Origin of the sequence: Acinetobacter sp. YH12151, from assembly GCF_013418355.1 — a bacterium.
GTDB classification, from domain to species: domain Bacteria; phylum Pseudomonadota; class Gammaproteobacteria; order Pseudomonadales; family Moraxellaceae; genus Acinetobacter; species Acinetobacter pseudolwoffii.
In genome coordinates, this window is sequence record NZ_VPCG01000021.1 from 1 (window position 1) to 57453 (window position 57453).

54 protein-coding genes, 3 pseudogenes and 1 other annotated feature are annotated in these 57453 nt (G+C 43.8%); of the genes and pseudogenes, 26 read left to right on the forward strand and 31 right to left on the reverse strand.

Features of this window, described 5'->3' with window-relative positions; translation table 11 throughout:
- Together FTU82_RS09205 and asd are read right to left on the reverse strand one after the other, a co-directional pair.
- Window positions 1-1092 (reverse strand): annotated as a pseudogene (locus FTU82_RS09205) (IS3 family transposase); the annotation flags it as partial.
- Window positions 701-817: a sequence feature (AL1L pseudoknot), on the reverse strand. It overlaps the preceding pseudogene by 117 nt.
- 187 nt (window positions 1093-1279) lie before the next feature.
- The gene (gene asd / locus FTU82_RS09210; RefSeq protein ID WP_100329275.1) at window positions 1280-2398 is read right to left on the reverse strand and encodes an aspartate-semialdehyde dehydrogenase; all 1119 of its coding nucleotides are present in this window, start codon (window positions 2396-2398) and stop codon (window positions 1280-1282) included.
- Window positions 2399-2586: 188 nt separating this feature from the next.
- Here asd and FTU82_RS09215 point away from each other — a divergent pair, with 188 nt between their 5' ends.
- Together FTU82_RS09215 and FTU82_RS09220 are read left to right on the forward strand one after the other, a co-directional pair.
- The gene (locus FTU82_RS09215; RefSeq protein WP_005095492.1) at window positions 2587-3717 is read left to right on the forward strand and encodes an endonuclease/exonuclease/phosphatase family protein; all 1131 of its coding nucleotides are present in this window, start codon (window positions 2587-2589) and stop codon (window positions 3715-3717) included.
- A gap of 414 nt (window positions 3718-4131) precedes the next feature.
- Window positions 4132-4467 (forward strand): GNAT family N-acetyltransferase, encoded by a 336-nt coding sequence (locus FTU82_RS09220; RefSeq protein ID WP_257221949.1) that lies wholly within the window; start codon window positions 4132-4134, stop codon window positions 4465-4467.
- A gap of 55 nt (window positions 4468-4522) precedes the next feature.
- Here FTU82_RS09220 and FTU82_RS09225 read toward each other — a convergent pair whose 3' ends face one another.
- Together FTU82_RS09225 and FTU82_RS09230 are read right to left on the reverse strand one after the other, a co-directional pair.
- The gene (locus tag FTU82_RS09225; protein ID WP_005095497.1) at window positions 4523-5458 is read right to left on the reverse strand and encodes a hypothetical protein; all 936 of its coding nucleotides are present in this window, start codon (window positions 5456-5458) and stop codon (window positions 4523-4525) included.
- Window positions 5459-5567: 109 nt separating this feature from the next.
- Window positions 5568-7466: an ATP-binding cassette domain-containing protein gene (locus FTU82_RS09230; protein WP_005095500.1), complete on the reverse strand. Its 1899-nt coding sequence runs from the start codon at window positions 7464-7466 to the stop codon at window positions 5568-5570.
- 33 nt (window positions 7467-7499) lie between these two features.
- On the opposite strand from FTU82_RS09230, the gene FTU82_RS09235 reads away from it, so the two are divergent.
- From FTU82_RS09235 to FTU82_RS09260, 6 genes are all read left to right on the forward strand, one after another.
- Window positions 7500-7745 carry a SlyX family protein gene (locus tag FTU82_RS09235; RefSeq protein WP_005095502.1) on the forward strand — a complete coding sequence of 82 codons (246 nt, stop codon included), beginning with the start codon at window positions 7500-7502 and terminating at the stop codon, window positions 7743-7745.
- Between the two features lie 273 nt (window positions 7746-8018).
- On the forward strand, window positions 8019-9017 hold the full coding sequence (locus FTU82_RS09240; RefSeq protein WP_180101276.1) for a hypothetical protein: 999 nt from the start codon (window positions 8019-8021) through the stop codon (window positions 9015-9017).
- Between the two features lie 70 nt (window positions 9018-9087).
- Window positions 9088-9537: an ammonium transporter gene (locus tag FTU82_RS09245; RefSeq protein WP_005095506.1), complete on the forward strand. Its 450-nt coding sequence runs from the start codon at window positions 9088-9090 to the stop codon at window positions 9535-9537.
- A 30-nt stretch (window positions 9538-9567) separates the two neighbouring features.
- The gene (gene topA, locus FTU82_RS09250; protein WP_180001796.1) at window positions 9568-12210 is read left to right on the forward strand and encodes a type I DNA topoisomerase; all 2643 of its coding nucleotides are present in this window, start codon (window positions 9568-9570) and stop codon (window positions 12208-12210) included.
- A 98-nt stretch (window positions 12211-12308) separates the two neighbouring features.
- Complete coding sequence (locus FTU82_RS09255; RefSeq protein ID WP_005172813.1) at window positions 12309-13064, forward strand: hypothetical protein; 756 nt, start codon at window positions 12309-12311, stop codon at window positions 13062-13064.
- Window positions 13065-13128: 64 nt separating this feature from the next.
- Window positions 13129-14274: a glycerate kinase gene (locus FTU82_RS09260; RefSeq protein ID WP_180101277.1), complete on the forward strand. Its 1146-nt coding sequence runs from the start codon at window positions 13129-13131 to the stop codon at window positions 14272-14274.
- Between the two features lie 202 nt (window positions 14275-14476).
- On the opposite strand, the gene tnpA is transcribed toward FTU82_RS09260, so the two are convergent.
- On the reverse strand, window positions 14477-14890 hold the full coding sequence (gene tnpA, locus FTU82_RS09265; RefSeq protein ID WP_180101278.1) for an IS200/IS605 family transposase: 414 nt from the start codon (window positions 14888-14890) through the stop codon (window positions 14477-14479).
- 43 nt (window positions 14891-14933) lie between these two features.
- Here tnpA and FTU82_RS09270 point away from each other — a divergent pair, with 43 nt between their 5' ends.
- The 6 genes from FTU82_RS09270 to FTU82_RS09295 all read left to right on the forward strand — a co-directional run bounded on the left by FTU82_RS09270 (window position 14934) and on the right by FTU82_RS09295 (window position 21139).
- Window positions 14934-16238 carry an RNA-guided endonuclease TnpB family protein gene (locus tag FTU82_RS09270; protein ID WP_180101279.1) on the forward strand — a complete coding sequence of 435 codons (1305 nt, stop codon included), beginning with the start codon at window positions 14934-14936 and terminating at the stop codon, window positions 16236-16238.
- A 208-nt stretch (window positions 16239-16446) separates the two neighbouring features.
- Complete coding sequence (locus tag FTU82_RS09275; RefSeq protein WP_180101280.1) at window positions 16447-18435, forward strand: ATP-dependent helicase; 1989 nt, start codon at window positions 16447-16449, stop codon at window positions 18433-18435.
- An 83-nt stretch (window positions 18436-18518) separates the two neighbouring features.
- Window positions 18519-18770: an RNA-binding protein gene (locus FTU82_RS09280; protein ID WP_005095517.1), complete on the forward strand. Its 252-nt coding sequence runs from the start codon at window positions 18519-18521 to the stop codon at window positions 18768-18770.
- Between the two features lie 119 nt (window positions 18771-18889).
- A complete protein-coding gene (locus FTU82_RS09285; protein ID WP_180101281.1) occupies window positions 18890-20023 on the forward strand; it encodes an IS4 family transposase in 1134 nt (377 codons plus the stop codon).
- 228 nt (window positions 20024-20251) lie between these two features.
- Window positions 20252-20755, forward strand: coding sequence for a DUF6586 family protein (locus FTU82_RS09290; protein WP_005172799.1), 504 nt, complete (start codon window positions 20252-20254; stop codon window positions 20753-20755).
- A 105-nt stretch (window positions 20756-20860) separates the two neighbouring features.
- Complete coding sequence (locus FTU82_RS09295) at window positions 20861-21139, forward strand: hypothetical protein (RefSeq protein ID WP_004278462.1); 279 nt, start codon at window positions 20861-20863, stop codon at window positions 21137-21139.
- A 223-nt stretch (window positions 21140-21362) separates the two neighbouring features.
- Here FTU82_RS09295 and FTU82_RS09300 read toward each other — a convergent pair whose 3' ends face one another.
- The 4 genes from FTU82_RS09300 to FTU82_RS09315 all read right to left on the reverse strand — a co-directional run bounded on the left by FTU82_RS09300 (window position 21363) and on the right by FTU82_RS09315 (window position 25232).
- Window positions 21363-23078: a cation:proton antiporter gene (locus tag FTU82_RS09300; RefSeq protein WP_180101282.1), complete on the reverse strand. Its 1716-nt coding sequence runs from the start codon at window positions 23076-23078 to the stop codon at window positions 21363-21365.
- 135 nt (window positions 23079-23213) lie between these two features.
- A complete protein-coding gene (gene rpmG / locus FTU82_RS09305) occupies window positions 23214-23369 on the reverse strand; it encodes a 50S ribosomal protein L33 (protein WP_001205031.1) in 156 nt (51 codons plus the stop codon).
- A 12-nt stretch (window positions 23370-23381) separates the two neighbouring features.
- Window positions 23382-23618 (reverse strand): 50S ribosomal protein L28, encoded by a 237-nt coding sequence (gene rpmB / locus FTU82_RS09310; RefSeq protein WP_000048256.1) that lies wholly within the window; start codon window positions 23616-23618, stop codon window positions 23382-23384.
- 165 nt (window positions 23619-23783) lie between these two features.
- Window positions 23784-25232 (reverse strand): coniferyl aldehyde dehydrogenase, encoded by a 1449-nt coding sequence (locus FTU82_RS09315; RefSeq protein WP_005172791.1) that lies wholly within the window; start codon window positions 25230-25232, stop codon window positions 23784-23786.
- A 115-nt stretch (window positions 25233-25347) separates the two neighbouring features.
- Here FTU82_RS09315 and FTU82_RS09320 point away from each other — a divergent pair, with 115 nt between their 5' ends.
- The 5 genes from FTU82_RS09320 (at window position 25348) to FTU82_RS09340 (ending at window position 29009) form a co-directional block, all read left to right on the forward strand.
- Window positions 25348-26079, forward strand: coding sequence for a TetR/AcrR family transcriptional regulator (locus FTU82_RS09320; protein WP_034608773.1), 732 nt, complete (start codon window positions 25348-25350; stop codon window positions 26077-26079).
- A gap of 47 nt (window positions 26080-26126) precedes the next feature.
- Entirely contained in the window at window positions 26127-26993 is an 867-nt protein-coding gene (gene purU / locus FTU82_RS09325; protein ID WP_005095527.1) for a formyltetrahydrofolate deformylase, read from the forward strand.
- A gap of 192 nt (window positions 26994-27185) precedes the next feature.
- Window positions 27186-27956, forward strand: a complete 771-nt coding sequence (locus FTU82_RS09330; RefSeq protein WP_180101283.1) for an energy transducer TonB — start codon at window positions 27186-27188, stop codon at window positions 27954-27956.
- Window positions 27957-27981: 25 nt separating this feature from the next.
- Entirely contained in the window at window positions 27982-28605 is a 624-nt protein-coding gene (locus FTU82_RS09335) for a MotA/TolQ/ExbB proton channel family protein (RefSeq protein WP_100534638.1), read from the forward strand.
- The gene (locus FTU82_RS09340) at window positions 28605-29009 is read left to right on the forward strand and encodes a biopolymer transporter ExbD (protein WP_005172785.1); all 405 of its coding nucleotides are present in this window, start codon (window positions 28605-28607) and stop codon (window positions 29007-29009) included. Before FTU82_RS09335 ends, FTU82_RS09340 begins: the two co-directional genes overlap by 1 nt.
- 65 nt (window positions 29010-29074) lie before the next feature.
- Here the strand turns inward: FTU82_RS09340 and msrA are convergent, their stop codons facing one another.
- The 6 genes from msrA to FTU82_RS09370 form a co-directional block, all read right to left on the reverse strand.
- Window positions 29075-29599 (reverse strand): peptide-methionine (S)-S-oxide reductase MsrA, encoded by a 525-nt coding sequence (gene msrA, locus FTU82_RS09345; RefSeq protein WP_180101284.1) that lies wholly within the window; start codon window positions 29597-29599, stop codon window positions 29075-29077.
- Between the two features lie 102 nt (window positions 29600-29701).
- On the reverse strand, window positions 29702-30163 hold the full coding sequence (locus tag FTU82_RS09350; protein ID WP_074383989.1) for an META domain-containing protein: 462 nt from the start codon (window positions 30161-30163) through the stop codon (window positions 29702-29704).
- Between the two features lie 102 nt (window positions 30164-30265).
- A complete protein-coding gene (locus FTU82_RS09355; protein WP_005095536.1) occupies window positions 30266-31312 on the reverse strand; it encodes a DUF4105 domain-containing protein in 1047 nt (348 codons plus the stop codon).
- Window positions 31313-31338: 26 nt separating this feature from the next.
- Window positions 31339-31851: a dihydrofolate reductase gene (locus tag FTU82_RS09360; protein ID WP_159516217.1), complete on the reverse strand. Its 513-nt coding sequence runs from the start codon at window positions 31849-31851 to the stop codon at window positions 31339-31341.
- Window positions 31852-31948: 97 nt separating this feature from the next.
- Window positions 31949-32791 carry a thymidylate synthase gene (thyA, locus tag FTU82_RS09365; RefSeq protein ID WP_180101285.1) on the reverse strand — a complete coding sequence of 281 codons (843 nt, stop codon included), beginning with the start codon at window positions 32789-32791 and terminating at the stop codon, window positions 31949-31951.
- A gap of 181 nt (window positions 32792-32972) precedes the next feature.
- The gene (locus FTU82_RS09370) at window positions 32973-33464 is read right to left on the reverse strand and encodes a lipocalin family protein (protein ID WP_180101286.1); all 492 of its coding nucleotides are present in this window, start codon (window positions 33462-33464) and stop codon (window positions 32973-32975) included.
- Window positions 33465-33864: 400 nt separating this feature from the next.
- On the opposite strand from FTU82_RS09370, the gene FTU82_RS09375 reads away from it, so the two are divergent.
- Window positions 33865-34380, forward strand: coding sequence for a hypothetical protein (locus FTU82_RS09375; RefSeq protein WP_005107935.1), 516 nt, complete (start codon window positions 33865-33867; stop codon window positions 34378-34380).
- An 18-nt stretch (window positions 34381-34398) separates the two neighbouring features.
- Here FTU82_RS09375 and FTU82_RS09380 read toward each other — a convergent pair whose 3' ends face one another.
- The 3 genes from FTU82_RS09380 to lgt all read right to left on the reverse strand — a co-directional run bounded on the left by FTU82_RS09380 (window position 34399) and on the right by lgt (window position 36070).
- A complete protein-coding gene (locus FTU82_RS09380; RefSeq protein WP_180101287.1) occupies window positions 34399-34785 on the reverse strand; it encodes a hypothetical protein in 387 nt (128 codons plus the stop codon).
- A complete protein-coding gene (locus tag FTU82_RS09385; RefSeq protein WP_180101288.1) occupies window positions 34778-35170 on the reverse strand; it encodes a hypothetical protein in 393 nt (130 codons plus the stop codon). Before FTU82_RS09385 ends, FTU82_RS09380 begins: the two co-directional genes overlap by 8 nt.
- Before the next feature lie 90 nt (window positions 35171-35260).
- Window positions 35261-36070 carry a prolipoprotein diacylglyceryl transferase gene (lgt, locus tag FTU82_RS09390; protein ID WP_180049862.1) on the reverse strand — a complete coding sequence of 270 codons (810 nt, stop codon included), beginning with the start codon at window positions 36068-36070 and terminating at the stop codon, window positions 35261-35263.
- A 93-nt stretch (window positions 36071-36163) separates the two neighbouring features.
- Here lgt and FTU82_RS09395 point away from each other — a divergent pair, with 93 nt between their 5' ends.
- Entirely contained in the window at window positions 36164-36946 is a 783-nt protein-coding gene (locus FTU82_RS09395; protein ID WP_180101289.1) for an NRDE family protein, read from the forward strand.
- Window positions 36947-37021: 75 nt separating this feature from the next.
- Here the strand turns inward: FTU82_RS09395 and FTU82_RS09400 are convergent, their stop codons facing one another.
- The 4 genes from FTU82_RS09400 to tatA all read right to left on the reverse strand — a co-directional run bounded on the left by FTU82_RS09400 (window position 37022) and on the right by tatA (window position 40964).
- Window positions 37022-39352, reverse strand: coding sequence for a PhoX family phosphatase (locus FTU82_RS09400; protein ID WP_005103150.1), 2331 nt, complete (start codon window positions 39350-39352; stop codon window positions 37022-37024).
- A 185-nt stretch (window positions 39353-39537) separates the two neighbouring features.
- The gene (gene tatC, locus FTU82_RS09405; protein WP_180085618.1) at window positions 39538-40317 is read right to left on the reverse strand and encodes a twin-arginine translocase subunit TatC; all 780 of its coding nucleotides are present in this window, start codon (window positions 40315-40317) and stop codon (window positions 39538-39540) included.
- Entirely contained in the window at window positions 40314-40736 is a 423-nt protein-coding gene (gene tatB / locus FTU82_RS09410) for a Sec-independent protein translocase protein TatB (RefSeq protein ID WP_180085603.1), read from the reverse strand. Before tatB ends, tatC begins: the two co-directional genes overlap by 4 nt.
- 9 nt (window positions 40737-40745) lie before the next feature.
- A complete protein-coding gene (gene tatA, locus FTU82_RS09415; RefSeq protein ID WP_100355649.1) occupies window positions 40746-40964 on the reverse strand; it encodes a Sec-independent protein translocase subunit TatA in 219 nt (72 codons plus the stop codon).
- A gap of 185 nt (window positions 40965-41149) precedes the next feature.
- Here tatA and FTU82_RS09420 point away from each other — a divergent pair, with 185 nt between their 5' ends.
- Window positions 41150-42031, forward strand: coding sequence for a permease (locus FTU82_RS09420; RefSeq protein ID WP_180101290.1), 882 nt, complete (start codon window positions 41150-41152; stop codon window positions 42029-42031).
- 138 nt (window positions 42032-42169) lie between these two features.
- On the opposite strand, the gene rdgB is transcribed toward FTU82_RS09420, so the two are convergent.
- The 8 genes from rdgB to FTU82_RS09460 all read right to left on the reverse strand — a co-directional run bounded on the left by rdgB (window position 42170) and on the right by FTU82_RS09460 (window position 53042).
- Entirely contained in the window at window positions 42170-42796 is a 627-nt protein-coding gene (rdgB, locus tag FTU82_RS09425; protein ID WP_159138505.1) for an RdgB/HAM1 family non-canonical purine NTP pyrophosphatase, read from the reverse strand.
- A 101-nt stretch (window positions 42797-42897) separates the two neighbouring features.
- Window positions 42898-43488, reverse strand: coding sequence for a tetratricopeptide repeat protein (locus FTU82_RS09430; RefSeq protein ID WP_005095562.1), 591 nt, complete (start codon window positions 43486-43488; stop codon window positions 42898-42900).
- A complete protein-coding gene (gene metW / locus FTU82_RS09435; protein ID WP_005095565.1) occupies window positions 43485-44078 on the reverse strand; it encodes a methionine biosynthesis protein MetW in 594 nt (197 codons plus the stop codon). The genes FTU82_RS09430 and metW overlap by 4 nt, the downstream gene beginning before the upstream one ends.
- Window positions 44078-45238 carry a homoserine O-acetyltransferase gene (locus tag FTU82_RS09440; RefSeq protein ID WP_180085599.1) on the reverse strand — a complete coding sequence of 387 codons (1161 nt, stop codon included), beginning with the start codon at window positions 45236-45238 and terminating at the stop codon, window positions 44078-44080. The genes metW and FTU82_RS09440 overlap by 1 nt, the downstream gene beginning before the upstream one ends.
- A 113-nt stretch (window positions 45239-45351) precedes the next feature.
- On the reverse strand, window positions 45352-47049 hold the full coding sequence (gene leuA, locus FTU82_RS09445; protein WP_180085597.1) for a 2-isopropylmalate synthase: 1698 nt from the start codon (window positions 47047-47049) through the stop codon (window positions 45352-45354).
- A 429-nt stretch (window positions 47050-47478) separates the two neighbouring features.
- Window positions 47479-48162: a Fe2+-dependent dioxygenase gene (locus tag FTU82_RS09450; protein WP_180085596.1), complete on the reverse strand. Its 684-nt coding sequence runs from the start codon at window positions 48160-48162 to the stop codon at window positions 47479-47481.
- Between the two features lie 71 nt (window positions 48163-48233).
- Window positions 48234-50531 carry a TonB-dependent siderophore receptor gene (locus FTU82_RS09455; RefSeq protein ID WP_180085594.1) on the reverse strand — a complete coding sequence of 766 codons (2298 nt, stop codon included), beginning with the start codon at window positions 50529-50531 and terminating at the stop codon, window positions 48234-48236.
- A gap of 312 nt (window positions 50532-50843) precedes the next feature.
- Window positions 50844-53042, reverse strand: coding sequence for a TonB-dependent receptor domain-containing protein (locus tag FTU82_RS09460; protein ID WP_180085592.1), 2199 nt, complete (start codon window positions 53040-53042; stop codon window positions 50844-50846).
- 261 nt (window positions 53043-53303) lie between these two features.
- Here FTU82_RS09460 and tig point away from each other — a divergent pair, with 261 nt between their 5' ends.
- The 4 genes and pseudogenes from tig to FTU82_RS09480 form a co-directional block, all read left to right on the forward strand.
- Complete coding sequence (tig, locus tag FTU82_RS09465) at window positions 53304-54635, forward strand: trigger factor (protein WP_074384005.1); 1332 nt, start codon at window positions 53304-53306, stop codon at window positions 54633-54635.
- 195 nt (window positions 54636-54830) lie between these two features.
- A complete protein-coding gene (gene clpP / locus FTU82_RS09470) occupies window positions 54831-55436 on the forward strand; it encodes an ATP-dependent Clp endopeptidase proteolytic subunit ClpP (RefSeq protein ID WP_005095582.1) in 606 nt (201 codons plus the stop codon).
- Window positions 55437-55465: 29 nt separating this feature from the next.
- Entirely contained in the window at window positions 55466-56776 is a 1311-nt protein-coding gene (gene clpX, locus FTU82_RS09475; RefSeq protein WP_180085590.1) for an ATP-dependent protease ATP-binding subunit ClpX, read from the forward strand.
- 170 nt (window positions 56777-56946) lie between these two features.
- Window positions 56947-57324 (forward strand): annotated as a pseudogene (locus FTU82_RS09480) (DUF2846 domain-containing protein); the annotation flags it as partial.
- Window positions 57325-57353: 29 nt separating this feature from the next.
- On the opposite strand, the pseudogene FTU82_RS09485 reads toward FTU82_RS09480, so the two are convergent.
- Window positions 57354-57453, reverse strand: a pseudogene (locus FTU82_RS09485) (IS1 family transposase); the annotation flags it as partial.

A 57453-nucleotide genomic window follows, 5' to 3' on the forward strand; every position in this document is an offset into this window, starting at 1 on the left:
GTTGTACATCTGCTAAACCTTGCCAATCTGCTTTTAAATATTCAATCACCTCTGTTTTGTATAAGCCATTCACCGTTTCAGCCAAAGCATTATCGTATGAATCACCAGTCGTACCGACTGATGCTCGTAAATTTGCTGCTTCTAAACGATTGGTATAGCGAATAGAAAGATATTGAACACCTCTATCGGAATGATGAATTACATTCTTTGGCTTACCTCGATCATGCAATGCTTGCTCCAGTGCATCAAGTACCATATCTGTATTCATCCGTGTAGATACTTTCCATCCAACAATTGCTCGTGAAAACACATCAATAATAAAGGCGGTATAGACCCAGCCTGAATGAGTTTGAATATACGTAAAGTCACCGACCCATAGTTGGTTTGGATGATCAGCACTAAAATTACGTTTCACTAAATCATCTGCCCGTTTTTGGTCATCTCGGCTACGGGTAGTTTGTTTATTCTTACCACGCCAAATACCTTGTATACCTAGCTTCTGCATCAATCGAGCAACTGTACAACGTGCAATCACATAGCCTTCACGTTTCAGTTGTTGCCAGACCTTACGCACACCGTATCGACCTGAACTTTCTTTCCAAATTCGCTTAATCTCCTCAGCATGATGCAAGTCATGTAAATCTCGTTTCGCTCGATGTTCTGGATTTACTGTGAGATCTAAAGTCCGGTAATAGGTTGAAGGTGCGATCGGTAAAATTCTACAAATCGCCTCGACTCCGTACAGCTCTTTATTATTATGGATAAAATCCACCATTATTTGTGTGGGCGGTCGAGCTCCGCCTGGGCGAAAAAAGCGGCTGCTTTACGTAGAATCTCATTGGCGCGTTGCAGTTCTTTATTTTCGCGTTCGAGTTGTTTGATACGTTCTTGGTCTGAAAGCTGCTGTACTTTAACTGGATTTTGTTTATCTAAATATTTTTGATACCAAACACGTAGTGTTTCAGGAGTACAACCTATCTTGGGAGCAATAGCGGTGATCGCAGCCCAATTCGATGGATAATCTTTTTCAGATTCAATCAATAATTGAACCGCTCTTTCTCTGATTTCAGGGGTATATTTTAATTTTGTCATCGGGATAGTCTCTCAGAATATTGACTCTCCGACAAACCCGGTACGGTTCAGTGAGCTCAGTCATTATCGCATAGCGAAAATTATAGATTAACGGGATGTTTCTTTTTTGTAAAATACTTACGCAATAGTTACATAAAAAAGCCGATCAATAAAGATCGGCTTTTTGTTTTATATCCATCTCAGGATATTAAACGTTTTTATAATCAATCAGGATGCGCAGCATACGGCGTAATGGTTCAGCAGCGCCCCAAAGCAATTGGTCACCGACAGTGAATGCACCCAAGTATTCTTTACCCATGTTGAGCTTGCGCAGACGGCCCACTGGAACCGATAACGTACCTGTCACTGCAACTGGAGTCAGGTCAGTCATCGAGGCTTCACGGGTATTCGGAACCACTTTAGACCAGTCATTGGCACGTGCAATGATGTCTTCGATTTCATCCAGAGGCACGTCTTTACGCAGTTTTAGCGTCAATGCCTGAGAGTGGCAACGCATGGCACCAATACGCACACAGTGACCATCAATCGGCACGATCTGCTGGTTGCCCAGAATCTTGTTGGTTTCAACCTGGCCTTTCCACTCTTCTTTCGACTGGCCGCTTTCCAGTTGCTTGTCGATATAAGGAATCAGTGAACCGGCCAAAGGCACACCGAAGTTGCTGGATGGGAAGCCTTCACCGCGTTGTAATTCAGCAATTCTCGAATCGATATCCAGAATTGGAGAGCGTGGATCATCGAGTAATTCTTTGGTGTTATTGTATAAATAACCCATACCGCTGATCAGTTCACGCATGTTTTGCGCACCCGCACCAGACGCTGCCTGATAGGTCATAGACGTTGCCCATTCCACCAGATTGTTCTGGAACAGACCACCTAGACCCATCAACATCAAGGAAACCGTACAGTTACCGCCAACAAAAGTTTTGGTGCCTTTTACCAAACCGTCTTTGATCACATGCATATTGACCGGATCAAGTACAATGATGGCTTCATCATCCATACGTAAGGTCGATGCTGCATCAATCCAGTAACCATTCCAGCCTTCAGCTTTCAGTTTTGGGAAAACCTCAGAGGTATAGTCGCCACCTTGACAGGTAATAATGACATCCATCTGCTTCAGACTGTTAATATCTGATGCATCCATAAGTGCTGGGGCAGTCTTACCACCAAATGCTGGCGCTTCACCGCCTGCATTACTGGTAGAGAAATAAAATGGCTCAAAATGAGCAAAATCATTCTCTTCAACCATACGTTGCATTAGGACGGAACCGACCATCCCGCGCCAACCGACCAGACCTACTCTCATGTCACTTTGCCTCGGTGCGTTAAAAATTCTAAAGGGATTCGAGTGTATCAAAAAGGGACTCAACTGCAAGTGCTACACAATCAAAACATCAATATTCTTGAGCGAAATATCTGCTTTATGATACATACAAAATTGATAACGTCATTTTTCTTTCAGAAAAAATAATAACTTAATTAAGAGCACGCTTTATGATATGGGTTATCCAAATTGTGGCAATCATTGTCATTTGGTTAAGTTTCTGGTCACTGATCCCACGCGATGAATGGTGGATTCGAGGTGCGGATTTTCCACGCTTACAAATTCTGGTCTTGGGCTTTATTGCCTTTGTGCTGTTTTTGGTGGTGGAACATCCCTGGACTGTCTTGAATCAGCTGATTTTTGTGGCCCTGATTGCGGCTTTGGCTTATCAGCTAAAAATGGTATTGCCCTATACCTTTATCTGGAAAAAACAGGTCAAGCAGGTCAAACAGGATCAACTGGATCCGCAGCGGCAAATCTCCCTGATTGTTTCGAACGTACTGACCACCAATACTCAATATCATCGACTGATTGAACAGATCCAGACCCATCAGCCAGACTTGGTGTTAACGCTGGAAACGGATCAAACCTGGCAAAATGAACTGTCGGTGATTGAAGCAGATTATCCTTATCGTGTGCCTGTGCCTTTGGATAACCTGTATGGCATGCACCTGTATAGTAAACTGGAACTTCGCAATACCCAGGTCAAGTTTATTTTAAGCGACGAGATTCCGTCCATTCATACCACAGTGATTTTAGGCTCGGGACAGCCGGTGCAGCTGCACTGTCTGCACCCGAAACCACCGAGCCCAACTGAAGCCAAGGATTCTACTTTACGTGATGCGGAATTGTTAATTGTCGGGGATCAGATTAAAGATTTAGATGAAAGTTGCATCGTCATGGGGGATCTGAATGATGTGGCCTGGTCTCGTACTACGCGGCTGTTTCAGCGCATTAGCGGGCTACTGGACCCACGCGTCGGACGTCATTATGTAAACACCTTTCATGCAGATTATCCTTTTTTTCGCTGGTCGCTCGATCACGTATTTCACAGTACCGATTTTGCCCTGGTCCATATGGAACGTCTGCCCCATATTGGTTCTGATCATTTTCCGGTCTTTCTGGTTTTACAAACCGGTCGGGTCTTTGAGCATATTCAGGAAGAATTGGAGCAAACCGATGAAGATGAGCAGGAAGCACAAGAGGCCATAGAAGAGGGGATTCAAAAAGCAGAGAAAGAGGAAAAAATGGTGACCGATGAAATTGCCATGGCTTATAAAGATGGCGGCAAAATTTCTTAACTTTTTAAGAGAAAAGTGTAAGAGATTGCTTACATCAGTTTGCGCTTCTTGCGGATGGGCAATCATGAGCAATCCAGGTATTCTAGGTTTATCAGCACAGGGAGTCGAGAAAGGATATTCTCATAAGGAAGACGAAGCTGAATGAAAACATCATGGATATGATGCTGAAAGGGAAATCACAAAAAATAGAACCAATTATAATAGATGAAAGCACAACCTCATTAACCCGGGTTTTACAGGATGTAGAACTCGGGTTAAATTATTTTTAGGATGAATTTTTTTAAATATTTAATTGATTATTAAAGATAATTTTAGGTTTAAAGCTATATTTTTACAGTGCAGAATGGAAAATGTTATTGCCAGTGATGACTCAGTGAATGGATCAGAAATACTTCAGCTCTATCGTGCCAATCCATGGTCTACTGCCGAAAACCACAACATTTATTACAGGCTTTACAACATTCGCATGGTCTGGTCACTGCACGTATAAATGGTCAGCTGGTCGGACTGGCGAATGCGATTTCAGATGGCTCTCTGGGGGTGTATTTCCCCCATTTATTGGTTGGTCTAGACTGGCAACGACAAGGCATTGGTCGGCGGATCATGCAAAGTATGCTGCAATATTATTCAGGATTTCATCAGCAGATTTTAGTGGCCGATCAGCAGACAATAGGAATTTTATCAGGCTTTAGGCTTCACACGTGCGGGACTAACGGAAGCTATGTAGATCTATCAAGGTACAGATCATGAGCAGGATTTTAAACTATAGGAGCTGTAGCGATTTAAAGTCCGGGATCAAACAGATTTAGTAAATTTCCTTATAACCTTCAGGGCGAGTTTTAAAACGGCGGTGGAACCACATATATTGGGTCGGTGCGATGCGTAGCTGCTGTTCAATTATCAGATTCACGCGAGTAGCATCCTCGACTTCATTCTCACTAGGGAAATTCTCCAGTGCCGGTTCAATCAGTACATGGTAGCGTGGATTTTTGATATCGCCATGACGATAGAAATATAAAGGAATCGCAGCAGCTTTGGTCATTTTCAGTAAACGACGGTGCGCGGTGACGGTTGCCGCCGGTACACCAAAGAAAGGTGCCATCACCCCTTGTTTTAAACCATAATCCTGATCCGGACTGTACCAGATTGCATGGCCTTTTTTCAGATTACGTACCAGACCGCGCATATCATCATGATCAATTTGATGGGCATAAATCGTGGCGCGACAACGGTAAATCAGCATGTCCAAAAGTGGATTATTCTGTGGGCGATACACCACATCCGGTTCAAAATATTGTGCACACAGATATCCACCAGCATCCAGTAAGGTCGAATGCGTGCCTAGTAACAGCATACCCCGGCCTTCGGCTTGAGCATTCTGAATATGTTCCAGTCCTTCAATACTGACGCGATCCTGAAACCATTTCGGACTGTACCAGGCATTTAAGGTTTCAAAAACCCCCAGCATTTGATCGATAAAAACCTGACGCGCATTGTCCTGTATTTGCTCGGCAGACCATTCAGGAAAACAGACTTCCAGATTGCGCAGTGTGGTGTCGCGACGTGAGGGCAGATACTTAAAAGACAGATGGCCCAGCAGATAGGCCAGACGATACTGAATGGCCCATGGTAAAATCGCCAAAATCATCAGGAAAATAATACCCAGCCAATTGCCCCAGTATCGAGGTAACAGGAATGACCATTGAAATTCGCCGGGTTGATATGCAGGCTGGGTACTCATAGAACAATATAGGGCTAAAAGATTAAGTGCAGTCTAACAGAGAAGATTCTTGAAATAAAAAAAAGCATCTGTACGAATACAGATGCTTGAGCAAATACTCGTGGAATATTTAGCCGTTGCTAAGGTTATCCAGCTCTTCCCAACGTTCTAATTTTTCCAGTAACAGTTCATCAATTTCTGATAAACGCTGAGACAGTTGCATGGCTTTATCGGAATCACTGACAAATAAAGAGCCATCAGCCAGTTGTGTATTGATCTCGGCTTGCTCTTTTTCCAGCGCTTCCATTTCAGCCGGAAGTTGCTCGAGCGCGCGTTGATCTTTGTAGCTGAGTTTGACTTTTTTGGCAGCAACGGGTGCGGCTTCAGCTTTGGCCATGGCTTTTTTCACGGCACTTTTTTGATCGACCACGGTTTGATCCGGACGCTGTTCAAGATAATCCTGATAACCACCGACATATTCGTCGATATTGCCTTTACCATCAAAGACCCAAGTTGAGGTCACCACGTTGTCCATAAAGGCACGGTCATGCGAGATCAATAACAAGGTGCCTTTGTAGCCACCGAGCATTTCTTCCAGTAACTCTAGGGTCACCATATCCAGATCGTTGGTTGGTTCATCCATCACAATCAGATTCGATGGTTTCAGCAACAGTTTCGCCAGCAAGATACGGTTGCGTTCACCACCAGACAACGCTTTGACTGGGGTACGTGCACGTTCTGGCGAGAACAGGAAGTCTTGTAAATAGCTATAGATATGACGACGGTTACCATTCACATCCACGTGGTCAGAGCCTTCAGAAACGTTATCTTTGACCGACTTTTCCAGATCCAGTGCATTACGCAGTTGGTCGAAATAGGCTACTTCCAGCTGTGTACCGGTTTTCACCGTGCCGCCATGCTCAAGCTCGCCCAGAATGGCTTTAATCAGTGTGGTTTTACCGACACCGTTATCACCGACCAGACCGATACGGTCACCGCGTAAAACCAGTGCCGAGAAGTTGTTAATGATCGGTGCATTGTCACCGAATTTCACACTCAGGTTCTCAATCTCAAAGACCAGTTTGCCGGAACGGTTGGCATCCTGAGTCGCCATCGCCACTTTACCTTGTTGCGAACGGCGCGCTTTGGATTCTTCACGCAGTGCTTTTAGAGCGCGAACACGACCTTCGTTACGGGTACGGCGTGCTTTGATGCCCTGACGGATCCAGACTTCTTCTTCCGCCAGCTTTTTATCAAACAGCGCATTCTGCTTTTCTTCAGCTTCCATTTGCATGGCTTTGAGTTCTAAGTAACGTGAATAGTTACCTTCATAACTGCGCAATTGACCACGATCCAGTTCCACAATACGGGTGGCGATGCTATCGACAAAGGCACGGTCATGCGAAATGAACAACAGAGTTAAATTGTTTTGATCGAGCAGGAATTTTTCCAGCCACTCGATACTTTCAACATCTAAATGGTTGGTCGGTTCATCCAGTAATAAGACATCTGGCTGAGTCAGCAAGGCACGTGCCAATAGGACACGACGCTTACGACCACCCGACAAATCGGCAAGATCTGCATCTGGGTCCAGACCCATTTTGCTTAAAATCGAATTGACCTTGGTTTCCAGCGCCCAGCCATCGAGCTGGTCCATTTTGTGTTGCAGATTGCCCATGCGGTCACAAGCGTCCATATCGCCCAGTACACAGGCTTCACTGGCTGCATGGTAGGCACGCAAAACTTCCGACGCTTCACCGGCACCGTCAGCCACGATATCCGCCACTCGGCCTGAGTCCATCGGTACATCTTGCGCCAGCATCGAAATCGTGATGCCATTTTGTAATGAAACTTCGCCGCTATCCGGCAGTAAACTTCCTTCAATCAGCTTAAGTAAGGTAGACTTACCCTCACCATTACGGCCAATCAAACACACTCGTTCGCCGCGCTCCAAGTTAAAATTCGCGCCGTTGAGCAGGGCGGGTCCACCAAACGCAAGTTGGACATCCCTAAGGGTAATATAGGCCATAATGTTTCCTGAAATCCCCAATGAGGACTTTAAATGACTAAACAACAAAATCTAAATGATCAGGCGTCATTTTCCGCACCCATTGAAGATTTGCAAGTGCGAATTGCATTTTTAGACGATTTAGTTGAACAGTTGAATGATCAGGTGGCTAAACAGACTCTGGAAATTGCCGATCTGAAAAAGCAAATGAGCCTGTTATATCAACGTGTTGAGTCCTCAGACCGCTCTGAAGGAATTGCGGATTTTGATCCAGTTGCTGATCGTCCGCCACATTATTAATTTGCAAGCAATCATTTAATAAAACCCTTATATTTGATAAGGGTTTTTTATTGCAGCTGCTATTTCACCGATGATTCGATTCATTTAATCAGCTCTCAGCCTGGAATCTAGCGATTTCTGACCTGCTTGCAGCAAGATCAAATATGTAATCTTCCACTCGGTTGGAATCTGGTAAATCCGCTGCAACCCGAATATTCACCATGAAATTATTTGACCTTTCACTCACTTCCTACTCTAATACTGGCTTTCAGGTACATTTCAGAAGCTTGTCCCATGCATCCAAAAGTTGTTCTACTCGACCTCGAAAATAATTTTCCGACGGCCAAGTTACTGCGTGAAATTGTGACGCATTATTCCAGCCTGTATCTGTTTAATTGTGCCGGAACATTTGAATTTTCATTAGAAGATTTAACCGAGCTGGCCGGCTGGATTGCGAGTGGACAGATCATCATTCTGGATACACCTGAATCGCCCCAGAAAGAATATGAATATGCGGTCATTGTCGGTCAGCTGATGGCGCTGTTGGAGCCGGAAACCGAAGTCGAGTTGATCTCGGCGATGGACAGCAGCGAGATGTTGCAGCAGATGCTGCAAGTCTCTGATATTAAATGTAGCTTGATTCAGATTCAGCCCGATGAAGTCTCTATTCCAGCAGAGCATGTTAAAAATTACCTGCCTAGTCTGGAGGCGATCCGCAACAAACCGGCCTTGCAACTGGTGAAAAAGTACTGTGATGCTCTAGGGAAAATGAGTGGTAAGCCAAATACCTTGGAAACCTTAAAAAATTCAGTTGCCAATATTCTGCACGTCATGCCCGTGAAGGCCCAGCATGTGGTCGGCATGCTGATTAACCTGAAAATCGTCAAACGCTATGATGAGCAGATCAGCTTCCGTAAAAAAGTCCTGAAACAGTGGCTACAGCTCAATCTGGATGAACAAGATCCGCTTGAAAATCCAAAACTGGATCAGGTCCTGTCCCGGCTCAAAGTGGATGATGCTCCAGTTGAATCATTGCAAACTCCGATCCAGTCAGCCCAGCAAGACCTGTTTAAAAACTTTAACCGGATTGATCCGGTGCAACTGGAAGTCGCACGTAAACTGCGCGAACTTCAGGGCGATAAACCCAAAGACATTTATGAGTTACGTGATTTACTGGAACAGTTATTTCCAAAATCGGACATTCGCTTGCTGCTGAAGGAGCTGATCGAGAAGGGTTATATTTACTGGAATGGTCACGAAGTTTTATATAGTCATGAAATGTTCTTGAATTAATTTTATCGTGCAAACTTGCGTTTTATATTGTGCTTATGCAACTCTAATAATAGAACATAAAGGTTGAACTATGGAAAACACTGGAATTTGGGTAGCGGTGATCATCATCATTTTTGTCATGGGGTCAATTTTTGGCTTACGTGTCAGCCCAAGAGAAAAAGCGCTTGGCATCATGCGTGACAAAGCCCGCAAAATGGGTCTGCATCCACGTTTGGTGGTTGCACCCGACTGGACCAAAATTCCAAAGGCCACTGAAAGTCGTGCCAGTATGGTTGCGTACTACAGCGTACTCATGCCAGATGCGCGTTTACCCTTGATGCGTGCCCGTGTTGTCGATAATAAACTCGAAATTGTGCAGGGTGATGAGAAATTTAAAGATTTTCCCATTGCATTAAAAGGCATTTATGCTATTGATATGCAGGCCAACTGTGTCGGATTGTATTGGGATGAACATGCTGATTTAAGAGCAGCCCAACTCGACGATATCAAAGCACTATTACACGCTTTGGCTGAACTTTAATTTAGAAATAAACAGGATTAACGGTTAATTATGGCGAACGCTCCTCGGTCCACATCAAAAAGCAGCACAGCAAAGTCTCCCGACGCTGGAAGTAAGCGTGCCTTAGTGATTGTGGAGTCGCCTGCAAAAGCGAAAACAATCAATAAGTACCTTGGTCCAAACTACATCGTAAAATCATCAGTCGGTCATGTCCGTGACTTGCCAACAGGCGGCTCTGCCAAATCGACAGAGAAAAAGCCGGCGACACGCACCAAACTGACAGATGAACAGAAAGCTGAAAAATCACAGAATGCGTTGATTAACCGCATGGGTGTCGATCCGGAACATGACTGGAAAGCCAAATACGAAGTGCTGCCCGGCAAGGAACATGTGGTTGCCGAACTGAAAAAACTGGCAGCGCAAGTCGATGAAGTCTATTTGGCAACGGATATGGACAGGGAAGGGGAAGCGATTGCCTGGCATTTAAAAGAAGTGATTGGCGGCGATGAGTCACGTTATCAACGTGTGGTCTTCAACGAAATTACCAAAAATGCCATTCAGGAAGCCTTTAAGCATCCTTCACGTCTGGACACCAATAAAGTCAATGCCCAGCAGGCACGCCGTTTCCTGGACCGCGTGGTCGGCTTCATGATTTCACCACTCTTGTGGGAAAAGATTGCCCGTGGCCTGTCAGCCGGCCGTGTACAGTCGGTTGCGGTGAAACTGGTGGTTGAACGCGAACGTGAAATTCGGGCCTTTATTCCTGAAGAATACTGGCAGGTGTTTGCCGATACCAAATCGAAAAAAGATGACATCCGTCTGGAAGCAGTCAAGCAAAATGGCAAGACTTTAAAGCTTCGTAATAAAGACGAAACGGATGCACTGTTAAACCTGATTAAAGATGCGGATTATACCGTTTCTGCCCGTGAAGATAAGCCAACCAAAGTCAATCCAAGCGCGCCCTATATCACCTCGACGCTGCAACAGGCGGCCAGTACCCGTCTCGGTTTTTCTGTGAAGAAAACCATGATGCTGGCACAGCGCCTGTATGAAGCCGGTTTCATTACCTATATGCGTACCGACTCGACCTTCCTGAGTGATGATGCGGTAAGCATGGTCCGTGGCCATATCGAATCAGAATTTGGTGAGAAGTACCTGCCGGCCAAACCCAACCGCTATGGCAATAAAGCCGGCGCGCAAGAAGCGCATGAGGCAATCCGTCCATCTACTGTGAGTCTCAAAGGTGACAGTCTGGTCGGTGTGGAGCGTGATGCACAGCGTCTCTATGACTTAATCTGGCGCCAGTTTGTGGCCTGTCAGATGACACCGGCTGAATACCTGTCTTCAACCATTTTAGTCAATGCCAATGGCGTAGAACTGAAAGCCAAAGGCCGGACGCTGGTCTTTGATGGTTTTACCCGGGTGCGTGGTGCCAACAAAGCGGATGACGATATTCTATTACCGGCAGTGAAAGTCGGTGAAGTGCTGAAACTTCAGAAGCTTGATCCATCTCAACATTTCACCAAGCCACCAGCTCGTTTTACTGAAGCCTCACTGGTCAAAGAACTCGAGAAAAAAGGCATTGGCCGTCCATCGACCTATGCTGCAATTATCTCGACCATTCAGGATCGTGGTTATGTGAAGCTCGATAACCGTCGTCTCTTTGCCGAGAAGATGGGTGAGATCGTCACCGACCGTCTGGATGAAAACTTCAATAACCTGATGAACTACGCCTTTACCGCAGATCTTGAAGGTCAGCTGGATAAGGTGGCAGATGGTGAACGTAATTGGAAAGAGCTGTTAGACAGCTTCTACGGCGATTTCAAGCAGCGTTTGACTACGGCACAAGGTGAGAACGGTATGCGCCGTAATCAGCCAGTGGAAGTGGATGCGGTACATTGTAAAGAATGTGAGCGCCCAATGCAGATTCGTACCGGAACCACAGGCGTTTTCCTGGGCTGTTCTGGTTATAACCTGCCACCGAAAGAACGTTGCAAGGGAACCTTGAACCTGACCCCAGTCGAGTCTTTGGCTGCACTGTCTGATGATGATGCGGCCGAAACCGCTGACCTGATGTCGAAGAAACGTTGTCCGGTGTGTGAAACGGCAATGGACAGCTATGTGATTGATGGCGGTCGTAAACTGCATGTTTGTGGCAATAACCCGGACTGTGATGGTTATGAACTCGAAGAAGGAGAGTTCAAGATCAAAGGTTATGATGGCCCAACCATTCCATGCGACAAATGTGATGGCGAAATGCAGCTTAAAACGGGTCGTTTTGGTCCATACTTCGCCTGCAACAGTTGTGACAATACCCGTAAAGTATTAAAGAGTGGTCAGCCGGCACCTCCGCGTGTCGATCCGATCAAGATGGAACATTTGCGCTCGACCAAGCACGATGACTTCTTTGTGCTGCGTGATGGTGCGGCCGGTTTATTTTTGGCTGCCAGCAAGTTCCCGAAAGTGCGTGAAACACGGGCACCGAAAGTTGCCGAGATTCGCTCTGTGGCTGAACAGCTAGATCCGAAATATCAGTTTATCTTGCAAGCGCCTGATGCAGATCCGGAAGGTAACCCGACTTTGGTGAAATTCAGTCGCAAGAACCAATCGCAATATATTGGCTCTGAAAATGCGGAAGGCAAGCAAACCAAATGGTCTCTGGTTTACCAGGATGGAAAATGGGTTGAAGCCTAAATAAAGTTTAAACTTGAAAAAAATGCTGACGAAAGTCGGCATTTTTTATTTATGATGTGTCGATATTTTAAAAAAAATAAATAAGGTTGCTTGGGGATATGTGGAAAAAGATTCGGATTCTGATTTTATTAAGTATTTTATTGATCGTTGCAGTCAATGCCTATCGTGATCAAAATCAGAACTGGTCAAAGCCGGTCATGGTTCTGTTGCATCCGATTAATGCAGATGGATTACCGACCACACAGCAATACATCCAGCAACTGTCAGTTCAGGATCTAGAAACGGCAAGAGACTTTCTACAAAAATCAGCACAGCAATATCGTAATCAACCCACTTATTTTTATTTTAATTTGGGTCGTGAGCTTAAAGTTTTACCGCCTAAAGTCCCTGAGCAGGCCTCAATTTTCGATACTGTTGTATGGAGTTTAAAGTTTCGATTTTATGCCTGGAAACAGCAACAAAGTTCGGACCCTTCTGCCAGTCTGACCCTGTTTTTAAATTATTATGATCCGGCACAAACCCGGCAATTAAAGCATTCAACTGCCTTGCAAAAAGGCCGGATTGGTTCGGTCAACCTGTTTGCCTCTCAAAAGCAGTCTGAACAAAATAAAATTGTTTTGGTACATGAGTTACTGCATGCCTTTGGTGCCAGTGATAAATATGATCTGGCCACAGGTCAGCCGATTTATCCAATAGGTTATGCATTTCCAGATCAGCAACCTGTGTTCCCACAAGCCAAGGCAGAACTGATGGCAGGACATATCCCGCTGTCCGAAACCACGAGTAAAATGCCGGGATCTCTGGATCAGACCCTGATTAATGAGATCACAGCAATTGAGTTGGGCTGGAAATAAAGACTTGTAGATTCTCTTGGATTTATCCAGAATCTAGACTTTATTGATAGATAAAAATAACCATATGCCGCTTACTTTTGTTCTTGCTCCAGATTCCTTTAAAGAAAGTATGAGTGCTGAACAAGCCTGTCAGGCCATGCAGCGTGGCATTCAAAACGTGTTGCCTGATACTTTGTGCATTCATGTTCCTATGGCGGATGGAGGGGAAGGCACTGTCGATACACTGATCTCAAGTTCAAAAGGACAGCGCATTCCCTGTGAAGTGACAGGGCCATTGCCTGATCAGCGCATCCAGACGTATTTTGGCGTAATTGATGCAGGAAAAACCGCAATCATTGAAATGGCCAAAGCCAATGGCATAGATCTGCTGGAAGCTGCAAGGCGTAATCCTCTGCTGACCTCAACCTGTGGCACAGGAGAAATGATCAAGTCTGCGCTCGATTTAGAGGCCAGTAAAATCATCATTGGCTTAGGTGGCAGTGTGACGAACGATGCCGGTGCGGGAATGATACAGGCCTTAGGCGCTCGGTTTTTAGATGCCCAAGGATTAGAAATACAGGTTTGCGGTGGAAACCTAGATCAAATCATAGCAATTGATTTATCCGAACTGGATTCACGGCTGGCGGATATTGAAATTATCATTGCATCGGATGTGAATAATCCGCTGTGTGGACCCAATGGTGCTTCAGCGATCTTTGGCCCACAAAAAGGTGCGACACTGGAAATGGTCAAGCAACTGGATCAAAACCTCAGTCATTTCGCCGATCTGGTTGCTCGGCACATTGGACGTGATCATCGTCATGTTGCAGGTGCGGGTGCGGCAGGTGGACTCGGTTTTGGCTTAATGGCATTCACAGCTGCTTCTATTCGATCAGGTGTGGAACTCATCATTCAGCAGACAGATTTAGCCAATAAAATAGCTCAAGCCGATTATGTTCTGACTGGTGAAGGCAAGCTTGATCATCAAACTAAATTAGGCAAAACCCCATTTGGCGTGGCACAAGTAGCACAAAAATTCAATAAACCGGTGCTTGCATTTGCTGGACTGGTGGGGGATGGGATTGAGTCACTATATGAGTCTGGATTTAGTCAGATTATCGGGATTAATCCACCAGATTGTAGCCGGGAAGAAGCCTTAAAAAATGCGGAAGTGAATCTGGAAAAAGCAGTGTCCAAAACAATTAAAAATATTGAGGAACAGCGTATTTAGTTTTCTTTTACAAGATCGTCATTGCTGCACAAGCTTTACGTAATGGCAGATAATAATGCATAAGCAGATCTTGCTTTTCATGAATGAGAAGCACTGCTTCGCAAGGTAACAAAAATCCTTTGCTGGATTGAGGAAATATCCCTATCTGTAAGTGAAAGAGGACTCCACCCGACAGTCAGGGTGGAGGTGAATTTCACAGATTTTAACCTTGTTGGTTTTGAATGTATTTCTTAATAATATCTAAGGGCGCACCACCGCACGACCCTGCAAAATAAGATCGTGACCATAAAACAGGTTTTGCATAACTACCACGTAAATCTAAAAATTCATTCCGCATTCTTCTGCTTGTTACCGATTTTAAATTATTCACCAACTTACTAAGCTGAACAGTTGGTGGGTACTGAATAAGCATGTGAACATGGTCAGCCTCACCATTACATTCTTTTAGCTCTGCATCAAAATCTTTGCATATTTCGTCTACACACTCAATAAAATACTTATGATGTAGATCATTTAGAATTTTCTTTCTGTACTTTGTAATAAATACTAGGTGTACGTGTAAGTTAAAGGCTGAATAGCGGTTTTTATAGATTTCAGTCATTGTTTGATTGTTCATTTAATGATAGCATTTTATTATATTAACACATACATACTCATTTATGAAAATCAACAAAGCGTATAAATTTAGGCTTGAGCCTAATGCAGAGCAGGAGCTTGTTTTAAACAAGTTGCTTGGCTCTGCACGTTTTGTTTGGAATCAAATTTTAGCTGTATCGTTCGAGATGCTTGCTAATAATGAGCGAATCAACAAAGTTAATTTAGTCAATAAAATTCCTGAATTACGAAAAAAACCTGAGTGTGCTTTTCTAGAAAATAGTTCAAATGGCGTTTCACTTCAACAAAAAGTGCGTGATCTTGGTGATGCCTGGGGGAAGTTCTTTGACCCGAAAGAACAAGCCAAGTTAAAGCAAAAACCATTTAAAGCCAAAAAACCAAGATTCTTTAAATTGCCGGATGGTCGTGAAGTCCAATTTAGACCACTCATGCCACGATTCAAAAAGAAATCTAATGGCTATGATTCCATTCGTATTGTTCAATTCAATAGATACTGTTGGGTTAAAGGCAACCAAGTTAAGTTACCTAATGACATTGGCGTTGTGAAATTCAGAAAGTCACAAGAGATTCTTGGTGAAATCAAGAATGTCACAATCTCAAAGCATGTTGGAAAGTGGTATATCTCTTTCGGTGTTGAAAGCACAGTAGAAGCACCAGTCCACCCATCAAAATCAGCCGTTGGCATTGATTTAGGTGTTAAAAATTTAATTACAACATCTAGTGGTCAAGTATTCGACCCGATCAATAGTTTCAAGGCCAATCAAGTAAAGTTGGCTAGGCTTCAGCGCAAGCTGAGAAAGAAAAACAAGTTCAGTCAAAATTGGAAAAAGCTGAATCTCAAGATCAATAAATTACATCATCATATTGCCAATATTCGGCATGACTACTTGCACAAAGTCACGACAACTCTCAGCAAAAACCACGCAATGATCGTAGTTGAGGACTTAAAAGTAGCCAATATGTCGAAGTCAGCGAAAGGCTCAATCGAGAAAAAAGGAAAGAATGTTAAAGCCAAGTCCGGCTTAAATAAATCAATCCTGGATCAAGGTTGGTCAATGCTTGTTGGTATGTTGGAGTACAAACAGCAATGGCGAGGTGGTTTGCTTGTTAAAGTTGACCCTAGATATACAAGTCAAACTTGTAGTTCATGTGGTCATGTTGCAAAAGAAAATAGGCTTACTCAAGCAAACTTTGAGTGTGTCGAGTGTAGTTTTAGCGAGAATGCAGATATTAATGCTTCTCGCAACATTTTGGCGGTGGGACACATCGTTTTGTCTGTGGAGGGTGGATGCGGTAAAGGTCGCCTTGCGAAGCAGAAAGCAAGTGAAATCCGTGAGGAAGTCACCTAAGAGCTTTTGCTTTTAGAATCCCCCACTTGAACATCGTGAAAGTGGTGGGAGTATGTCAAATCTCAATCCAGCAGACGGCATCCATGCTGTCGACCCTCTAGCAAACAAATCAAGAGATAAAATTTGCTGCTGTTTCAGGGCGGATGAAAAGCCATAATTATAAGAGCGATCTGCTAAACTACAGCCATCCACAAAACGATGAGTGAAAATGAGTTTAGCCAACCTGATTGATGAATTAAATCCCCAACAAAAGCAAGCATCGACCACAGAAACAAAACATAGTCTGGTGCTGGCCGGGGCAGGTTGTGGCAAAACCAAGACCATCGTGGCACGTGCAGCTTACCTGATTGAGCGGGGTGTACCCGCCAACCAGATTCAGATTCTGACCTTTACCCGCCGTGCAGCCAGTGAAATTGTAGCGCGGGTGGAATTAGCCTTGGGGGATCAAGCCAAAGGTCTGCGTGCCTCGACCTTTCATACGTTCTGTATGTATCTGTTGCGCCGTATTCCGAAGGCCTTTGGTCTGGAACAGTTCTCGATTATTGATCGTGATGATCAGTTGATGATGTTCCGTCTGATTCGGGGTCGTGATGACAAAAAAAATCCCAATCATCTGCCCAAGCCACAAGAACTCTGCGATTTATATTCCTTTGCACGTAATACTCGGCAGAAGCTCAGTCTCGCGCTGGAAAAGCAGATGCCGGAATATTTGGCGCTGAAAGATCAAATTGCCGAGATCATGAAGGAATATGAAGCACGCAAACAGGCGCGCAGTTTTCTGGATTATGACGATATTCTGGCGGTGGTGGCGACAGCTTTGGCACAATCAGAAGGCTTGGTCGATTATGTGGCTTTAATCTGTCGACATATGCTGGTCGATGAAATGCAGGATACCAATCCACTGCAATGGGCCTTGCTGGAGCCGCTGAAAGACCGGATCAGCCTGTTTTGTGTCGGCGATGATGCCCAGTCGATTTATGGTTTCCGTGGCGCAGACTTTGAAAATATTCATCATTTCAAAGAACGGGTACCAGATGCGCAGATTTTTAAACTGGAAAAAAACTACCGCTCGACCCAGGAAATTCTGGATCTGTCCAACTGGCTGCTGGATCAGTCTGAAATCAAATATGACAAACGTCTGGAAGCTTATCGTGGCGAGGGCCTAAAGCCGCGCATGCATATATTTCCGAATGAGTTTGATGAAGCCAAATGGATCGCAATTGATATTAAAGAGCGTCATTATCTACAGGGCAGCAAATGGGGCGAACATATGGTACTGGTGCGTTCCAGTTTTGCCGCGCGGCATATTGAAGCAGCCTGTATCGCGGCCAATGTACCGTATCGATTTATTGGCGGTATGAAGCTGCTGGAAACGGCACATGTCAAAGATTTGCTCAGCATGCTGCGTGTGGTCGCCAATCCGCTGGATGATATCGCCTGGATGCGTTTCTTGACCCTGTGGAATGGTGTCGGTGATGTCGGTGCAAGCAAGCTGGCGCAACACATTTTGCTGGAACCTGAAATCGATAAAATCTCCGATAAACTGGAGAAATTTGGCAAGATACCTCTAAATGCGATTCTGATCATGAAGCAGATGAGCGTGCTGAAAGGCGAAGTGCAGGCTTGTGTCAGTCTTGCGATTCAGGCAATTGAAACACAACTGGCAGAGAACTATAAAAAAGACTGGCCACGTCGTCAGGGTGATTTTGAACTGGTGAAACAACTGGCCTCCAAGCATTCACAACTAAGTGAATTTTTAGAGGAATATGTGCTCGATCCAGTGTCGATTTCGGAAATTGAACGCCAGTCCGATCATGATGTGGTGACCCTGATTACCATTCATTCAGCAAAAGGCACCGAACAGAATGTCTGTTATGTGGCCAATGTCACGCCGGGAAATTATCCGCATGCACGCGCCCAAGGCGACTTTGATGATGTTGAAGAAGAACGTCGTGTGCTGTATGTGGCGCTGACCCGAGCCAAAAATGAATTGATTCTAACCAAACAAAATCTGAATCACTGGGCGCGGGAAACGGTCGATGCGCAGGGACGTAAAGTCGCAAGTTATTTCTTGAATGATCTCACCCGGCATTTATGCACCACGGAAACCCATTACAAAACCCGGCAGCAGACCGTGAAAAGTGCCTTAATTGAACGTCAATCGATTAATTTAGATTTTGGCATTGATCTCGATTAAACTATAGCAAAGTTGTTGCATACAAAAAGTAGAGTAGGCGCGTGCTTTTTGATATTTTTTGCCTATCTTCTTAAGGTTATCAGATGAAAATTTTAGTTCGTAATTTAGAACGTACGGTCACAGAAGCCGAGTTGCTGAAGTTGTTCCAGGAATATGGCACAGTGAATACTTGTACTTTGGTGCTCGATGCGGCAACCGGGAAATCAAAAGGTTTTGCCTTTGTAGAAATGCCGCATGCACGTGAAGCCATCAAAGCCATTAAAGGCCTGAATACTTTGCGCTTGCACGGACATGGAATCCGGGTAAAACAAGCAGAAGATAAGCCCGAGGCTTAAACTGGAAAAGGAGCACTTGATATCACTGCTGTCCCATAGTTTGATTTAAATAAAAAACCTGAGTCCAAATCGTTAAAATATGAGTGCAAACAAACACTTTAACGACCAGGATTCAGGTTTTGTCACATCAGAATACCGTATTTCATCAGCTTATTAAACCCGTCGTGCGACAGGATTTTGAGCAACTTGCTAAAGTACACCATGTTGGACAGAAATTTAGAGCGGCTTCAAGATGGGATCAGTTTATTGCCATCTTGATGTCTCAACTTTCCTGCAGGCAAAGTCTGAGAGATATTCAATCCAATCTGGAGTGCCAACAGGAAAAACTGAGTCATTTCGGAGCAAAGTCTATTCCTCGAAGTACACTGGCACGAATCAATGAGCAGCAGCCCGCTGCCTTGTACCAACAGCTCTTTCACAAGTTGCTTAAATACTATGAACACTCAAAAGTAGCCCATAAATTTCGCTTTAAGAATCCATTATATTCCCTGGATGCCAGTCATATTGACCTGTCGCTTTCCTTATGTGAATGGGCCAAAGTTCACGACTCAAAAGCCAGCATGAAACTCAGCATAGGATTGAATCACAGCAATGATATTCCTGAGTTTGTTGCAGTTGAAAATGGTAAAGAAAATGACATGGTACAAGGCCGAAAATTCCAGTTTCCTGCTGGCAGCATTGTGGTCTTTGATAAAGGCTATGTCGATTATCAATGGTATGCGAATCTAAGCGCTCAAAACGTTAGCTTTGTGACACGTTTTAGACCTAAATCGGTGTATCAGGTGATCCAGCAACATCCCGTGCTTGAATCCAAAGGCATTCTAAAAGATGAAACCATTCAGCTAAATAGCGCACATGCCCTAAAAAGAAAAGCCCCCGTATTAAGAAGAATTGAATATAGAGATCAGCAAAGTGGCAAGCACTTTAGCTTTCTCAGCAATAACTTTCATCTAGCTGCCTCTACCATTGCAGCGATTTACAAAGACCGCTGGAAAGTTGAATTGTTCTTTAAAGTGATTAAACAGAACCTGAAATTAAAAGCCTTTTTAGGCCGAAGCAAGAACGCCATTCAGACGCAAATCTGGATTGCGATGATCGCCTATTTACTGGTAAGTTTCGCTCAACATTTAGGGAAAAAAGGCTGGACAGTTCAGCGCTTACTCAGAATAATTCAAGTGAATTTATTTGAAATAAAAACCTTAAAAGCGTTATTTTCACCCGATAAAGTCCCCATCAAACAAGAGGAAGCTTAAATGAGCTTCCTCTTGTAAAAATTGTGGGACAGCAGTGCACTTGATATGCTCCTTTTTTATGGCTGAAATTTAACCTTGTTGTGCTCATGGTTGTACTCGTGCAGGCAGTTAGATTTTCTGGATTTCAGTACTGGATGGATTCAGTTTAAACATGTTTTGATTGCGAAATGAAAGCGAACCTTTTACTTTATAAAAGCCAAAATTTGTTTAAAACCTTAGGAAATATCAATGACCCGTGTTGCTCGCTATCATGCGGACCGTACCAATCAAAAACTGTATTTTGCCCGTCTTGCCTGCCAGCAGGCAGAGCAAACCCAGCATGTGCAACAGGCTCAGGCACAACGTGAGGCGACTGTATTTCATTTACATGGCGCTTTATTGGCATTTTTGCAGGAACTGGTGCGTTACTATCGCCTGAATGATGCCAATCCGACGCTGAAATCGATCGAAGAACTAATGGCAGCCAAAGGCCAGATTTCACCCGAAGTAGCCGTATTACAACACTTATCCAAGAGCGGTTTCATTGCTGAACTGAAACGTGCCTATCGTCTGTGCCAGTATGCGCCTGAACCGAGTACACCGGAACCCGAAGACGAAACCTCCTCAAATCTCATCATTAAAGTCACACAGTCTCCACAAGCATGGTTACCTGATCCTGCTATATTAAGAGAATGGCATCGTGACTTAACACAACTCATCGATGGTTTTCGCAATGAGATGATTGAATTTTAATCGGATCGACCGTACTTGAAATTAGAATTTTTAACCCTATATCAATTACTCTAATGATGCAAAGTGCACCCGGCTCTTTGCCACCATGTTGAACATGGAGGATATATGTCTATAGAACAGTTGAAAGACTTATTTGGTAATCAAGACGCGATTTTAGAACTCGTTCAACTTGAAGGTGGTGCCTTGGCTTTACGCAATGCAGGTTCGCATAAACAGCCTTTGGTCATGATTCAGTTTAATGACGAGGTGAAGGCTCTACTCGGAGAGCAGACGCCTGTGATTGCGCAGCAGATGATTCAGGCGGCCCTGTATGGCTTGCTGGAACAGCAGGTCAATGAATGGCAGGCTGAAGTCGTAGATGAAGAGCCGAAGTATATGAGTTAAGATTACAATGTATTCAAAAGCACACTATCGGTGTGCTTTTTGATTTTAAAGGGTTGGGGAATAAGTTGGATTTTAAGTACGAGCTCAAGGTGAGTTTCAAGAAATGAAAACCTCGTTTCTTTGATTTTACTCCTGATGATTTGAAGTCAGCTTATTACAAAAAATCTTGTGATTATGCATAAAAAAAGTTGCCACATTGGGCAACTTTTTTTATGCAGAGAGATTAATGAGAAGGGGGATGCTGATGCGCAATTTCGATCTGGTTTAAAATATGATTACTCATATTTTTCGCCATTTCTTCTTTGGCATAATACACCGCGCCGATATTATCACGACGGATCGCTTCAGCTTCTTCCTTGCTTTCGGCACAGACCAATACCTGAATTTTCGGATTCAAGGTCTTGGCAATATCTACAATTTTATGAATATCGATGATATCCATAGGGGAAATGACCAGTAAGCGCGCATGTTGAATATGCGCCTGGATCAAAACACCGGCTTCAGTCGCAGCGCCTGAAACCGCGGCAATACCTTTTTCACGCAGATTTTCGACAATATCGCGGTTTTCTTCTGCAATAACCACCTTGATATTTTCTTCCATTAATGAACGGGTAATACGACGACCCACTTCACCATGACCAATCAGCACCACCTGATCACGCAAGTAATCCTGTGAAACTTCATCGGGTAACATTGCCAATGGATCACCACTGCGTTCCAGTAAGCGTGCCAGGGTCGAGCGTTCCCGAATCCATTTTTGTACCGGTTCAATCGCGGAGAAGATAAAGGAATTAAGAGTGATCGAGATCAATGCACCCGCCAGAATCAGGTTTTGACCTTCTAGTGAAAGCAGATTCAGTGACACCCCAAGTGCTGCCAAAATAAATGAAAATTCACCAATCTGTGCCAGCGAAGCGCCAACAGTCAGCGCGGTATTGATTGGATAGCGGAAGAACAATACCAGTGCCATTGCTGCAAGAGTTTTACCAATCAGAATAATGCCGACGACTGTCAGCACATGGAGTGGCTGTTCCAGTAAAATACGCGGATCAAACAGCATGCCGACAGAAACAAAGAATAAGATTGAGAAGATTTCACGCAGCGGCAAGGTTTCTTGTTCCGCGCGATGACTGAAATCTGACTCTTTCACCACCATCCCGGCAAAGAAAGCCCCCAGCGCCATAGATACCCCAAAAACCTTATAGGCCCCAAAGGCAATCGAGATGGCCGCAGCGACCACAGTCAGGGTAAACAGCTCACGAGAACCCAGACGTGCCACGACTTGGATGATCATCGGCACCAGACGTTTACCAATAATCAGCATAAAGGCAATAAAGCCTGCGACTTTCAGCAGGGTAATGCCTAAAGTGGCCCAGATATTTTCATCGCTCGCACCTTCAAGTGCTTGTCCGCCTAGAAGTAAGGCAGTGGCCGGCAATAATACCAAGGCCAAGACCATGACCAGATCTTCGACCAAAAGCCAACCGACGGCAATCCGGCCATTAATTGAATTGAGCAGACCACGATCACCGAGTGCTTTGAGTAGAACCACCGTACTGGCACAGGATAGGCTTAAACCGAATACGAGCGCAGAGCCAAAGCTCCAGCCCCATAACATCGAGACTCCCACTCCGAGCAGAGTGGCGACTGCAATTTGCAAAATTGCACCGGGCAATGCAATCCGCCGCACCTGCATCAGATCACTTAGCGAGAAATGCATCCCGACCCCGAACATCAGGAACATGACACCTAATTCTGCCAGCTGGTTGGCCAGATGAATATCGCCGACCACACCGGGTGTATTGGGACTAATCAGAATGCCGGCCACCAGATAGCCGATAAGTGGAGGGAGGCGCAGACGTGCAGCGATATAGCCAAAAACCAGGGCTAAGCCAAAACCAACAGCCAATAATATAATGAGTTCTACGTCATGTGGCACTAAATACTCCTTTAGTTAGGTTTGCTGGGAAATAAGCACAAAAAGTGCCAAAACATGTAGAAAGTTTATCAAGTGGGGTAAAAAAAATGCAAAAAAAAACGACCTGAAAGGGTCGTTTTTTTTAAAAAGCCAAAATTATTTGATTTTAGCTTCTTTGAAGATTACGTGTTGACGGATTTTTGGATCAAATTTTTTGATTTCCATTTTTTCCGGCATAGTACGTTTGTTCTTAGTCGTGGTATAGAAATAACCTGTACCAGCTGAAGAAACTAAGCGAATTTTATCACGCATGGTTCAGACTCCTTAGATCTTTTGACCTTGAGCACGTAGGTCAGCAACAACCTTTTCAATGCCCAATTTGTCGATAATACGCATACCTTTAGTGGTTAAACGAAGACGTACAAAACGTTTTTCGCTTTCTAACCAGAAACGGTGGTGGTGCAGGTTCGGCTCGAACCGGCGTTTAGTTTTGTTGTTGGCGTGTGAGACGTTGTTACCAACGACTGGACGCTTGCCGGTAACTTGGCAAACCTTAGACATGGTGTAACTCCATTGATTTAGCCAACAGCAAATCTGTATGGCCAGTCAAAAATAAACGGATTGAAATCATTCAAGGGGCGTTTTATATCAAAAATGCGCTTAAAAGACAAGCGATTTTCGTCAAAACGCAGCACGAGCTATATCGATAGCTCATGCCTTGATCATTTAACGGAGAAGTGTCTTCGAAATCAGCTTGTGAATCGGTTTATTGAACGGCGGCAGAATGTATTTCAAGCTATACAGCTTGGGATTCGACATTACCGAGCGTTCATGCGACAAACTGAAGAAGCCTTCTGGACCGTGATATTTCCCCATACCTGATGCACCGACACCCCCAAATGGTAGATCGTCTTGTGCAACATGGGTTAATACCGTATTTTGCCCGAAATGCCCTGAATGGGTACGCTGTGCGACATAATCGGCACGCGCTTGATCAAAGTCGAAGTAGTATAAAGCAAGTGGGCGTGGACGGCTATTAATAAAGTCGATAACTTCATCAATTTGATCATATTCCATGATTGGCAGCAGTGGACCAAAGATTTCATGCTGCATGATCTGCATGCTTGGTGTGACATTGGTCACAATGGTGGGGGCAATTTTACGCAGATCAGCGGAATTTTCATGGCGCGGATTGATTTCAATAACATGAGCACCCTGTTCACGTGCATCATCCAGATAGCCTTGCAGACGGTTGTACTGTTTGTCATTCACAATCGAGGTGTAATCCTGATTATGGGTGATATCCGGATACATACTTTCTACGCAGGCTTTAAAATGATCAATAAATTCTGCCGTCTTGCCACGAGGCAGGAACATATAGTCCGGTGCGACACAGGTTTGACCGGCATTCCAGAGTTTGCCCACCGCAATCCGCTGTGCGACATCACGCAGATCAATTGATGGATGTACCAGGACTGGAGACTTGCCCCCGAGTTCCAGAATCACCGGAACCAGATTTTCTGCTGCGGCTGCCATCACGGTTTTACCCACAGCAGTCGAGCCGGTAAAAATCATTTTGTCGAAGGCTAGACGACAGAAGGCATCTGAGATCACACCGCCACCATTAACCACTGCGACCAGTTCTTTCGGAAAGGCTTCTGCCAAGGCTTTTTCAAGCACTTCACCAAACGCAGCCGATGCGCTAGAAATCTTGATCATGGCGTGGTTGCCGGCAGCCAATGCACAAATGAGTGGGCCAATGGACAGCAACAATGGATAGTTCCACGGTGCAATAATCCCAATCACGCCCAAAGGCTGATATTGCACCCAAGCTTTGGCCGGTTGATGAATAATGCCCACATGACGCTTGGAGGGTTTCATCCATCGGGTCAAGTTTTTGCTATAATATTTGATATGTTCCAGACAGGTGAGCAGTTCACCAATTTTGGTTTCCCCAATCGAGCGGTTACCATAATCCTGATTAATTGCCTCTGCAAATTGATCTTGATACTTAACTAAGATACGCTTAAGTCGAGCTAAACGATCGATGCGTTCCTTTGCCGTCGGCAAAGGATAGTTTAAGTAAGCATGTTTTTGTTGTGCCAAAAGCTCATTTAAGTATTGGCCATCAAAAAAATGTGGTGTCATTGATATTGTTTTTGTGTGACTGTTCATGCCGCACTACCATTATTCAAAAATCGATTAATTAATTTTTAGAGCAAATACTCTAATTAGTCAAGTGACTTTGTGTGTTAGCCTGCTAATGCACGAACTGAATGGTTATTTTAGGATGTCCCAAACCAAAACCTTAAAAACTAAAGAGCGTATCTTGCAGCTCAGTTTGCAGCTGTTCAATGAGCGTGGCGAACGCTCTGTGACCACCAATCATATTGCGGCTGAACTCGGGATGAGCCCTGGTAACCTGTATTATCATTTCCGTAATAAAAATGAAATTATTAAAGAACTGATGGAGGAGTACCAGCAGCAAACTCTGGAAATGCTGGCGCTGCCAGATGATCGTGCTCTGGATGCCAATGACAAGATTCATTATTTTCAGGTACTGAGCAGTCAGCTGTGGGCTTATCGTTTCCTGCATCGCGATGTCTATCATCTGGTTGAAAATAACGAAGATTTCCGCAAGATGTATCCACGCTTTGCCGGCGAGGTGATGCAGCAAGGTCAGAAAATCTATAAGGCTTTTGTGAATGCTGGCTTGATGGACATGACCGATTCAGAAATTGAAGCACTGATCATTAACCTGTGGATTGTACTGACCAACTGGACCAACTTCCTATATATGTCAGGTCATCTGACCGATTCCAATACGCTGGAAGAAAAATGGGTCTGGCAGGCACTCCGTCAAATGGTGTTCCTGGAAGGGGCCTATTTACGCGGTGAAAGCCGTCAAACTTATGAAGGTTTGCTAAATAGCCTAGGTTCTTCGGAACTTTTTGCCAGCCTGTCATCTGCAAAAAACACAGAAGTCGAGTCGCCTATTCAGAATATCTCGGAAACGCGCTAGAATACTCGGCTTATTTTAAATTTAACTGATTAGTGACTTAAACCAACATGAATATGACGACTGCTAACACCGCACGTTTATTGATTACTTGTGAAGACAAGCCGGGCATCGTGCAGGCTGTTTCGAGCTTCTTGTATCATCAAGGTGCCAATATTACTGCGCTTGACCAATATGCGACAGCAGCGCAGGGCGGCCGTTACTTCATGCGCGTTGAATTTGAACTGGATCATCTGCAAAGCCGTAAAGAAAGCATTACCCAGACTTTTGCGGTAAATGTCGCAGAGCGTTACGGCATGCAATGGCGTCTGGCTCTGGTCAGCGATGTGAAGAAAGTCGGTATTTTGGTGTCTAAGGTCGATCATGCCTTGCTTGAGCTGTTATGGCGTCATGCCCGTGGTGGGTTGCCATGTGAAATTACCAAGGTGGTATCGAATCACGAGACTTTACGCGAAGCGGTTGAAAACTTTGGGATTCCATTTGAAGTGGTGCCGGTGACCAAAGACAACAAGCCTGAAGCCTATGCAGAAATTGACCAGTTAATGCAGGGCAATGACCTGTTGGTATTGGCGCGCTATATGCAGATTCTAGATGAAGAATTTGTAAGCAAGTGGGAAATGAAAGTGATCAATATTCACCATTCATTCCTGCCCGCATTTGTCGGTGCAAATCCGTATAAACAGGCGCATGAAAAAGGTGTCAAGCTGATCGGTGCGACTGCACACTATGTCACTGCCGATCTGGATCAGGGCCCGATCATCGAGCAGGACGTAGAACGTGTCAATCATGACTTTACCGTTGAACAGTTGCGTGAACTCGGTCAGGACGTAGAACGTAATGTACTGGCACGTGCAGTGAAATGGCATCTGGAAGACCGTATTATTGTCGATGGCAATAAAACTGTGGTGTTCCAATAAAACTTGCATCCCTATTTAAAAAGGCATACTTTTAGTGTGCCTTTTTTGTTTTGATGCAAAAAAAGTCAGTGAAAGGCATGATTAGTAGTTGCAAATGAAAACACTTCTCATTTATTATTGGCGTACTTTAATTGTGCTAACCGATGAGCTTGATTGTTTGTTTCACATCATCTCCTCAAGGTAATAGATTTAATGAGTCAAGTTGCTGCTCCCATGACACCTACACCGCCCAACAAGATGAAAAAGAAAGTCATCTCGATTCTGGCGGCCGTGTTCGTCGGACATGTGGGCCTATTGTGGGCAGTGAGCCAGATGGACGCACCGGAGCTCAAGCCTGTAGAGAAAGAGCCGCTTAAAGTGCGCTTTGTAAAATTGCAGGAAGCACCCAAACCTTTACCGCCAAAGCCGAAGGCCGAGCCACAAAAAGAGCCGCCTAAGCCCAAAGAAGTCAAAATTGTAGATAAACCACTGCCACCACCACCGAAAAAAGTTGAAAAAATAGAACAGGTGAAGAAGGCAGAAGCACCTAAAGTCGTGAAAGCACCACCCGTTGAAGCAAAACCAACCCCAAGTCCGGTTGTACCGACAGTAGTCACTGAAACTAAAGTTAAACCGGCACCTGCTCCAGTCGCGCCACCTGCGCCTGTGGCACCGCCAGCACCTGCTGCGCCGCCATCCCCGAAAAGTGTATCGATTGGTGGGGGCGTGTCCTGGCAGCGTTCACCAAAAGTCTCGCTCTCTGCAGGTGAATTAAAATCAGCCTGTTCACTGGTAGTAGATGTTTCAGCGAATGAGCAGGGTAAAGTGGTTTCTGCAACTGCACGAAATTCAAGTTGTAGCCCGGCAGTAACGCGCAAAGTAGAAGCAGCGGTACGCCGCGCGCAACTAACCAAATATGTGGAAAATGGAGTGGCTTATCCAACCCGGGTTGAGCAGCCTTTCGATTTTCAAATTACCAAATAACGGCTAACCCATTAGGAGTTCGAAGATGAACTTTTCAGTTTATTGGCAACACGCTGATGCAGTCAGTAAAACGCTGTACTTCGTGTTATTGGCAATGTCGATTGCGACATGGACCATTTTTGTGCTGCGTTTAATGGGCACTCGCCAGCTTAAACAAGTTGCTTATACCCAGCTGTCTCAAGCATTGGAGCAACTGAAAACCAAATTGGCTCCTTTGGGCTTTGAACAGCGTAAGGCAGTGGCAGAACAGGCGTTGTTACGTCAGATTTCAGCCGAAAAAGCCAATGCTGAGAAAGGGGTATCCGTCCTCGGTACGATTGCTTCGATTTCACCATTTGTCGGTTTGTTTGGTACCGTGTGGGGTATTTTCCATGCGCTGGTTGCAGTGGGTAAAAGCGGTCAGGCTGGTCTGGCACAAGTGGCAACCCCAGTCGGTGAAGCCTTGATCATGACGGGTCTAGGCTTGGCCGTCGCGATTCCTGCGGTACTGGCTTATAACATCTGTGTGCGTTTCAATCGTGGTTTGGCGCATGAGTTACAAGATCAGGCACATGGCTTGTTGATTGACACCATGTTGCAACAGGAATCTGCTACAAAAAAGTCTGATGAAAAAGTAACACAACAGAGTTTAGTGGGAGGTCAAGCTTAATGGCTTTTCAACTGGGTGAAGACAACGATGTAGGTATGAATGAGATGAACCTCATTCCCCTCATCGACATTATGTTGGTATTGATGATCATCTTCTTGGTGACAGCGACCGTTGCGAACCCATCAATTCCATTAACCTTGCCACAAACCACCGCGGAGATTATTGATCTGCCGCCTGAAAATGTCACAATCAGCATCAATGCGGAAGGTGAGATTGCCTGGAATGGCAATGTCCTGACCCTAGACGAATTGCAGACCCGTTTTAATGAAGCAGGTCAGACCGAACGTCAGCCGACGATTGTGCTGAAAGCAGATAAAGAATCCCGTTATGACACGGTAGCTCAAGTCATGTCGCGTGCGAGTGGAGCCGGACTCAGCGATATTGCCTTTGCAACCGATAACTAAGATTCAGCTAACGAAAAAAAGCGACTGATTTCAGTCGCTTTTTTTATCCCCATTTTTTATGCAAATTAATGGGTTTTTAACAAAGTCATAAATTTACTGCGTAATTTATTCAGTTTTGGCGGAATGGCAAAATTGCAGTAACCTTGGTTTGGATTTTTCGCAAAGAAATTTTGGTGATATTCCTCAGCAGGATAGAAGGTCGGCATCGGGCTGAGTTCAGTCACAATAGTCAGGCCTTCATTTTTTAAAGTATCCATGGCTGCTTCTGCCTGAGTTTTTTGTTCAGCATTCAGATAATAAATCACGGAACGATATTGGGTGCCGACGTCATTGCCCTGACGGTTCAAAGTGGTTGGATCATGCGTCGCAAAAAACACCTCAAGGAGCTGGGCATAGCTGATCTGGTTTTCGTCGAAATCAACCAGAATAACTTCAGCATGGCCGGTTTCACCGCCGCATACGGCCTCATAATTTGGCTCAGTGGTATGACCGCCGGCATAGCCACTCAGGACTTGCTGAACGCCCTGAATTTGTAAAAATACCGCTTCGGTACACCAAAAGCATCCACCACCAAAAAGTGCTTGTTGCATGGCTGATTCCTCATTCGATTGAACTGGGCTGATGGTTAAATCCTGGCCCATCAGTATGAAAGATAAAAAAGCCCGCCAATACAGACTTTTTGTAGGGAAGTCTTAACGTGGCTGAACTGCACTTTCCAGCTGAATTAACACATTACCATGACGATCCAATAGTTTTAGGGTTTTACCAAATACCTGATAATGCGTCACCTTGGCTAAAGCTTCATTAAATTTCTGATCGAGCTGATCGTTATGCATACAGGCCATGCGTGTTGTTGCCATCTGGCTTAAATTCAAAGTATCTTTGCCCGCCGTATAGCTGCCCATGATCCGGTTACAACCATCTGAACCGGAAACACGCTGGGTGCTGGCATCAAATTGCAGACTTGGAAGATGAGGTGCAGTAGCTGCGGTCTTGATTTCAGTATTGCCAATCTGTGTGGCAATCCAGGTGCGATTTTGCAAAAGTTGTAAATGATTCGTGGTTTGTGTGGTGGCGGTATTCGGCACGGTTTCGCAGCCCATCACAGCCAATACCGAACCCAATAGGGCGATTGCAGTTAATTTTTTTAGCATGAAAGATACTCTGATTATTGACTAGCTATTTGTATATAAACAAAAAAATGACTCAGGTTCCAGTTGATTTTGTATCTTTATTTACAGTGATAAAAATGCCAGTTAATGTGTCTGAGGTGCAGGCAGGCCTTGACGAAGTCGCTGCGAATATTCCTGGCTGGACAGATCGGCGCTCTGTTTGACTCGTGGATTCACATGCGCCCGTTGGTACCAGGTGTGCATATCCCAGGATTGATCCAGCACTTTCAGATCATAGAGATAATTCGGTAAATAGCCGGACGCTAACAGTCGATAATCTGAAGGCAATTGTTGTTGCGATACTGCCTGAACCATATCAAAGACCAGAGTGGTGCAATTACTGGTCAGGGTGTTATACCACTTGGGTTCTCTGGCCAATTCATCGGCCTGGGCCAGATATTCTTTGAATAAGGCTTTGGCCTGAGCTTGTGGCATATTTACCGGAAAGAAATACACCTGCTCTCCGCGAATATTACTACGTGTATACACAATATCTTTTTCGTCCGATGCCACCAGACTCAATTCATATTTACGGAAAAACCCACCAATTGCAGAAAACTCTTCATGTTTTTCCTTGCGGATTTCAATCGAGAAAGTGAGAGGTTTTTGATTGGCAAAATCGAAGCTGACCAACGTGTGGGCAATTTTCGGACCCATCCAGTAGGAGGTAATGATATTCACCCCGCTAATCTGGTTCAGGTCAAAACTGCGGCTTTCCCAACGTTCGATATAACGACCATCAGCTTGCCAGTCAAAGTTCCGGATATTGTGCAGGGTGACCTGATCGCCTTGTTGTTCATAGTGCAACAACTGAGCCACTTCAGGATTCCACTCCCGATCCTGACGCGCTTGCAGACTAAAATAGCCCAGCAGACAAAACAGAAAGACCAGAAGATATAGAATGCTATCGACTTTACGCGAGATCAGGTGCCGGGTGAAGTAGATCCCGAGTACCAGCAGGGAAAACGTTAACCAAACACCAATCAGGATCAAGCTGCCAATCTTGCCGAGAGGTTGCTGAACCCAGAGCATCAGGCTGAGCCACAGGCTCGACAGAATGACAAAGAGGGTAAACAGGCTGCCCAGCAGCCACAGACTCCAGTGCTTGGAAATATATTCTCGTCCCTGCATAGTCACTTTTTCATGAGAAATAGGCTTTATTTTCTGTAGGTTGCAAACTCAAAAGCAATCCCGGTTTTGTCGTCAATATGTTGCTCGGTCGCGACTTTTTTGAATTCTGCCGGAATTTCAGGATAATAGGCATGACCTTGTACATCCAGGTCAACATGGGTCAGTTCCAGACGGTCGGCAATGTCCATGGTCTGTTTAAAGATTTCACCGCCACCAATAATGAAAATAGACGTCGGTTTTTCTGAGTTTTGCACATCAGTAACTGCCTGAATAAGCGCATCTTCAATGTTATGAGCGACTTTAGTGCCTTGAAAAGACCAGTCAGGATCACGGCTAATGACCCAGTTCACGCGTTTAGGGAGCGCACGTCCCATCGATTCAAGGGTCTTGCGGCCCATGACAATCACACCGCCCTGAGTGATTTCTTTAAAATGCTTGAGATCGGCTGAGATATGCCAAGGCAGGTCATTGTCCTTACCAATACAGCGCTGCTGATCCATTGCAACGACATGAACGACTTCTAAATCCTGAAATGCCATACCTACACTCAAAAACAAATAAAAATTTGCTCCTATTAAAATGCAAAATCCCACTTTAAGCAAAGTGGGATTTTGATTTTCTTTGGTTTGGGAACATTTACACTGCAACGGGCGCCTTAATCCCCGGATGTGATTCATAACCAATAATTTCAATATCTTCAAATTTGAAGTCGAACAGGTCTTTGATCTCAGGATTCAATTTAAGGTGGCACAGGCCCAAGGGCTCACGGCTGAGTTGTAATTGCGCTTGCTCGAAGTGATTGCTATATAAATGTGTATCGCCACCGGTCCAGACAAAATCACCGACCTCCAGCTCACAGACTTGCGCGATCATATGTGTCAACAGGGCATAGCTGGCGATATTAAATGGAACACCGAGAAAAACATCGGCGCTACGCTGATACAGCTGACAAGACAATTTGCCATTGTGGACAAAGAACTGGAACAAGGTATGGCAAGGCGGTAATGCCACTTGGCCTGCTTCATTCGGGTTCCAGCCAGATACAATCAGACGGCGCGAATTTGGATTGGTTTTAATTTCATTAATCAACCATTTGATCTGGTCAAAACCATCCTGATTATAGCTATTATCTGCATTTTTGCTGGCACCAAAATTACGCCACTGGTGACCGTAAACTGGCCCCAGTTCACCTTCAGGGCGGCCAAAACGCGCGGTCTGTTCGGCGGTTGCCCACTCATCCCAAATCGAAACTTTATGCTCTTTTAAATATTGAACGTTGGTATCGCCTTTTAAAAACCATAATAATTCAATCACGATAGAACGGAAATGAACTTTTTTGGTGGTGAGTAAAGGGAAACCTTGGGAAAGATCAAAGCGCATCTGATGACCAAATACCGAACGTGTCCCTGTACCGGTACGGTCGCCTTTATCACCGCCGTTGTCGAGAATGTGTTGTAAAAGGTCAAGATATTGGCGCATAGGTCTCTCTATTTAAATCTGTTGAAAATCGCCGTTTTAACAGCAGTATAGATTATTTCCAAAATAATTTGCTGTTGAAAGGGAGAATTTAAATTGCGCATATCATAGCATTTTTTGATGAGCTTTCATCGCTCAAACCAGAATAAAAAAGACCTCCTGATAGAGGTCTTTTTACAGTAAATTAAGCCGTTTTATGGCCAGTATGGACGGTGTGAATCAGATCAGACAGGTTATAACCTAAGGATTCTGCATAGCTTAAATATTCACGTTGAGTGGCTTCATCTAAAGTCGTCCCGCGATGTAGCAACCATAAATATTCTTTACCAGGTTCGCCCACAAGAGCCGTCTGATAATCCGGATCGATTTTTAATACCCAGTAATCGCCCTTGGTAAACGGGATCCAACGCAGGCCTTCAGGTAAAAAGCTGACTTCAAGCTTGGCATGTTCTGCATCGACAATGGTCGCTTCAGCAATGGCTTCATCCAGCTTACCCTCACCATCCAGACAGCGGTTCTGAACCCGAACCTTGCCATTTTCATTTAAGCTATATACCGCAGAAATATCGGTGCTGTTCTCGGGTTGGTGTTTCATCGGCAAACGTGCAATTTCATACCAGGTGCCTAAATATTGTTCTAAATTAAAATTTGAAACGGTACTTAAAGTCTGACTCATTTTTCTTCTCCGTTTAGTTCAATATTTAAAAATGCCGCATCAGTGTAATACAGGGTACAAAGCTCAAAATGATGTAATCATGTAGTGAAATGTTGTCTGAGAATGGCCGAGCCACAAATTAAATCCATAAGGTTTGAGTAGAAAAAAATAACGGCTCATTTTGCGTATTTCAGGCTAAAAAAGCTTTGCAAGGCGTCGAAGTTGGCTTTGCTTTACATTTTTTTTGCAAAGATGATGGGTTTTGTAACTGTATTAGAAAGAACGGCTTAATTTGAATGCCGGAAAAATAGACAAATTTATTTACATTTTTAATGTGAAAGATAACATTTAAACGACTAGTATTCTCGGCTTGTTAACAATATGAAAGCCTAAATTACAGGCGAGGAGCGGTTGGTAAGGCATGATCTATGATCATCAAGTAAACATGAGCGAAGTATATGCTCCTGTCCAAGCGAATATCATGGTGCGTTCCCAATCGGAGCAAAGACCTAAAAAGTCATCCCAAAAAGCCACTGTCCGTAACGCTTCAGGCGTAAGCAATGGCCATCGTATCAATATCGAGAAATTTACCAGTTATCTGCAAGGGATTACCCGAAATACCAGTACACAGAAATGTGCGCGCAGTATTCGTGTCGGTCTGCAATCCTCTGGTGCGAAAATTGTGAACCATCCAGTCGCAGCGGCAGATTGGGGAAGTACCCTGATGCAGCTGGGCTATAAGAAAATTAATGCTTCTTTTGATCGGCCGAAAAAAGGCGATATCTATATTATTGACCGTACTCAGGGACATAAATATGGACATATCGCGGCTTATTCAGGTAGTGCCTGGGTATCGGATTTCAAACAGCGAGATCATGCGGTTTATCGCAATAAAAACGTGACTTATAGTTACTATCGTCTGGAAACTTACTTCTAAGAAAATACTGCGAAGTGATCAGTCCTCAAAACGCTTCGCACGGCTTTCATAGATTGAAACGATAAATAATCCAATCGCGGCAAAGCCAAGACATTGCAGACCCCAGGCAAATTTGCCCCATTGTTGGTGCTGTTCAGGCAAATAGCCAAACAGGGTAATTAAGGCAATGATGGGAATCACCCGGCTCAAGGCGCTAAAGCCATTTGAATAGGGATTGGATTTCGAAATTTTCAGGCGGAAATGGTGCAGTAAATGCACGACAATCCCAATCGCTAAACTCACCCCAACAAATACCGGATCTAACTGGGCCACAGTCGATGCTGCATAAATCAAAATACAGGTCACGATGATGACCATCAGCTTGTTTTGACGGCTACAACGTTCGGAATACCAGAACTCAAGCATGGGGTGAACCCGCATCTGATTTGTTCTGATTGAGCAGCGACAATGGTGAAAACAGGCAAATCGCCAGTGTCATAAAGGCAATGCCTTGTGCGCCCGGAATCAGGATTTCGCCCTGTTGCATATTCATAAAAACTAAAGCAATCAATAAGGCAATTGGAATCCAGGTCAGTAATCTATACAGCAAACCGGTCGGGTTTTTGCTGGCAAAGTGGATTTTGCAGTAACGGCAGATCAGAAAAACAATGCCGGTACCGACAAACATCAAAATTGAATCTAAGGGCAGTGGTTCCATCCAGTACAAGCCTGCAGCTGTTGCTGCAATCACAATAAAGATCAACAGTTTTTTGAGAACAGATACCTGCGGATTAAACCAGAACTCAAGCATAATGATGAAAGAATAGAAGAGATAATCGGCACTTTAGCATATTTTGAGTATAAAAAAGCGAGGCCTTTGCCTCGCTCAATTAAGCTGGTTTTAACTGTTTTTCTGTGGACCCCAGTCATAGATTTTCTTTTGGTAGGCATACCACATCATCCACAAGCCAATCAGGATCATTGGCAGGCTCAGGAATTGTCCTTTGCTCATCCAGCCAATGAACAGCTGGCCATTGTCTGGCTCACGGAAGAATTCAACCACAAAACGTGCCAGGCCATAACCGATCAGGAACAGCGCCGAAACTGCCATACGCGGACGCGGCTTGGAGCTGAACCACCATAGTACAATAAATAGAATTAAACCTTCACACAGCGCCTGATACAGTTGAGATGGATGACGTACCAGTTGCAGCGGATCGGTCGGGAAGATCATGCCCCAGGCAAAGTTTGGATCGCTGACCTGACGGCCATACAGTTCGCCGCCAATAAAGTTACCAATCCGGCCAAACATCAGACCTGTGGGTACGCAAGGCGCGACAAAATCCAGGGTCTGGAACCAAGTCATCTTATATTTCTTGCACCACCACAACATGGCCAGAATGACCCCGAGGAAACCGCCGTGGAAACTCATGCCACCAGTCCAGATCTGGAATAGCCATAGAGGATCGGCCAGGAACTGGGAAAAACCGTAAAAGAAGACATAACCGACACGGCCACCGATGATGACACCAAGCGCACCGAAGAAAATCAGGTCAGAGACCATATCTGGCGTCCAGCCGCGTTGTTTGGCTCGAAACGTTGCCAATCCCCAGGCAAATAAAAATGCCAGTAAGTACATCAGTCCATACCAGTGGACTTGCAGGGGCCCGAGCGAAATCGCAACGGGATCAATATTGGGATAGGTGAGCATTCCTGTTCCTTGTGATTCTGTTTTGCACAGATTTTAGCTGAAAGCAAAGAAAAATGTTGTACATTCAATGTGTAAAGATCGAGAGCGTAAATTATGTGTATCGTGGCACTGGCTTGGCGGGTTGTGGATGAGACCCCATTATGTCTGATTTCAAATCGGGATGAGTTCTATCAGCGGCCTACACAGGCGCTGTATGAATGGGAAAATAGTCCGATTATTGCCGGGCAGGATTTGCAGTCGGGCGGCACCTGGATGGGTATCACGGCCTCAGGTCGCTGGGCAGTGATTACCAATTTTCGCAACGGGCAAGATCGGACAGATTATCCGACTTCACGTGGTCATATCATCCAGGATTTTTTAAATTCGGACTTAACGCCTATTCGCTTTGCTCAAAATCTGGAGCAGCGGCAATGTGATTATGCCGGTTTTAACCTGTTTGTCGGAGATCAGCAGCAGGCGGTGTATATGAGCAATCGCGGCGAAGCACCGCAAGTGCTGGCACAAGGCGTCTATGTTGTCTCCAACGGCCTGATGAGCGAAGACTGGTATAAGACCCGGCATTTGCGTAAACGCTTTACCCAGGAATTTTTACCCATGCTGCAACAACCAGCCATGCCAGAAACTGATCTGTGTCATGCGGTTTGGGATATTCTGGAAGATGAACGCAAGGTGATTCCTGAACTGCTGCCGGAAACAGGGATCTCGGTTGAAATGGAACATCTGCTGTCCTCGACTTTTATTCAAAGCCCGACTTACGGCACCCGTTGCTCGAATTTTCTAAGAATGCAGCGAGGACAATGGCACTGGATCGAGAAGTCACAACAAGGTGTGACTGCAGGTCATACCATTGAGAAAATCATTGCTCTGCAAAAATAATGGAATAAAAAAATGCCGACAGATGTCGGCATTTTAAAAAATTATCTAAATTTTTGAAGTTAGACAAAAAATTACTTAGCTAGCAATGGTGCCTCCATCATTACGCGTAATCACAACAGTTGCTGAACGTGGACGTGCTGTCTTGTTCGAACGATCTGTTTGGCTGGCAGGCCAGTTACTGGTTGGAGCATCAAATTTTTTAGAATCTTCACCCGGATGTTGTACGTTGATGAAAATTGCTTTGTAGTCCGGTGTCATGGTGACACCAGTGATTTCACACTCTACTGGACCGGTCAGGAAGCGACGTAGATTTTCATCGGTCACTTTGGCACCAGCAATTGTTGCTTGACCATTAGAGGTTGTTACTACACCACCATCACCAACTTGTCCAGGTAATGCTGCCAGCATCATACAGTTGGTTACATCTGTATAAGCGCCGTCATCAGTCTGAATCCAGAGTACACCGCGAGGGTCAAACCACATACCATCTGGTGAAGACAGATCATTATTATCATTTAAGCCAGACAGGTTGATATTGGCATCCATCGATGCTTCAGCACCGAACAAGTAGATATCCCATTCAAAGCTTTCTGATGCGGTATTTTCCTCTTTAAAGCGAATAATATGGCCATTCACATTACCTTTACCGCCTTCAGGATCTGAGTAATTACGTGGGTTGGCAGCATCAACAGGTTGTGCCGAGTTATTGCCACGGTTACTGTTATTGGTCAGGGTAACGTAGACCTCACCATTCTCTGGGTTAACAGCTACCCATTCAGGGCGGTCCATCTTCGTTGCACCAACGGCATCGCCTGCTAAACGTGCAAAAGTTAATACATCTGCATCAGAGCTAAATGGATATACTGCATTTTGTGCAGTTAAACCGTTTTTACCATGAGCAAGTTCAATCCATTGACCAGTTCCATCTGCATTGAACTTGGCCACATAGAACTTACCGTTATTCATATATTTGTCACCAGCACGGTAGCCAGTATTGATATCTTTTGGATCCCATTTTGCATCAGAGACAAATTTGTAAATGTATTCACCACGTGAGTCATCGCCCATGTAGAAGGCAAACTGTTGACCTTCAACGGCACGGCTAGCACGACAGTCTTCATGCGCAAAACGACCTAAAGCTGTACGTTTTACTGGGTTTGAGCGACTATCAAATGGATCAATCTCTACAATCCAGCCAAAGGTATTCGGTGCATTACGATAGTCTTGACTTGCTGACGCCTTAGTAACGTCCGCTGACCAACGGTCATACATATCTTGTGATTCAAGACTTGCTGGCGCTGTTTCCCAGGCATAACGAGAAGATTTATCTAAATAAATAGTGCGGCCTTGGTCATCCAGTTCAGGGATTTTTTCACCAAAGGCATCTTTAATATAAATGATGCTGCCTTTCTCATCACGTTTAACTGTACCGTCGGCATTTTTTTCAGTTTGATAAGAAATCTCTAAACCTAAGCCATAACGTTTAAGTGCTATTTTTTCAGCTTCAGTGCGTGCTGCATACTGGTCTGTTCCTGAACGTTGGAAATAACCAATAAAATTTTCTTCGGCAGTTAAATATGTACCCCATGGTGTATAGCCATTACCACAGTTATTTTGTGTACCGCGAGTTTGACGACCGTTAGGAGAGAAAGCTGTGTGGATTAATGGAGAGGTCGTTACCGGCCCAGCAAAATCCATCACTGTTGAAGCCGTAATACGGCGGTTAAAGGGAGATGATTTTACAATTTCAACAGCCTGAGACTCTGTATTTTTCTTAACATGCACAATTGAAACACCATGTGCATTCACTTCACGAATGACTTCATCTTCTGGACGGCGACCATCTACTTTAGTTGCACCCTTAGGGTGTAAAAAAGTTTGATTGATGTATTCATGGTTCATCACCAGCAGGCCATGCTCAGATGCATTTTCCTCATAACGGCCAGTTTTAGTGCTTAAACCAAAATAGCTCATACCATCATGGCAGTCACCCGCACGGAATTGAAAGCTTGGACCCGATGGAACCTCGCTATCATTCCAGTCTGGGTAAAGTGGATGAATCGAGTCACCCATTGCATAGAGGACAGTGGCTGTATAGCCTTCAGGAACAGTAACCCAGTCATCCAGGTTTTTCTTCACCGGGCTAAAGCTTAATTTTTCTGGACGTACATTGTTGTCCGCTGGAGGAGTTGGTTTGTTCTCATCATCCCCAATATTTGCATTATCATCGTCATCGCTACATGCGGTCAGGCTAGAAGCCAAAGCCAATGCTGCAGCGCCACTAGCTGTTTTTTTAATTAAGCTACGACGAGAAATACGCTGCTCTAAAATATCACGAAAGTGCATGTTATTTGAGTTGTTATTATCTAGCTCTTGATCTTCATGATAGGGTGTTTGGTATGTCATTTTTAGTTCCTAGCAAAAAAGGCTTGGTTATAAAGTTATGAACAAATTAGACCTAAAGTATGACAAAATGGTTAAGTCTATATTTCAATAAAGTTAAATAAATCAATATATTGGTGTAAATTTAAACAAAAAGACAGCCAAGGCTGCCTGAGTTAAATACGATTCTTTTTGTTTTTGGATTCTTGTTATTGTTGATCGGTTAAACGGCGTTTTTCAATCAGCTTTCCTGCCAGTAAACCCAGTTCAAACAGTAACCACATGGGGATGGCCAGCATGATCATTGACAGCGCATCGGGTGGGGTCACAAACATCGCCACAAAGAAGCAGCCAACGATAATAAAGCGGCGTTTTTCGACCAGCGTCTGGGTTGAAACCACTCCAATCAGGATCAAAATCAGGGTAATAATCGGGATTTCAAAGGTAAAACCAAAGACCAGAAACAGCTTTAAACAGAAGCTAAGATAACTGTTAATGTCGGTCATCGGTGCCACAGTTTCCGGTGAGACACTGATAAAAAAATGCAGGATCGAAGGTAAGGCCACAAAGTAGGCAAAGCTGATCCCGGTATAAAACAGCACAATACTGCCGATCAAAAGCGGCAGTGCCAGACTCTTTTCTTTGGCATATAACGCCGGTTTAACAAATGTCCAGAGCTGATACAGAATAAACGGCATTGTGATCATCAGCGCCACAAAGAAATTCAGCTTGAACGGAGCCATGAATGTTGCCGTCACATCCGTGGCAATCATGGTCGAGCTGGCAGGCAATTGTGCCCGTAAAGGTTCAGATAACCATTGATAGGTCTGATTGGCAAAGGGCAGCAAACAGAAAAACAGGCCAATCAGGACAGCAACCACTTTAAACAGATGTTTTCTTAACACCACCAAATGCTGGGTAATCGGCATCTCTTCAAGGTTCAGCGCTGCAGCATCATTTGAGGCAGGTGTGGTCGGTAAAGACGTCATACGGCCACCTTCATTTCTGTATAGCATTGTTGGGAAATCACTGCTTGAGTTTGTGCAGGCTGAGGTAAATACACCACTGATACGGGCTGTACTACAGGCTGATAGCGAAGCACGGGCTGGGCAGCCTGAGGCTTTATTTTTAATTCATCAGTTGCAATGGGCTGCTGCAAATCTGCCATTTGTGCCTGCATCTTGGCTTCGAGTTGCTGGATCCGCTGCATTTCGGCCTGCATCTGTTCTCGCAGTTCGGACAAGCGTAATTCACGATCCAGATCGTTCTGAACATTGCTGACCATGCGCTTGATCTTGCCATACCATGTTCCGACAAAACGGACTGCCTCAGGTAACTTGTCTGGCCCAAGCACCAGAAGTGCAATAATCCCGAAAATCAGCAGCTCGGTCATTCCGATATTGAGCATAGCGGACTCTTAACTCTTGATCGAGGTTTCAGGGGTTTTGACTTGTGCATCAATCGTTCGCGGTTCTTGCAGCTTGGCCATTTCTGCTTCTTCATCTTTGACTGATTTTTTAAAGTCTTTAATTGCACCGCCGACATCTTTACCCAGGTTTTTCAGCTTCGATGTACCAAACAATAAAATCACCACAATTGCAAAAATCAGCACATGCCAAATTGATAATCCTGCCATTATTTTATCCTCTATATTTCATGCCCCTATCTCAGCAGGCTTGTATGACAATGCAGTGACGCTTTAATGACAGTTTGCCGACACGGCAGCAGGGTAATGAGTAATTCATATGAAAAATCTATCATTAGATGAAAAGGATGCTGTGCTAGCATATAACCTGATATGGAAATCTCAGCAGCACTGTCATGGCCTTGATTCTTCCCCTGCTGTCTTTTTTGATTGGTTATTGGGGCGTGCAATATTTAAAGCTAATTCGACCTGTCTTGGCGGCTTTATTGGCACGTGTCCTGATTCCTGTGCTGATTATTTACAATATGGTGTTTTATAAAGCGGGCAGTCTGTGGCTGATGGGCTTTAGTATTTTTAGTTCAATTGTGCTGTTTAGCCTGTTTTATTATTTTGCCAAAGATAAATTGCGTGCGCTGTGTTTTAGCTATTTGAATGGCGTATGGCTCGGTCTGCCGTTTGCCTTAGCAGTGTTTGGCACTGACGCAATATCGACCATGATTGCACTTTATATTGGTGGCTCATTATTTGGGAATGTCAGTGCTGTCATTGCCGTGAGCCAAACTCGCCAAGATTGGACATTTATTCTGAAAAATGTCCTGCAATCACCACCGGTGATCGCACTCAGTATTGCAGGGGTTTTATCATTTTGGGACTTTAGTCATTATGAGTTTCATCCCATCCTTCAATGGGCATATGCAGCCAATAAATTTTTAGTCACTTTTGCAGGAATGTGCATTTTGGGCATGTGGCTTCGTCATGTCCGTATTCAGCTGAGGGATTTAAAGCGCAGTCTGGTGCTGATCAGCGGGCGCTTTATTTTTGCATTAGGCTTGGCTGGTATTGCCTATATATTCTTGCCGATTCCACATCAGCTCCTGACTTATAGTGTAATGATGATGTATTTCTTATTGCCACCGGCAGCGAACATCGTGGCTTTAGAAACCCATTATCAGGGCACAGGGCATTCCGCTAAATATATTGCTTCGGGGACGATTGCGAGTGCAATTTTGATTGGGATCTATGGGCTGGTGTTGCATGCGGTGATGCCTACGCTATAAAGTTTCCTTTTTTGGAGAGAAGGCTAGAAAGAGTTATAAAGTCCCCCTTTGAAAAATGGGGATTTAGGGGGATTCTTGATAAGAGGTAAATTTGAATCCCTCCCGACCTCCCTTTGGAAAAGGGAGGGGTAAAACAAATTATTTCGCCAAACTGGCTTTAAACAGCTGCATGGCCTGACCACGATGACTGATTTTATTCTTTTCTTCTTTGCTCATTTCTGCACTGGAAATACCGAGTTCCGGCAACCAGAACAGCGGGTCATAACCGAAGCCATTTTCACCGCGTGCTGCTTCTAAAATTTCACCCGTCCAGATGCCCTGGAAAATTTGTGGCAGTGGATCTTCAGCATGTTGAACCAGTGCCAGTACACAGACAAACATGCCTTCAATCGCTTCGCTATCTTTACGCAATGGTTTCAAATCTGCCAGCAGTTTCTTATTGTTGGCGGCATCATTGCCATGTTCACCGGCATAACGTGCTGAGTAGATCCCAGGAGCTCCGCCAAGAACTGGCACACAAATGCCTGAGTCATCGGCAATCGCAGGTTTACCTGAGATTTTAGAGGCATGACGTGCCTTGATAATGGCATTTTCAACAAAGCTTAAGCCATCTTCGATGGCATCTTCGATATTCAGTTGACCTTGAGGAATCACATCTACCGGCAGTTGCAGTTCCGCAAACATTTTCTCAAACTCGGCAATTTTACCTTTGTTATTACTTGCCAATACCAGTGTGCCTTGGGATAACCAATCTGTAGAAGCCATATGTCACTCATTCTCTAAATATCAATCGTGCTATTTTAACTGCCATTGCGGATTTGTAGGCAATAAAAAAGCACCCGAAGGTGCTATTTATACCATTCAGCTTATTGTGCCTGAATCCATCTGTCGGCACGGTCACGCGCCTGACGGATCTGTTCCTGGGTCAAGTTGGCCGCCAATGCTGTTTTCTTGCCTTCAGAAAGGGTAATCACTTTATTGTCGAGCATGCCATCACGGGTAGACAGTTCATACCACTGATAAGCACCCATGTAGTTTTTCTTTTTCTCTTCCATCATGGCCAGGTTAAAGCTGGCACGGTTATCACCACGGCTGGCTGCTTTTTCAAAATACTGACGTGCCAGCGCTTCATCTTTTCGGGTGCCCATGCCATCTGCCAGCATACGGCCGACATTTAACTGCGCCACAGCTAAACCTTGATCGGCAGCAGCTTTGTACCAGGCAAAGGCCTGTCGTTCATCTTTTTGAATGTCTTTGCCATACTGGTATTTGGTGGCCAGATAAAACTGTGCACCGGCCTGACCTGCTTTAGCTGCTTTGATCAGACTGTTGATATCCATTATTGAATACTGAGCCGCTTGACTGGCAACAGAAGGACTTGGAGCAACATAGTCTGCATGGGCTTGCATGCCAAAAAGTCCCGCCAGTAGCGTCGTACCTAATAATAATTTTTTCATAGCGCGCTCACTCGATAAATTGCGACTTCACCAAATAGATTAGGGAGATGTTTGCTCAGCAAACTATCTTCTTGATTCCCGTTCACAGCGAGTCGATTAATAATTTTGATGTTATTTTCCGCACAGAGTGCTTCAAAGTCACGGAATGTACATAAGTGGATATTCGGGGTGTTATACCACATATAAGGCAAGGCTTCAGAAACCGGCATTTTTCCTTTGATCGCCAAGAAAGAACGGGTCTTCCAGTGGGCAAAGTTTGGAAAGGTAATAATGGCCTGTTTCCCTACACGCACCATATCACGCAATAATACGTCAGGTGCATCTACAGCCTGCAAAGCTTGTGCCATGACCACATTGTCAAAAGACTGGTCGGCAAAGCGGCTTAAACCGAGGTTTAAGTCTTGTTGGATGATATTTAACCCGCGACTGACCGCAATTGCAATCTTTTCCTGATCAATTTCTAATCCGTATGCACGAATATCGTGTTTTTTACTCATTTGTGCCAGCAGTTCACCATCGCCACAACCGAGGTCAAGTACGCTAGAACCGGGCTTAATCCACTTTTCAGCCAGTTGTTGATCAATACGCATTATACGGCCTCCTTCGGTGTGGCTTTCAGGTGTTCTTCACCACCCAGGAATGCACGCAAAGATTTTACATAGAGTGGAATCGGGAACAGGAAGGAATCATGACCCTGTTCGGCATCAATATCTAAATAGCTCACCGGTTTGTGATTGCTAATTAAGGCATCCACAATTTCCTGCGAGCGGGCAGGGGTAAAACGCCAGTCAGTCGTGAAGGACACCACCAAAAATTTGCACTGGGTATGGGCCATGGCTTTTTTCAGTGACTGCTCATATTCACGTGACGGATCAAAATAATCCAGTACCTTGGTCATGATCAGATAGGTATTGGCATCGAAGTTACGGCTGAACTGTTCACCTTGATAACGCAAATAACTTTCGACCTGGAATTCGACATCGAAACCATACATAAATTTACCTGATTTCAAATCGCGGCCAAACTTCTGCTTCATGGCCTCTTCGGATAGGTAAGTAATATGGCCCACCATACGCGCCAGAATCAGACCACGTTTTGGATAGCTGTCATTTTCCAGATAACGGCCATTATGGAAATCTGGGTCTGACAAAATCGACTGACGTGCTACTTCATTAAAGGCAATATTCTGTGCTGAAAGTTTTGGCGCACTGGCAATAATCACACATTTTCTTAAACGGTTCGGGTAATCCACTGACCATTGCAGTGCCTGCATGCCACCGAGTGAACCACCAATGATGGCATCCCAAGTCTGAATGCCTAAACGATCGGACAATAAAGCCTGAGTTTTAACCCAGTCGCGGACCGTGACCAGCGGAAAATCTGGACCATAAGGACGGTTTTCATTTTCAGGATTTGGTGAGGTTGGACCGGTAGAGCCACTACAGCCCCCAATATTATTCAGTGAAACCACAAAGAATTTTGCAGTATCAATGGCTTTGCCGGGACCAATACAGGCGTCCCACCAGCCGGCCTTTTTATCATCTTCATGATGATAACCTGCGGCATGATGATGACCAGAAAGGGCATGACAAATCAGAATGGCATTCGACTTGTCAGCATTTAAGGTACCGTAAGTTTCAACCATCAGTTCAAAACGGGGGAGGATGCGACCGCATTCAAGCTCTAACGGCTCTTCAAATTGGAACTTTTGTGGGACAACAATGCCCACTGAGTCAGCTGGAAAAGACACGGGGAGGATTCGCCTTAAAATCTTGAGTATGAATAATAAAAGGATACCACTAGCGGATATCCTTCTAAAGTCATTTTAGTGCTATGAATTATCGCTAATTCTAATACAGCCGGTTAGACCGCAGCAGCGATTACCTGATCAGTGCTTAATACACCTTGATCAATCAGACGGTTAGTCGATGCAAGAATTGCTTCGATCGAAGAGGTCACGATGTTGTCATGCACACCCGCACCAAAGGCAGACTTGCCAGTGCCTTTGACTTGCAGTTCAATCAAGGCCAAGGCTTTGGCATGCGCACCTGAACTGATGCTGCGCTCTTCATAGTTCACCACATCAATCGGTAACTGAAGTGCATCCAAGATTGCAGAAATTGGACCATTGCCTTCACCGCGAACACGGCGGGACTGACCCTCAACTTCAAGATCCAGCTCAATCACCTGATTGCCATTGTCATCCGATAACTTGTAGTTCTTAGTTGAGTAATGTACATGTTTAACATCGACATAAGTCTCTTTAAACAACTTCCAGATCTCGGTTGCAGAAATTTCAGTGCCTTGTTCATCGGTACGTTTTTGTACAATTTGCGAGAACTCGATTTGTAAACGACGTGGTAAAGTCACGTTGTAATTCGATTCTAACAAGTAGGCGATACCGCCTTTACCTGACTGTGAGTTAACGCGAATCACCGCATCATAGTCACGGCCCAAGTCTTTTGGATCGATTGGTAAATATGGCATATCCCACATTTCTTGGTCTTTCTGGAATTCGAAACCTTTTTTGATCGCATCCTGATGTGAGCCGGAGAATGCAGTAAAGACCAAATCACCTGCGTATGGATGACGTGGATGTACTGGCAAACCGGTACATTCTTCTACAGTCGCGATAATTTCATTGATATTGGAGAAATCCAGGTTTGGCGCAACACCCTGGGTATACATGTTCAAGGCAATCGCCGCCACATCGACGTTACCGGTACGCTCACCATTTCCGAAGACACAGCCTTCCACACGGTCAGCACCAGCCATGATCGCCAATTCAGATGCCGCGATGCCGCAACCACGGTCATTATGACAGTGCACTGAAATAATCACGCCGTCGCGGCGCTGGATATTGCGGTGCATCCATTCAATCTGATCGGCATAGACGTGTGGACCTGACACTTCCACTGTTGCTGGCAAGTTCAAGATCACTTTATTGGTCGGTGATGCTTCCCAGATCTCAGTCACTGCATCACAGACATCTTTCGCGACTTCCAATTCAGTTGCAGTGAAACATTCCGGGCTGTACTGGAAGACAAATTCAGTTTCAGGCTGTTTTGCGGCATATTCTTTGACTTTTTGTGCGGCATTGACGGCTAATTGTTTTGCGCCCGCTACATCTACATTTAAGACTTTCTCGCGGAAAGTCGGTGAATTGGAGTTGTAGATATGCACAATGGCACGTTTTGCACCCTGTAAAGATTCAAAGGTACGAGCAATTAAATGATCACGGGCTTGAACCAAAACTTCGATATAAACATCTTCAGGAATATGATCTTCTTCAATCAATTTACGAGTGAAATCAAAGTCAATTTGCGATGCTGAAGGGAAACCAATTTCAATATGCTTGAAACCGATTTTCACCAACATCTGGAACATCTTGAATTTTTGCTCCATGTTCATTGGCTCGAAGATCGCCTGGTTACCATCACGCAGGTCAGTACTCATCCAGATTGGCGCTTTGTTGATTTCATTGTTCGGCCATTGACGGTCTGGTAAGTCCACACGTTGATACATGCGACGGTATTTTTTACTTGGATCAGCCAACATCATGAGAGAGCTCCTTGTGTAACCTGATAGAGTCTGCGCTTGGTTGAAGCACTGGCAAAGGTTACCGAATAGATTGTGTCTATAATCGTCTACATACAGATTGGAACCAGCATTAAAACTAAAAATCTTCTGGAATATTTGGGATTTAGTTTTAATCAAAAAAACCTGCATGATCAACTTATAACTTTAAGTTTAATCCAGTTAAACCGAAAAGTTTTTGCTTTTTTAATAGATTTTAGTCGTATCTTAATAAAGATTTTCTTATAAGCTTTAAGTTTTGAAAAATATTCCCATATATTTTAAGTATAGTGTTTTATATTTTCTTGATTTTGAAATAAGCCGTTATTTTTTACACCCAATCATGCCATATCAGCCTATATTTTTAGAAAAAATAGCCCTAGATGGCTAAAGGCATTTAATCCGGGCAAGCTTTTAAAGCTCGGCCCATTTGCGCATGAGGTTGTGATACAAATTGGTCAGTTTCATAACTTCTGCATGCTGATCGCCCAGTTGCATTCTCAAGTTTTGAATGCTTTGATCCAGATTAAACAGCATATGCCGTTCTGCATCATCACGAATCATGCTTTGTATCCAGAAAAATGAGGCAATTCGGCAACCTGAGGTGATTGGGGTGACTTCATGCAAACTGGTGGATGGATACAGAATCATATCCCCGGCAGGCAGTTTTACTTCGTGATAGCCATAGGTGTCTTCAACCACCAGTTCACCACCGGCATATTCTTCAGGTTCACTCAAAAAAACCGTACAGGATAAGTCGGTTCTGAGACGTTCATTCGTGCCACGAATACGGCGAATGGAGTTGTCGACATGAAAGCCAAAAGCTTCGTTATTTTCATAACGGTTGAACAGAGGGGGAATGATATCGAGTGGAATCGCAGCCGATAGAAATAGCGGATGTTGACCCAATGATTCAAGAATAATATGACTTAAATGATGGGTCAGGGGATGATCTTCAGGCAATTGCTGATTCTGTTTCACGGTGGCAGAGAGTGTACCAGCAGTGACCTTGCCATTGACCCACTCAATCTTACTCATCTCCTCACGGAAATATTGCACCTGTTCTTTGCTCAGTACATTTGGAATATGATGCAGCACTGGAAACCCCTGAATAATCATATTTTAAAAATAACATAGCCCCCATCAGGAGGCTATGCGGTTGCATTGAATTAATATTTAAAGTTGACTGCCAGCACTGCGCTACGGCCTTCTGCTTCAGTGGCATAGTGAGAGGCGTAAGCTTTTGTGAAGTAACGTTCATCAGACAGGTTGTTGAGGTTTAATTGCAAATCAACGTTTTCATTCACGTTATAACGTGCCATGGCATCATAGCGAACATAGCCTGGAACATATTTGGTATTGGCTGCATCACCATAAACTTTATCCATCGCCACTGCACCAGCACCTAGGGTTAAAGCAGGAGTTATCGCATAGGTTGTCCAAAGAGTTGCAGAGTTTTTCGCAACGTTCTGAACTTGATTATCATTATTAGGACTAGTTTCATATACTGGTGGTTGACCTGAAGGAGCAGTATTCACAAAACCAGCGTCTACAATTTCACTATCTAAATAGGTATAACCCGCAGATACAGCCCATTTATCCGTGATATTACCGTTTACACCTAGCTCAAAACCGTCTACACGTGTTTCACCAATATTTCGTGTAAAACCATCAAAGTCAGTAGAGCGCGTATTCGTTTTCTCTGTGCGGAAAATAGCAGCGGTTAGATTTAATTTGTCATTAAATAAATCCCACTTTGTGCCAATTTCATATGTTTTAACTTCTTCTGGTTTTAGATTGTTGATCGCTTTGGCTTGTTCTTCAGTTGTATTTCTGCCAGGAACGGACAGTGATTCTGAACCATCAGCAGCGTCTACCCCAACTGGATTGGCGGAAGTTGCATAGCTTGCATAAATAGAACCGTTTTCCAGTGGTTTATATGTCACGCCCGCCTGGTAGTTAAAGAAATCACTGTCATTTGTATATTTAGTATCTGAAGCATGAATGTTTTGTTCAGTTTCAAATTTGTCCCAACGAAGACCTAGATCTAGTAACCACTGTGAATTTAATTCAATATTATCTAACAAGTAGATTCCGGTGCTTTCTGTTTCGGTTGTACTTGCTTTTTGCGCAGCTGTTATTGAGCCCAACCAAGAGTCTTTTGAGTTCGGGTTATATGCATTAGTACACCAGTTATTGGAGGTAGCATTCGTAAATGTGTTACATGCTTTACTTCCGCTAAGATTAGCTGGAAGAGTAGAAGTTGCCGCCTGACCTAAATCTGTAAGTAAATAATTTCCTTTATCAGATTCTTGTTTTGAATATTCAGTGCCTACATTAAAGCTATGTTTTAGCGTGCCGGTATTGAATTTACCTGTTAATGAAAGTTGATCACTAAAGGTATCTGTGTCCGTAATACGTGTATTTGCACGACGAACTACTTGTCCATTAGCAATATTTAATTTTGAATCATCTGGCTGAGTCCAGACATAATCATTTTTAGATTTTCCATACATAACCGTATTACTGATGGTTAGATTATCTGTTAAATCGTGCTCTAGTTTTAATGTGCCAACCTGATTTTCCTGTTTCTGGAAATCACGATCTAGCCAACCATAGTAAATACCTTGTTTAGCATTTAACGGTTTACCAGTAGCAGTATTATCTGCAGAATTCCAATATGGAACACCTGAATCAGGCGTGTCATCGGTTTTTAAGTAGTAATAACTTAGAGTCCCACGGGTAGGGGTGTCTAGACCAAAGCTAATACTCGGTGCAATACCGGCACGTTTATATTCGGCACCATTTTTCTGGCCTGCTTTTTCATTTTGATGCCCCATGACTGCAACACGTGCCGCAATACCATTACCAAAGTCTTTGTTACCATCTAAAGTAATACGTTGATAATTATCTGTGCCGCCAGCGACCGAACCTTCTAGAAAATCGCCTGCTTTAGCGACTTTAGAAATCATGTTGATGCTACCACCGGTCGCTCCTGCGCCGCCCATGGCAGACGCAGAACCTTTAGTCACTTCGACCTGTTCGACAGCAAACATTTCACGGTTTTGTGAAGTGGCATTACGAACGCCGTCTACATACAGGGAGCTTTCAGAGTTATAACCACGAATAAACGGACGATCGCCGTTTGGATTGCCCCCTTCACCTGCACCTAGGGTAATACCCGGCACAGTACGTAAAGCATCACTTAAAGTCGTCACTTGCGTATCTGCAATCAGCTGTTTTGAAATCACTGAAACTGATTTTGGTGTGTCGAGTAAAGGCGCAACAAATTTGCTATTCGCAGATTGATCTACTTTTAAGCTGGGTGCTTGTTCAGCTTTGACTTCTTGATGAATGGTGTCAAGTCGAACTACATTTTCTTCAGCAATTGCATGTGTTCCGACAATTGATAAAGACGAAACAATTGCAGAGGAAACGATTTTTTTACGTGTTTTAATGAAGGTCATGTTAAACCTAAGAAATGAATATTAAAAATGTATGCGAATAATAATGATTCTTGTTATTGTTTTTATCTTTTGATGATGGGAATTCATGATCTTTAAGAAAATGTTAAATGAGTTTTTAAATGTAATGATGTAACAATTTTAATTTAAGCTTATGTTTTTAATAAATATTGATAAATTAATCTGATTATTAATTTTTTATTGAGAATAATGATGTTTATGGAAGGGCATATATTGGCAAGACTTTTGGGCATGCTGCTCTGAGGACCAGAAAAAACCCTGCCGGAGGCAGGGTTTTGAGTTACGACGCGTGCATTAGAAGTCGTATGAAACAGATAACCAGTAGTTGCGACCTGGTAGGTATGTTCCCTCTAATCCTGACAAATACTTATAACTTTGAGTTGTTTCATTAGTGATGCCGTCTAAATACTCCACAGTTGTGTATTCTGTAAAGTCTTTATCCAAAAGGTTATTTACCGCCATATTGAAGCGTAATTGGTCATTTACTGTATAACTCGCGCCTAAATTAAACAGATTATAGCCTGCAAGTTTATTGCCTGATGCATTATAAATTGCTAAGTCTTCAGCATCTGTTGGTACTGATGTCGAACGAATACGGCTCGACTTATACTCCTGTTGTAACCAAAGATCAAAATTAGGATTAATGTGCCAAGTTGATGTTAAATTGAAGGCATTTCGTGGATTATTATTGTAGTAATTACCTTCAGCCTCTGGATTATTACTATCAGTGATTTTGCTTTTAGTATATGTATAAGCGGCTTTAATGTCCCATTCCGGTAGAATGTTATATTGGAGTGTGGTTTCTAGACCATACACTTCAGCTTCGTTCGCATTAATATTTTTTGAGCATGTTTTCCCTGTTGTGCAAAGAGGATGATCTTGGGCACTAACACTTACAATTGCATTTTCGATTTTATTATAGAAACCCGTGGCCGTAAATGTGATTTTATCATTTGGTTGAAGATTGAAACCCAGCTCATAGTTGGTTGATTCTTCAGGTTTTAAATCTGGGTTACCAAAAGTCCAATTTCTTCCTTGTCCACGAAGATCAATTAAATTATTTTCAAGAGCTTTTGCTGAAGGGACTTTATAACCAGTGCTGACACCACCTTTAACCGTTAAAATGTCATTGGTATTCCAAACTAAGTAAGCTCTTGGGCTGAAGTGTCCACCGAAACCAGAATGGTCTTCATAACGGCCCCCTAAAGTGAATCCGAGGTTGTCAAGAATACGCCATTCATCTTCAGCATAAAAAGCCCAAGATTTACTATCGAATTCATTTATACCTGTAATATGTTGGGCAATATTATCTTCGATAGTTTGCTCTTTGTATTGTGTACCGACGGTAAGTTTGTGATTGCCTAAATTTGAAATGATATGGCTGTCAGCAATGAGGTCTGTATTTTCTAAAGTACGATCGCTACCTATACGAGAGTCAGCAGCTTTAATTTCATCAGGTGTAAATGCGCCTGAAGGTAATGAACGACCTTTAGTTTTAGTTTCAGAATGACTAATATATGTTTTCCATAAGCCAAAATCATAATCCCCATCATGACCAACTGCGAATTGAGTACGATTAAACTCTAATTCATCTTTATAACCTGGCGCTTCTGGATACTTTATACCATCTAAAGTAAGCTCTTTAGTCCAGTCTAAATTACCTAGGCGACTGTCTTTGTTGTCATAAGTTTGACTAGAGTGGAATGTGTCGAACCAGAGCGAATTTTGATCATTAACCACTAGTGATAGTTTAGCGCCAACATCATAGTTGTCAGCTTTATTTGGGCGTGGATCTCTACCTGTTGAATCTTCCACAATACGTTCAGATTCTTGACGATCTAAATAAGAGCCACGAAGCTGTAACCCTAGTTTGTCATTAATTAGAGGGCCATTGAGTAAAAAGCTCGTTTTCCAAGAATCCGCTTCAGCACCATGTTCCATAACATTACCACTGACAGTAACGTTACCATTCCATTCATCTGATACTTTTTTAGTGATGATATTAATCACACCACCCATTGCATCTGAACCGTATAGTGTCGACATTGGCCCACGAATCACCTCAATACGCTCAATGGCTGAAAGGGGTGGCATAAAACCTGTTGAAGTTTCACCAAAACCATTGGGTGTTACATCAGTGGATGTCGTTTGACGGCGTCCATCGATGAGAATCAGTGTGTCATCGGCACCCATACCGCGCATACTAACGTTTAAGCCACCAGTTTTGCCTACACCATTACGTACATCAATTCCGGGAACATCTGCTAATAAATCAGCAATACTGGTTGCATTTTTCTTTTCAATATCTTCTTTTGTGACCACACTAATGGAAGCAGGGGCATTTTTAATATCTTGTTCATAACCCGCCGCTGAAACCACAATCGTAGACAATTGTGTTACTGGTACAGTGGTATTATTTGTTTCAGCATGTGCAGAAGCAGCTGTAACCCCAAGAATAGCCACTGCAAGTGGGCGAAGATTAAAATTACGCATAACCGAAATTCCGAGATGGAGAAAGTTAAAGATTCAAATCAAATTTCAGGAATATTAATGATAATATTTATCATTTGCAATAAAAATATACAATTCCTTCATTTCAATTTAATCGCCTGAATATTTGAAAAGATGCCAATTCAAGTAAAAAAAGGGTTTAAAAACTGGAACTCGCGCGTATTTTTTGTATATCCTTAAATGTTGTCATATAATGTGGCACATTTTTATAAACCTGTTATAACCTAATATATAGAGGAAGCCATGCAAGTAACTTCTGAAGCGGTTTCGGGCGTTGCCCGTCGTTTAAATGTTTCTGTACCGACGAGCCGTATTAATGAGCAATTTGAAGCTCGTTTAAAACGCACTGCTAAAACTGCGAAGATCAACGGCTTCCGTCCAGGTAAAGTGCCTGTAAACGTAGTTCGTCGTGAATACGGCGCGGGTATCTACCAAGAAGTAGTAAACGATATTATTCGTGACACAGTTTTCGAAGCAATCCAGCAAGAGAAAATCAATGCTGTGGGCATGCCAAACATCGAAAAAACTGAAATGAAAGACGACGCGCTGGTATATACAGCGACTGTTGAAGTTTATCCAGAAGTTGAAGTGAAATTCGAAGGTCTGGAAGTTGAACGTAAAGCAACTGAAGTCAACGATAAAGACGTTGAGAAGATGATCGAAAATCTTCAAAAACAACGTGCTGCTTGGGCTGAAACCAAAGGCATGGCTAAAAAAGACATGCAAGTGACTTTCGATTTTGAAGGTACGGTTGATGGCGAGAAATTTGAAGGCGGCGCTGCTGAAGACTTCAAACTTGTACTCGGTTCTGGCCGTATGATTCCTGGCTTCGAAGACGGCATCGTTGGTATGAAGAAAGGCGAAGAGAAAGTGATTGATGTAACTTTCCCTGAAGATTACCAAGCTGAAAACCTTGCTGGTAAACAAGCTCAATTCAAAATCACTGTGAAGCTTGTTGAAAAACAAAAACTTCCAGAAATTGATGCTGAATTCCTGGAAATCTTCGGTGTATCTGAAGAAGAAGGCGTTGAGAAGTTGAAAGCTGACGTTCGTAAAAACATGGAACGTGAAGTGAAAAACGGCCTGCGTAACCAGGTAAAAGGTGCGACTTTTGATGCGCTTGTTGCTGCAAACGAAGTTGAACTTCCAGCGGCTATGCTTGCTCAAGAAATTGACCGTCAACGTCAACAAATGATTCAGCAGTTCACTCAACAGTTCGGTGCTCAAGGTGCGCAAGCATTTGATTCAAGCATGCTTCCAGACGAATTGTTCAAAGAACAAGCTGAAAAATCTGTAAAACTTGGCGTATTGGTTAGCCGTGTTTTAGCTGATGCGAAAATCGAAGTAGATGCTGCACGTGTTGAAGCGTATATCCAAGACATGGCATCTTCTTATGAAGATCCAAACGAAGTGATCGAATACTTCAAAAACGATGCGCAACAACGTCAACAAATCGAAGCTGTTGTACTAGAAGACCAAGTTGTTGATTACATTTTGGCTTCTGCTAAAGTAACTGATGCGACTGTAAGCTATGAAGACTTATTGAAAGAGCAACAAGCTCGTCAACAAGGCTAATTTAGCTTTCGATAAAAAAGGCGCTTAATGCGCCTTTTTTTTCATATTGAGCGCTGAAAAAAGCATTTCTGTTTTTCACAAAACTAATGCAAAAAATATAATGGATTTGTTGGCGAATTTTTTGCAATTTCAGTGATTATCCCTCATATTGTGATTATGGGTTAGGTCACAAAAAATTTAGGAATAAATAAACGTATGTATGTTCCAACGATTGAAAACGCTTTAGTGCCAATGGTGGTAGAACAATCCTCTCGTGGTGAGCGTTCTTTTGATATTTATTCACGCCTTTTGCGTGAACGTGTAATTTTTATGACGGGCGAAGTTGAAGACAATATGGCGAACCTTATCGTTGCGCAAATGTTGTTTTTAGAGGCTGAAAATCCAGATAAAGATATTCATTTATATATCAACTCGCCAGGTGGTTCAGTGACTGCAGGTATGGCAATTTATGACACCATGCAGTTTATCAAACCTGACGTGGTGACCTATTGTATGGGGCAGGCAGCATCTATGGGTGCCTTCCTGCTCAATGCCGGAACTAAAGGTAAGCGTTACTGCTTAGAAAATGCCCGTGTTATGATTCATCAGCCACTCGGTGGTTTCCGTGGTCAGGCTTCGGATATTGAAATTCATGCCCGTGAAATTCTATTTATTAAAGAACGTTTAAATCGTTTAATGGCTGAACACAGCGGTCAGGAATACGAGAAAGTAGCACGCGATACAGACCGTGATAACTTTATGACTGCTCAGCAAGCGAAAGAATACGGTCTTGTGGACGAAGTTTTAACTAAACGTCCATAAGTTTTAAAGATTCAGATAGTGGAGTAAATATGTCCGAACATCCTCAAGGACAAAAGCATTGTTCATTTTGCGGTAAAACGCAGTCTGAAGTCGGGAAGCTGATTGCAGGCGAGGACGCATACATTTGTAACGAATGTGTGGACGTATGCTTAGATTTGGTTCAAACCAGTCAACAGGTGGAAACCAATGACTGGGCCAATCGTCCTTTGCCGAAACCACAGGAAATCCGTGCGGCCTTGGATCAATATGTCATTGGTCAGGATATCGCAAAAAAGACCTTGTCGGTTGCAGTGTATAACCATTACAAGCGCCTGAAAGTGCAGAATAATGGCAAAAAAGCTGACGATTCAGTTGAACTTTCAAAAAGTAATATCATGCTGGTCGGCCCGACGGGCTCAGGCAAAACCTTGCTTGCACAAACGCTTGCGCGCCTTCTTGATGTACCCTTTGCCATGGCAGATGCAACCACACTGACCGAAGCAGGTTATGTGGGTGAAGATGTAGAAAACATTGTACAGAAGCTTTTGCAAAAAGCCGATTACGATGTCGAGAGAGCACAGAAGGGCATTATCTATATCGACGAGATCGACAAGATTACCCGCAAGTCTGAAAATCCATCGATTACGCGTGATGTATCGGGTGAAGGCGTACAGCAGGCTTTATTGAAAATGATCGAAGGTACGGTTGCTTCGATTCCGCCCCAAGGTGGCCGTAAGCATCCGCAGCAAGAATTCATTCAGATTGATACATCCAACATTCTGTTTATCTGTGGTGGTGCATTCTCTGGACTTGAGAAAATTGTGCAGCAGCGTCAGGAAAAAGGTGGCATCGGATTTACCGCAGAAGTGCGTAAAAAAGATGAAACCAAGAAGCTGTCTGATCTGTTCCGTCAAGTTGAAGCAACTGACCTGGTAAAATTTGGTTTGATTCCAGAATTTATTGGTCGTTTGCCGGTGATTGCTACTTTGGATGAGTTAGATGAAGAAGCATTGATGCAGATTCTGACTGAGCCGAAGAACGCTTTGACCCGTCAGTACCAACATCTGTTTGATATGGAAGATGTGGATCTGGTCTTTGAAGAATCTGCTCTACGTGCCGTGGCTAAGAAAGCAGTTGAGCGTAATACAGGCGCACGTGGTCTACGTTCGATTCTGGAAAATTCATTGCTGGAAACCATGTATGACTTGCCAAGCCGTAGTGATGTCGGCACTGTGGTCGTCAATGAAGCGGTGATTAAAGGTGAAGCAGAGCCGGAATACCGTGCCGAGCGTCAGCCGCATGATCAGCAAGAGACAGCGACAAAAATAGATTTAAAAGTGGTGAATAGCAAATCTGCTTAATTGCTATTCGTCCGAAACGTGCGAAAACTCCGTGTTTTCGCAGGTTTTTTATTTCCAAAAATAAAGCTGGGTGTTAATCTGATTGACTAGGCGTGGATGCCTAAAACTTATAAAAAATAAATCGCAAAGCACTTGCATATAAAAGAATAAAGACGCAGTGAGGGATAAGCATGCGTGGAGTCGCAATTGTACTCATCAGCAGTTTGGCATTGCTGGGGTGTCATGGTAAGAAAGCCGTCGTTGAGCCTACACAGTCACTCAGCACTCTAAAAAATATTGATCTTGAAAAAAAACCGGGCTTTGTGGAACAGCATCGTATTGGTATGTTTACTATTGGTGGCTGGGTCAATCAAAAGCAGGGCAATCAGTTTCAAACGGTGAAACCACAACATGATCAAGCCGCCATCGTGTATTTATACCGTCCTGATTCCAGATGGAACCGTCAGGAAATTGTCGCTGCCAGCCTGTTTATCAATCAAGAACATATTCCAAGTCTTTTGCATAATCATTATTACTGGATTGAAGTTCCTACAGGAACATATCGTTTAAGGGTGGTGTTTCAAAAAGTATGCTGGCGTTAAACAAATCCGTTATTAAGGTAAAAGAAAGTCAAATCAAAGGCTTTAAAATGATTTTCAAGCTTTTTAGAAAAGTTGCAACTTCTCCTAAATCCACGC

Bases quoted from the DNA above. Each gene is read 5' to 3' on its own strand.
- FTU82_RS09235 (WP_005095502.1), top strand. From the start codon at position 7,500: ATGACTAAACAACAAAATCTAAATGATCAGGCGTCATTTTCCGCACCC.
- FTU82_RS09280 (WP_005095517.1), top strand. From the start codon at position 18,519: ATGAAAATTTTAGTTCGTAATTTAGAACGTACGGTCACAGAAGCCGAG.
- tatC (WP_180085618.1), bottom strand. From the start codon at position 40,317: ATGACGTCTTTACCGACCACACCTGCCTCAAATGATGCTGCAGCGCTG.
- FTU82_RS09460 (WP_180085592.1), bottom strand. From the start codon at position 53,042: ATGCGTAATTTTAATCTTCGCCCACTTGCAGTGGCTATTCTTGGGGTT.
- FTU82_RS09350 (WP_074383989.1), bottom strand. From the start codon at position 30,163: ATGCTAAAAAAATTAACTGCAATCGCCCTATTGGGTTCGGTATTGGCT.
- FTU82_RS09455 (WP_180085594.1), bottom strand. From the start codon at position 50,531: ATGACCTTCATTAAAACACGTAAAAAAATCGTTTCCTCTGCAATTGTT.
- FTU82_RS09395 (WP_180101289.1), top strand. From the start codon at position 36,164: ATGTGTATCGTGGCACTGGCTTGGCGGGTTGTGGATGAGACCCCATTA.
- topA (WP_180001796.1), top strand. From the start codon at position 9,568: ATGGCGAACGCTCCTCGGTCCACATCAAAAAGCAGCACAGCAAAGTCT.
- tatA (WP_100355649.1), bottom strand. From the start codon at position 40,964: ATGGCAGGATTATCAATTTGGCATGTGCTGATTTTTGCAATTGTGGTG.
- FTU82_RS09295 (WP_004278462.1), top strand. From the start codon at position 20,861: ATGTCTATAGAACAGTTGAAAGACTTATTTGGTAATCAAGACGCGATT.
- msrA (WP_180101284.1), bottom strand. From the start codon at position 29,599: ATGCAACAAGCACTTTTTGGTGGTGGATGCTTTTGGTGTACCGAAGCG.
- FTU82_RS09380 (WP_180101287.1), bottom strand. From the start codon at position 34,785: ATGCTTGAGTTCTGGTATTCCGAACGTTGTAGCCGTCAAAACAAGCTG.
- rpmG (WP_001205031.1), bottom strand. From the start codon at position 23,369: ATGCGTGATAAAATTCGCTTAGTTTCTTCAGCTGGTACAGGTTATTTC.
- FTU82_RS09215 (WP_005095492.1), top strand. From the start codon at position 2,587: ATGATATGGGTTATCCAAATTGTGGCAATCATTGTCATTTGGTTAAGT.
- rpmB (WP_000048256.1), bottom strand. From the start codon at position 23,618: ATGTCTAAGGTTTGCCAAGTTACCGGCAAGCGTCCAGTCGTTGGTAAC.
- metW (WP_005095565.1), bottom strand. From the start codon at position 44,078: ATGCGTATTGATCAACAACTGGCTGAAAAGTGGATTAAGCCCGGTTCT.
- tig (WP_074384005.1), top strand. From the start codon at position 53,304: ATGCAAGTAACTTCTGAAGCGGTTTCGGGCGTTGCCCGTCGTTTAAAT.
- FTU82_RS09370 (WP_180101286.1), bottom strand. From the start codon at position 33,464: ATGAGTCAGACTTTAAGTACCGTTTCAAATTTTAATTTAGAACAATAT.
- FTU82_RS09340 (WP_005172785.1), top strand. From the start codon at position 28,605: ATGGCTTTTCAACTGGGTGAAGACAACGATGTAGGTATGAATGAGATG.
- asd (WP_100329275.1), bottom strand. From the start codon at position 2,398: ATGAGAGTAGGTCTGGTCGGTTGGCGCGGGATGGTCGGTTCCGTCCTA.
- FTU82_RS09240 (WP_180101276.1), top strand. From the start codon at position 8,019: ATGCATCCAAAAGTTGTTCTACTCGACCTCGAAAATAATTTTCCGACG.
- FTU82_RS09255 (WP_005172813.1), top strand. From the start codon at position 12,309: ATGTGGAAAAAGATTCGGATTCTGATTTTATTAAGTATTTTATTGATC.
- clpP (WP_005095582.1), top strand. From the start codon at position 54,831: ATGTATGTTCCAACGATTGAAAACGCTTTAGTGCCAATGGTGGTAGAA.
- FTU82_RS09335 (WP_100534638.1), top strand. From the start codon at position 27,982: ATGAACTTTTCAGTTTATTGGCAACACGCTGATGCAGTCAGTAAAACG.
- thyA (WP_180101285.1), bottom strand. From the start codon at position 32,791: ATGCGCCAATATCTTGACCTTTTACAACACATTCTCGACAACGGCGGT.
- FTU82_RS09230 (WP_005095500.1), bottom strand. From the start codon at position 7,466: ATGGCCTATATTACCCTTAGGGATGTCCAACTTGCGTTTGGTGGACCC.
- FTU82_RS09245 (WP_005095506.1), top strand. From the start codon at position 9,088: ATGGAAAACACTGGAATTTGGGTAGCGGTGATCATCATCATTTTTGTC.
- FTU82_RS09355 (WP_005095536.1), bottom strand. From the start codon at position 31,312: ATGCAGGGACGAGAATATATTTCCAAGCACTGGAGTCTGTGGCTGCTG.
- FTU82_RS09430 (WP_005095562.1), bottom strand. From the start codon at position 43,488: ATGAAAAAATTATTATTAGGTACGACGCTACTGGCGGGACTTTTTGGC.
- FTU82_RS09315 (WP_005172791.1), bottom strand. From the start codon at position 25,232: ATGAACAGTCACACAAAAACAATATCAATGACACCACATTTTTTTGAT.
- FTU82_RS09320 (WP_034608773.1), top strand. From the start codon at position 25,348: ATGTCCCAAACCAAAACCTTAAAAACTAAAGAGCGTATCTTGCAGCTC.
- FTU82_RS09360 (WP_159516217.1), bottom strand. From the start codon at position 31,851: ATGGCATTTCAGGATTTAGAAGTCGTTCATGTCGTTGCAATGGATCAG.
- tatB (WP_180085603.1), bottom strand. From the start codon at position 40,736: ATGCTCAATATCGGAATGACCGAGCTGCTGATTTTCGGGATTATTGCA.
- FTU82_RS09220 (WP_257221949.1), top strand. From the start codon at position 4,132: ATGGTCTACTGCCGAAAACCACAACATTTATTACAGGCTTTACAACAT.
- FTU82_RS09225 (WP_005095497.1), bottom strand. From the start codon at position 5,458: ATGAGTACCCAGCCTGCATATCAACCCGGCGAATTTCAATGGTCATTC.
- clpX (WP_180085590.1), top strand. From the start codon at position 55,466: ATGTCCGAACATCCTCAAGGACAAAAGCATTGTTCATTTTGCGGTAAA.
- FTU82_RS09375 (WP_005107935.1), top strand. From the start codon at position 33,865: ATGATCTATGATCATCAAGTAAACATGAGCGAAGTATATGCTCCTGTC.
- leuA (WP_180085597.1), bottom strand. From the start codon at position 47,049: ATGATGTTGGCTGATCCAAGTAAAAAATACCGTCGCATGTATCAACGT.
- tnpA (WP_180101278.1), bottom strand. From the start codon at position 14,890: ATGAACAATCAAACAATGACTGAAATCTATAAAAACCGCTATTCAGCC.
- FTU82_RS09330 (WP_180101283.1), top strand. From the start codon at position 27,186: ATGAGTCAAGTTGCTGCTCCCATGACACCTACACCGCCCAACAAGATG.
- FTU82_RS09290 (WP_005172799.1), top strand. From the start codon at position 20,252: ATGACCCGTGTTGCTCGCTATCATGCGGACCGTACCAATCAAAAACTG.
- FTU82_RS09400 (WP_005103150.1), bottom strand. From the start codon at position 39,352: ATGACATACCAAACACCCTATCATGAAGATCAAGAGCTAGATAATAAC.
- FTU82_RS09275 (WP_180101280.1), top strand. From the start codon at position 16,447: ATGAGTTTAGCCAACCTGATTGATGAATTAAATCCCCAACAAAAGCAA.
- FTU82_RS09260 (WP_180101277.1), top strand. From the start codon at position 13,129: ATGCCGCTTACTTTTGTTCTTGCTCCAGATTCCTTTAAAGAAAGTATG.
- lgt (WP_180049862.1), bottom strand. From the start codon at position 36,070: ATGCTCACCTATCCCAATATTGATCCCGTTGCGATTTCGCTCGGGCCC.
- FTU82_RS09385 (WP_180101288.1), bottom strand. From the start codon at position 35,170: ATGCTTGAGTTCTGGTTTAATCCGCAGGTATCTGTTCTCAAAAAACTG.
- FTU82_RS09420 (WP_180101290.1), top strand. From the start codon at position 41,150: ATGGCCTTGATTCTTCCCCTGCTGTCTTTTTTGATTGGTTATTGGGGC.
- FTU82_RS09270 (WP_180101279.1), top strand. From the start codon at position 14,934: ATGAAAATCAACAAAGCGTATAAATTTAGGCTTGAGCCTAATGCAGAG.
- rdgB (WP_159138505.1), bottom strand. From the start codon at position 42,796: ATGGCTTCTACAGATTGGTTATCCCAAGGCACACTGGTATTGGCAAGT.
- purU (WP_005095527.1), top strand. From the start codon at position 26,127: ATGAATATGACGACTGCTAACACCGCACGTTTATTGATTACTTGTGAA.